Source organism: Halopseudomonas pelagia CL-AP6 (genome assembly GCF_000410875.1).
GTDB classification, from domain to species: domain Bacteria; phylum Pseudomonadota; class Gammaproteobacteria; order Pseudomonadales; family Pseudomonadaceae; genus Halopseudomonas; species Halopseudomonas pelagia.
Map to the genome: position 1 here is coordinate 1 of NZ_AROI01000011.1, position 56,836 is coordinate 56,836.

General features: G+C 58.4%; 55 protein-coding genes (1 of these 55 cut by a window edge). 31 read left to right on the forward strand and 24 right to left on the reverse strand.

The annotated features are described in order from the left end of the window. The first annotated feature begins 11 nt into the window (after positions 1-11). The 12 genes from K787_RS0110595 to K787_RS0110650 all read left to right on the forward strand — a co-directional run bounded on the left by K787_RS0110595 (position 12) and on the right by K787_RS0110650 (position 10,242). Positions 12-1,721, forward strand: coding sequence for a SpoIIE family protein phosphatase (locus K787_RS0110595; protein WP_022962782.1), 1,710 nt, complete (start codon positions 12-14; stop codon positions 1,719-1,721). Positions 1,722-1,760: 39 nt separating this feature from the next. Further along, on the forward strand, positions 1,761-2,099 hold the full coding sequence (locus K787_RS0110600) for an Hpt domain-containing protein (RefSeq protein ID WP_022962783.1): 339 nt from the start codon (positions 1,761-1,763) through the stop codon (positions 2,097-2,099). 96 nt (positions 2,100-2,195) lie between these two features. After that, a complete protein-coding gene (locus K787_RS24305) occupies positions 2,196-3,515 on the forward strand; it encodes a flagellar hook-length control protein FliK (RefSeq protein ID WP_022962784.1) in 1,320 nt (439 codons plus the stop codon). Positions 3,516-3,907: 392 nt separating this feature from the next. Further along, positions 3,908-4,423, forward strand: a complete 516-nt coding sequence (locus K787_RS0110610) for a flagellar basal body-associated FliL family protein (RefSeq protein WP_022962785.1) — start codon at positions 3,908-3,910, stop codon at positions 4,421-4,423. Positions 4,424-4,432: 9 nt separating this feature from the next. Further along, a complete protein-coding gene (gene fliM, locus K787_RS0110615) occupies positions 4,433-5,404 on the forward strand; it encodes a flagellar motor switch protein FliM (RefSeq protein WP_022962786.1) in 972 nt (323 codons plus the stop codon). A gap of 40 nt (positions 5,405-5,444) precedes the next feature. Continuing rightward, positions 5,445-5,912 (forward strand): flagellar motor switch protein FliN, encoded by a 468-nt coding sequence (gene fliN / locus K787_RS0110620; RefSeq protein ID WP_022962787.1) that lies wholly within the window; start codon positions 5,445-5,447, stop codon positions 5,910-5,912. Next, a complete protein-coding gene (fliO, locus tag K787_RS0110625) occupies positions 5,912-6,343 on the forward strand; it encodes a flagellar biosynthetic protein FliO (RefSeq protein ID WP_022962788.1) in 432 nt (143 codons plus the stop codon). The genes fliN and fliO overlap by 1 nt, the downstream gene beginning before the upstream one ends. Further along, complete coding sequence (gene fliP, locus K787_RS0110630; protein WP_022962789.1) at positions 6,340-7,092, forward strand: flagellar type III secretion system pore protein FliP; 753 nt, start codon at positions 6,340-6,342, stop codon at positions 7,090-7,092. Before fliO ends, fliP begins: the two co-directional genes overlap by 4 nt. A gap of 10 nt (positions 7,093-7,102) precedes the next feature. Continuing rightward, complete coding sequence (fliQ, locus tag K787_RS0110635; protein ID WP_022962790.1) at positions 7,103-7,372, forward strand: flagellar biosynthesis protein FliQ; 270 nt, start codon at positions 7,103-7,105, stop codon at positions 7,370-7,372. Next, positions 7,372-8,148: a flagellar biosynthetic protein FliR gene (gene fliR / locus K787_RS0110640; RefSeq protein ID WP_022962791.1), complete on the forward strand. Its 777-nt coding sequence runs from the start codon at positions 7,372-7,374 to the stop codon at positions 8,146-8,148. The genes fliQ and fliR overlap by 1 nt, the downstream gene beginning before the upstream one ends. Beyond that, a complete protein-coding gene (gene flhB / locus K787_RS0110645) occupies positions 8,148-9,287 on the forward strand; it encodes a flagellar biosynthesis protein FlhB (RefSeq protein WP_022962792.1) in 1,140 nt (379 codons plus the stop codon). Before fliR ends, flhB begins: the two co-directional genes overlap by 1 nt. Before the next feature lie 241 nt (positions 9,288-9,528). Next, positions 9,529-10,242 carry an SIMPL domain-containing protein gene (locus K787_RS0110650; protein ID WP_022962793.1) on the forward strand — a complete coding sequence of 238 codons (714 nt, stop codon included), beginning with the start codon at positions 9,529-9,531 and terminating at the stop codon, positions 10,240-10,242. Here K787_RS0110650 and K787_RS0110655 read toward each other — a convergent pair. After that, a complete protein-coding gene (locus K787_RS0110655) occupies positions 10,239-10,619 on the reverse strand; it encodes a hypothetical protein (protein ID WP_022962794.1) in 381 nt (126 codons plus the stop codon). The two genes, K787_RS0110650 and K787_RS0110655, sit on opposite strands and share 4 nt — an antisense overlap. A gap of 155 nt (positions 10,620-10,774) precedes the next feature. Here K787_RS0110655 and zigA point away from each other — a divergent pair, with 155 nt between their 5' ends. From zigA to K787_RS0110670, 3 genes are all read left to right on the forward strand, one after another. Continuing rightward, positions 10,775-11,989, forward strand: a complete 1,215-nt coding sequence (gene zigA, locus K787_RS0110660; protein ID WP_022962795.1) for a zinc metallochaperone GTPase ZigA — start codon at positions 10,775-10,777, stop codon at positions 11,987-11,989. Next, entirely contained in the window at positions 11,989-12,642 is a 654-nt protein-coding gene (locus K787_RS0110665) for a DUF1826 domain-containing protein (protein ID WP_022962796.1), read from the forward strand. The genes zigA and K787_RS0110665 overlap by 1 nt, the downstream gene beginning before the upstream one ends. Positions 12,643-12,727: 85 nt before the next feature. Further along, a complete protein-coding gene (locus K787_RS0110670; RefSeq protein ID WP_022962797.1) occupies positions 12,728-13,603 on the forward strand; it encodes an alpha/beta fold hydrolase in 876 nt (291 codons plus the stop codon). Positions 13,604-13,686: 83 nt separating this feature from the next. Here the strand turns inward: K787_RS0110670 and K787_RS0110675 are convergent, their stop codons facing one another. The 5 genes from K787_RS0110675 to K787_RS0110695 form a co-directional block, all read right to left on the reverse strand. Further along, the gene (locus K787_RS0110675) at positions 13,687-15,117 is read right to left on the reverse strand and encodes an aspartate kinase (protein WP_028614839.1); all 1,431 of its coding nucleotides are present in this window, start codon (positions 15,115-15,117) and stop codon (positions 13,687-13,689) included. 130 nt (positions 15,118-15,247) lie between these two features. Next, positions 15,248-15,637: an ectoine synthase gene (locus tag K787_RS0110680; RefSeq protein WP_022962799.1), complete on the reverse strand. Its 390-nt coding sequence runs from the start codon at positions 15,635-15,637 to the stop codon at positions 15,248-15,250. Between the two features lie 12 nt (positions 15,638-15,649). After that, positions 15,650-16,936, reverse strand: coding sequence for a diaminobutyrate--2-oxoglutarate transaminase (gene ectB / locus K787_RS0110685; RefSeq protein ID WP_022962800.1), 1,287 nt, complete (start codon positions 16,934-16,936; stop codon positions 15,650-15,652). A 20-nt stretch (positions 16,937-16,956) separates the two neighbouring features. Then, complete coding sequence (gene ectA, locus K787_RS0110690; protein WP_022962801.1) at positions 16,957-17,490, reverse strand: diaminobutyrate acetyltransferase; 534 nt, start codon at positions 17,488-17,490, stop codon at positions 16,957-16,959. Between the two features lie 503 nt (positions 17,491-17,993). Then, positions 17,994-18,764, reverse strand: a complete 771-nt coding sequence (locus K787_RS0110695; RefSeq protein WP_022962802.1) for a RhlG family 3-oxoacyl-ACP reductase — start codon at positions 18,762-18,764, stop codon at positions 17,994-17,996. A gap of 197 nt (positions 18,765-18,961) precedes the next feature. Between K787_RS0110695 and speA the strand changes: the two genes are divergently transcribed. Continuing rightward, a complete protein-coding gene (speA, locus tag K787_RS0110700; protein WP_022962803.1) occupies positions 18,962-20,881 on the forward strand; it encodes an arginine decarboxylase in 1,920 nt (639 codons plus the stop codon). A 178-nt stretch (positions 20,882-21,059) separates the two neighbouring features. Here speA and K787_RS0110705 read toward each other — a convergent pair whose 3' ends face one another. The 10 genes from K787_RS0110705 to K787_RS22780 form a co-directional block, all read right to left on the reverse strand. Then, on the reverse strand, positions 21,060-21,740 hold the full coding sequence (locus tag K787_RS0110705; protein WP_022962804.1) for an SDR family oxidoreductase: 681 nt from the start codon (positions 21,738-21,740) through the stop codon (positions 21,060-21,062). After that, positions 21,737-22,717, reverse strand: a complete 981-nt coding sequence (locus K787_RS0110710) for an alpha/beta fold hydrolase (protein ID WP_022962805.1) — start codon at positions 22,715-22,717, stop codon at positions 21,737-21,739. Before K787_RS0110710 ends, K787_RS0110705 begins: the two co-directional genes overlap by 4 nt. 143 nt (positions 22,718-22,860) lie before the next feature. After that, positions 22,861-23,481 carry a BLUF domain-containing protein gene (locus K787_RS0110715; protein ID WP_022962806.1) on the reverse strand — a complete coding sequence of 207 codons (621 nt, stop codon included), beginning with the start codon at positions 23,479-23,481 and terminating at the stop codon, positions 22,861-22,863. 152 nt (positions 23,482-23,633) lie between these two features. After that, positions 23,634-24,071 (reverse strand): hypothetical protein, encoded by a 438-nt coding sequence (locus K787_RS0110720; protein ID WP_022962807.1) that lies wholly within the window; start codon positions 24,069-24,071, stop codon positions 23,634-23,636. A 37-nt stretch (positions 24,072-24,108) separates the two neighbouring features. Continuing rightward, a complete protein-coding gene (locus K787_RS22770) occupies positions 24,109-25,521 on the reverse strand; it encodes an efflux transporter outer membrane subunit (RefSeq protein ID WP_022962808.1) in 1,413 nt (470 codons plus the stop codon). Further along, complete coding sequence (locus K787_RS0110730) at positions 25,511-27,478, reverse strand: MacB family efflux pump subunit (protein ID WP_022962809.1); 1,968 nt, start codon at positions 27,476-27,478, stop codon at positions 25,511-25,513. The genes K787_RS22770 and K787_RS0110730 overlap by 11 nt, the downstream gene beginning before the upstream one ends. Before the next feature lie 3 nt (positions 27,479-27,481). Continuing rightward, entirely contained in the window at positions 27,482-28,669 is a 1,188-nt protein-coding gene (locus K787_RS22775) for an efflux RND transporter periplasmic adaptor subunit (RefSeq protein ID WP_022962810.1), read from the reverse strand. A gap of 94 nt (positions 28,670-28,763) precedes the next feature. Continuing rightward, a complete protein-coding gene (locus K787_RS0110740) occupies positions 28,764-29,627 on the reverse strand; it encodes a substrate-binding periplasmic protein (protein ID WP_022962811.1) in 864 nt (287 codons plus the stop codon). Positions 29,628-29,773: 146 nt separating this feature from the next. Further along, on the reverse strand, positions 29,774-31,162 hold the full coding sequence (locus K787_RS0110745) for a sigma-54-dependent transcriptional regulator (RefSeq protein ID WP_022962812.1): 1,389 nt from the start codon (positions 31,160-31,162) through the stop codon (positions 29,774-29,776). Beyond that, positions 31,149-32,705: a sensor histidine kinase gene (locus tag K787_RS22780; protein ID WP_022962813.1), complete on the reverse strand. Its 1,557-nt coding sequence runs from the start codon at positions 32,703-32,705 to the stop codon at positions 31,149-31,151. The genes K787_RS0110745 and K787_RS22780 overlap by 14 nt, the downstream gene beginning before the upstream one ends. A gap of 166 nt (positions 32,706-32,871) precedes the next feature. On the opposite strand from K787_RS22780, the gene K787_RS0110755 reads away from it, so the two are divergent. Continuing rightward, the gene (locus K787_RS0110755; protein WP_022962814.1) at positions 32,872-33,246 is read left to right on the forward strand and encodes a DUF4168 domain-containing protein; all 375 of its coding nucleotides are present in this window, start codon (positions 32,872-32,874) and stop codon (positions 33,244-33,246) included. Positions 33,247-33,370: 124 nt separating this feature from the next. On the opposite strand, the gene K787_RS0110760 is transcribed toward K787_RS0110755, so the two are convergent. Beyond that, positions 33,371-34,264, reverse strand: coding sequence for a LysR substrate-binding domain-containing protein (locus K787_RS0110760; RefSeq protein ID WP_022962815.1), 894 nt, complete (start codon positions 34,262-34,264; stop codon positions 33,371-33,373). Positions 34,265-34,369: 105 nt separating this feature from the next. Between K787_RS0110760 and K787_RS0110765 the strand changes: the two genes are divergently transcribed. From K787_RS0110765 to rpoS, 9 genes are all read left to right on the forward strand, one after another. Further along, a complete protein-coding gene (locus K787_RS0110765) occupies positions 34,370-35,482 on the forward strand; it encodes an S-(hydroxymethyl)glutathione dehydrogenase/class III alcohol dehydrogenase (RefSeq protein ID WP_022962816.1) in 1,113 nt (370 codons plus the stop codon). Positions 35,483-35,567: 85 nt separating this feature from the next. Beyond that, positions 35,568-36,416 (forward strand): S-formylglutathione hydrolase, encoded by an 849-nt coding sequence (gene fghA / locus K787_RS0110770; protein ID WP_022962817.1) that lies wholly within the window; start codon positions 35,568-35,570, stop codon positions 36,414-36,416. A gap of 80 nt (positions 36,417-36,496) precedes the next feature. Further along, positions 36,497-36,970 (forward strand): 2-C-methyl-D-erythritol 2,4-cyclodiphosphate synthase, encoded by a 474-nt coding sequence (gene ispF / locus K787_RS0110775; protein WP_022962818.1) that lies wholly within the window; start codon positions 36,497-36,499, stop codon positions 36,968-36,970. Further along, a complete protein-coding gene (truD, locus tag K787_RS0110780; protein WP_022962819.1) occupies positions 36,967-38,031 on the forward strand; it encodes a tRNA pseudouridine(13) synthase TruD in 1,065 nt (354 codons plus the stop codon). The genes ispF and truD overlap by 4 nt, the downstream gene beginning before the upstream one ends. Continuing rightward, positions 38,031-38,780 carry a 5'/3'-nucleotidase SurE gene (gene surE, locus K787_RS0110785; RefSeq protein ID WP_022962820.1) on the forward strand — a complete coding sequence of 250 codons (750 nt, stop codon included), beginning with the start codon at positions 38,031-38,033 and terminating at the stop codon, positions 38,778-38,780. The genes truD and surE overlap by 1 nt, the downstream gene beginning before the upstream one ends. Before the next feature lie 39 nt (positions 38,781-38,819). Further along, on the forward strand, positions 38,820-39,455 hold the full coding sequence (locus K787_RS0110790) for a protein-L-isoaspartate(D-aspartate) O-methyltransferase (protein ID WP_022962821.1): 636 nt from the start codon (positions 38,820-38,822) through the stop codon (positions 39,453-39,455). Positions 39,456-39,515: 60 nt separating this feature from the next. Next, on the forward strand, positions 39,516-40,424 hold the full coding sequence (locus K787_RS0110795; protein ID WP_028614842.1) for a polyprenyl-phosphate transporter: 909 nt from the start codon (positions 39,516-39,518) through the stop codon (positions 40,422-40,424). 78 nt (positions 40,425-40,502) lie between these two features. Further along, entirely contained in the window at positions 40,503-41,312 is an 810-nt protein-coding gene (locus K787_RS0110800) for a peptidoglycan DD-metalloendopeptidase family protein (protein ID WP_022962823.1), read from the forward strand. Between the two features lie 187 nt (positions 41,313-41,499). Continuing rightward, positions 41,500-42,507, forward strand: a complete 1,008-nt coding sequence (gene rpoS / locus K787_RS0110805) for an RNA polymerase sigma factor RpoS (protein ID WP_022962824.1) — start codon at positions 41,500-41,502, stop codon at positions 42,505-42,507. A 42-nt stretch (positions 42,508-42,549) separates the two neighbouring features. Here the strand turns inward: rpoS and K787_RS0110810 are convergent, their stop codons facing one another. Both K787_RS0110810 and K787_RS0110815 read right to left on the reverse strand, forming a co-directional pair. Then, complete coding sequence (locus K787_RS0110810) at positions 42,550-45,582, reverse strand: multidrug efflux RND transporter permease subunit (RefSeq protein WP_022962825.1); 3,033 nt, start codon at positions 45,580-45,582, stop codon at positions 42,550-42,552. 12 nt (positions 45,583-45,594) lie between these two features. Then, positions 45,595-46,707 (reverse strand): efflux RND transporter periplasmic adaptor subunit, encoded by a 1,113-nt coding sequence (locus K787_RS0110815; RefSeq protein WP_022962826.1) that lies wholly within the window; start codon positions 46,705-46,707, stop codon positions 45,595-45,597. 198 nt (positions 46,708-46,905) lie between these two features. Between K787_RS0110815 and K787_RS0110820 the strand changes: the two genes are divergently transcribed. Both K787_RS0110820 and K787_RS0110825 read left to right on the forward strand, forming a co-directional pair. Beyond that, the gene (locus tag K787_RS0110820) at positions 46,906-47,487 is read left to right on the forward strand and encodes a LemA family protein (protein WP_022962827.1); all 582 of its coding nucleotides are present in this window, start codon (positions 46,906-46,908) and stop codon (positions 47,485-47,487) included. Then, the gene (locus K787_RS0110825) at positions 47,484-48,416 is read left to right on the forward strand and encodes a GIDE domain-containing protein (RefSeq protein ID WP_022962828.1); all 933 of its coding nucleotides are present in this window, start codon (positions 47,484-47,486) and stop codon (positions 48,414-48,416) included. The genes K787_RS0110820 and K787_RS0110825 overlap by 4 nt, the downstream gene beginning before the upstream one ends. Before the next feature lie 2 nt (positions 48,417-48,418). On the opposite strand, the gene K787_RS0110830 is transcribed toward K787_RS0110825, so the two are convergent. The 3 genes from K787_RS0110830 to K787_RS0110840 form a co-directional block, all read right to left on the reverse strand. Further along, entirely contained in the window at positions 48,419-50,488 is a 2,070-nt protein-coding gene (locus K787_RS0110830; RefSeq protein WP_022962829.1) for a GGDEF domain-containing phosphodiesterase, read from the reverse strand. 260 nt (positions 50,489-50,748) lie between these two features. Next, positions 50,749-51,330: a superoxide dismutase [Fe] gene (gene sodB, locus K787_RS0110835; protein WP_022962830.1), complete on the reverse strand. Its 582-nt coding sequence runs from the start codon at positions 51,328-51,330 to the stop codon at positions 50,749-50,751. Positions 51,331-51,555: 225 nt separating this feature from the next. Beyond that, positions 51,556-52,152 carry a LysE/ArgO family amino acid transporter gene (locus K787_RS0110840; protein WP_022962831.1) on the reverse strand — a complete coding sequence of 199 codons (597 nt, stop codon included), beginning with the start codon at positions 52,150-52,152 and terminating at the stop codon, positions 51,556-51,558. Positions 52,153-52,282: 130 nt separating this feature from the next. Here K787_RS0110840 and K787_RS0110845 point away from each other — a divergent pair, with 130 nt between their 5' ends. After that, positions 52,283-53,167 (forward strand): LysR family transcriptional regulator ArgP, encoded by an 885-nt coding sequence (locus K787_RS0110845; RefSeq protein ID WP_022962832.1) that lies wholly within the window; start codon positions 52,283-52,285, stop codon positions 53,165-53,167. Between the two features lie 6 nt (positions 53,168-53,173). On the opposite strand, the gene K787_RS0110850 is transcribed toward K787_RS0110845, so the two are convergent. Beyond that, entirely contained in the window at positions 53,174-54,226 is a 1,053-nt protein-coding gene (locus K787_RS0110850) for a saccharopine dehydrogenase family protein (RefSeq protein ID WP_028614847.1), read from the reverse strand. A gap of 179 nt (positions 54,227-54,405) precedes the next feature. Between K787_RS0110850 and K787_RS22785 the strand changes: the two genes are divergently transcribed. Next, positions 54,406-55,437 carry an NAD-dependent epimerase/dehydratase family protein gene (locus K787_RS22785; protein ID WP_022962834.1) on the forward strand — a complete coding sequence of 344 codons (1,032 nt, stop codon included), beginning with the start codon at positions 54,406-54,408 and terminating at the stop codon, positions 55,435-55,437. Here the strand turns inward: K787_RS22785 and K787_RS22790 are convergent. Beyond that, positions 55,396-55,755, reverse strand: a complete 360-nt coding sequence (locus K787_RS22790; RefSeq protein ID WP_022962835.1) for a hypothetical protein — start codon at positions 55,753-55,755, stop codon at positions 55,396-55,398. The genes K787_RS22785 and K787_RS22790 overlap by 42 nt on opposite strands. 231 nt (positions 55,756-55,986) lie before the next feature. On the opposite strand from K787_RS22790, the gene K787_RS22795 reads away from it, so the two are divergent. Further along, positions 55,987-56,836, forward strand: partial view of a coiled-coil domain-containing protein gene (locus K787_RS22795; RefSeq protein ID WP_022962836.1) — the 5' portion only. Its footprint extends 53 nt past the window's final position; only the first 850 of its 903 coding nucleotides appear in the window; the start codon lies at positions 55,987-55,989; the stop codon falls past the right edge of the window.

The following is a 56,836-nucleotide window of genomic DNA, read 5'->3' on the forward strand; positions in this document are numbered from 1 at the left end:
GTACTTACCGGATGCTTACTCTAGTAAGCCAGTTGGGGCATGAGGTCATCAGTGCGGAAAACGGCCTGGAGGCGGTCGAACGCTTTATTTCCCAGCGTCCTGACCTGGTGCTGCTGGATGCGCTGATGCCGGTGATGGACGGCTTTGAAGCGGCCCGACAGATCAAACAGGCGTCCGGCGAAGATCTGGTGCCGATTATCTTCTTGACCAGCCTGACCGAAACCGGAGCACTGGTGCAGTGCCTGGAAGCGGGTGGCGATGACTTTCTGACCAAGCCGTACAATCCCGTGATCTTGCAAGCCAAGATTCTCGCCTTCAATCGCATGCAGGACATGCATCAGACGTTGCAGCAGCAACGTGACCTGATTTCCCAGCAGCACCAACGGCTGTTGCAGGAGCAGCAACTGGCCAAGATCATTTTCGATCGCGTTGCCCATGCCGGCAGCCTGGCTGCCGAGAATCTGCGTTACTCGCAATCGGCCTATGCGATGTTCAATGGCGATATTCTGCTGGCGGCTTACAAACCCTCGGGGGGCATGCATATCCTCCTGGGGGACTTCACCGGGCATGGTCTGTCTGCGGCTATTGGCGCGATGCCGCTGGCCGAGGTGTTCTATTCGATGACGGCGCGCGGGTTCAATCTGCGCGACATTCTGGTTGAACTCAACAGCAAGCTTAGCCGCATTTTGCCGGTCGGCATCTTCTGCTGCGCGGTGCTGATTGAGGTCAACCCGGATAAGGGGCTGGTTGAAATCTGGAACGGCGGGCTGCCAGAGGTGCTGGTGTTGGGTAGCGCAGGTGAAATCCTGCACCGGGTGGCCTCAACGCATCTGCCGTTGGCGGTGGCGCGCTCGGAGCGCTTCGATCCGACCCCGGTAGTGCTGCCGTTGGCGACGGGCGAGCGCTTGCTGTGCTGGACCGACGGCGTTATCGAGAGCCGTAATCTACAGGGCGAACAATTTGGTGAGCCGCGTGTGCTGGCCTTGGTGGAAAGTTACGCGGGGCAGCCGGGGGCGGTTTTCGATGGGTTGCTGCAAGCGCTGGAAGCATTCCATGGCAGCCCTGAAGACGATATCAGCCTGCTGGAAGTGGTTATGCAGGCCCCCAGCGTGGCCCTCAGCGTACCCCAGGCGATGCTCTTTCAGCCGGACGTGAGGCAGTTGGAGGCGCAGGACTGGCACCTGGCTTATACCTTCCGCGCGGCCTCGATTCGCGAGCACAACCCCTTACCTTTTCTGCTCAAGGTGTTGATGGAGGTGCCCGGCTTGCGTGAGCATGGTGGCAGCCTCTTTACCATTCTCAGCGAGCTGTACAGCAATGCGCTGGAGCACGGCCTGCTGCAGTTGGATTCGGCACTCAAATGCAACTATCTAGGCTTCACGCGCTATTACCAGGCGCGCAACGAAGGCTTGGCGGCGTTGCAGGACGCCTGGATCAGGGTTGCTCTGGATCATCGACCGAACCCGTCCGGCGGGGTGCTGACAATAGAAGTGGAGGACAGTGGCCCCGGGTTTAGAGCGATGCAGGGTGGACCTTCGGCGCTTTTTGCCGCACCTGAGGCCGATGCTGAAAACCACAGCGGCAGCGCTGAAGGCTATTCCGGGAGAGGTTTGGCGTTGGTTAAAGCCTTGGCTGATGAGCTGGAATTCAATGCCGCAGGCAACCGGGTGCGAGTGGTCTTTGCCTGGCGCCTTGGGCATACTGCGGGCAGACCGGCTTAGCCGGCCAAGTTATGGCGACCAGGAGGAGACCCGTATTGCATGTCTGATTTACCCAAGGACCTTGACCCTGCCGTTCAGTCTAATCTGCGTGAATTGATGCAGGAAGATTACCCGTTACTCATCGATACTTTCATTCAGGATGCACAAAAGCGCCTGGCGGCTCTTGCGGATGCTCTGGAGCACCAGCAATGGAATGCCTTCAGGCAGGCCGCGCACAGCTTCAAAGGCAGTTGCGGCAATATGGGCGCGCAGACGCTGGAACAGGCCTGTGAGCGCGCGGAACAAGCCGGGCTGCTGGCCGACGCCGAGGCTGCCGGGCAGTGCTATCTGGAGATCAGGCGCTTGTACCAGCGTGTGCAATTGCATCTGCAGCACTGATAGTTTTCGCTTCTATACATGCTGAGTATAAATGGCCCGGTGTTTGCAAAGGACTAGGTATTGCAGTCCAACTCCGTAGCCATGGAGACATCCACGATGTCAGTCAGTCAGAACATGCTGGCGCTTTTTTCCAGCGTTCCCCGCCCGGGTGGCACGCAGCCCACGTTCATGGAGCCCGTGCAAGCGGGCGACGGCGAAGGCCTGGGCTCTTTTTCTGAAGTGCTGTCCGGGCAGCAGTCAGAGCAGCTTGATGCGTTGTTGACGCTGCTCGGTGAGGCCGAGGGTGACGGCGAACTGGCGGCATTGCAGCAGATACAGTTTGCCGCCGACGGCAAGGATTTGCCGGAGAGCATGCAGGGCTGGCTTGAACAGCTGGCCGAGCTGAGTGCAGAGGACGGCGAGCACGCGGTGGCTGCCGAGACTGATCCGGCGTTACTCAAGACCTTGGCCGAGGATTGGGCGCAATGGCTGACCCAGGCACGGCTGACGCTTAATCAGCAGCCGGCCGATGCGACAATTGAAGCCGAAGTCGACGTGGATAGCGATCTTATCGCGCTTCAGGCGCAGCAAGCTCAGCTATCCGGTTTCTCGGATACGCGCGGTGCAGCGGTGGCCGGCCTGCAGGGTGCTACGGCTACCGCAGCCCAGGGTAACCTGACGGCCGATCAACTGCAGCTGTCGCAGCTGGAGCGGGAGCTGCGCCAGGAGGCCGGCAGCGGATCCTCCAGGGCCGAGCGCACCAGTGCGCTCGAAGCGCAACTACAGCGGCCGCAGGATCCGTCGATGGCCGGTGCTGATACCCGGGCGGCCTTTACCGCCAAACTGACCGATGCACTCGAATCGCTCACAGGCAAGCGCGCCAGCGCCGAGCCAGAATCCCTAGAGGCGCTGCAACGGCCAGGTACACCGGGGCAGGCAGCCGCGCAGGGAGCCCTGGCAGCGCGCCCGGTATTGGCAACGAGCCAGACGCTGGGGGTGCCCTTTGGTCAGACTGGTTGGGGTGATGCGCTGATCGACAAGATGCAGTGGATGTCGAGCCAAAATCTACGCAGTGTGGAAATCCGCTTGGACCCGGCCGAGTTGGGGCCGCTGGAAATTCACATCCAGACCCGCGGGCAGGAACACCAGGTGCAGTTTGTCAGCCAGAACCCCTCCGTGCGTGAAGCGTTGGAAGCGCAGATGTTCCGTCTGCGTGAGTCATTTTCGCAGCAAGGTCTGGATCTGGTGAATGTCTCCGTTGGCGATTCGGCAGTGGGTCAGCAAGCCCGACAGGAAAGTGACGGTCGCTCTGCGGGCCGGGGCGAGGCAGTGGCTGCCGGGGCTGTTACGCAGGGAGCAGATGAGGCAGGTATGTCGATGGCTGCCGAGGCAGCCAGCCAGGCGATGTCCAACAGGTTGATTGATTACTACGCCTGATACTCCGTGGTTTCTTTACCTGCCGCACCTTGCAAGGCGCTAGCCTGTAAGCTGTGGTCTGCGCCGAGCCACCAGCCGCTATTGCGCGGGCCCGATCAAACCGGCCTGGTGGCTTGCCCTGCAAACCAAACGTGCGCCTCAATCACAACCCTAGGGCCGTAAGTCTTTTTCCGCCGCGCCAAGACTTTTGCGGCGCTTGGCTTTATCCTTGGCCTTTATCCGGTGACCCTTGTTCAGCGACGCTGTTCAGTAACCGCCGTCCAGTGAACCCTGTACAGTGATCTGGCACCCAGGCCCAAGCACGCATCGACGAGTTGGCATGGACGATGCAGAGCTTTTACCCCAAGACCCCAAAAAGCAGGATTTTCCTGTTTTGATGACGGAATTTTGTCATGGCAAAACAAGCACGAGAAGAACAGCCGGCAACAGACGCCGCAGAGACCCCGGTCAAGAGCAAGAAAAAGCTGCTGATACTCGTTGGAGTCGGTTTGTTGGCGGTATTGCTGTCAGCCGGTGGCGTGTCCTATATGTTGATGGGCGGCGACGATGAGGTGGCCGATAGCGCCGAGGCGGCGCAACCGCTCCGGGCTACTGCCCTATACCAGCCACTGGACCCGGCCTTCGTGGTGAATTACACCCATGAGGGGCGCAAACGCTATATGCAGGTCAATGTGGTATTGATGGGGCGTGATGCTGAGGGTATGGCCGGCGTGGCTAGCCATATGCCGCTGCTGCGCAACGAGTTGGTGCTGTTGTTTAGCAGCGAGGAATTCCAGACGCTGTTCTCGCCCGAGGGCAAGGAAGCACTGCGTGAACGGGCCACGTTAGCCGTCAAGGCTCTGCTGGAGCGGGAACTCGGCAATCCGGTTATCGAGTCGGTGCTGTTCACCAATATAGTTTTGCAATAGGAAGCCTCCATGGCCGTTCAGGATCTGCTCTCACAGGACGAAATCGATGCCTTGTTACACGGGGTCGATGACGGGGCAGTTGAGACCGAAATCGATTCCACGCCAGGCTCAGTCAAGCATTATGATCTGACCAGTCAGGACCGTATTGTCCGGGGTCGCATGCCGACCCTGGAGATGATCAATGAGCGTTTCGCCCGCTATACCCGTATTAGCATCTTCAACCTGCTGCGCCGTTCAGCCGATGTGGCGGTGGGCGGTGTGCAGGTAATGAAGTTCGGTGAGTATGTGCACTCACTGTACGTGCCCACCAGCCTTAATCTGGTGAAGATGAAGCCGCTGCGCGGCACGGCGTTGTTTATTTTGGATGCGCGCTTGGTGTTCAAGCTGGTTGATAACTTTTTTGGTGGCGATGGCCGGCATGCCAAGATCGAGGGGCGTGAATTCACTCCGACCGAGCTGCGTGTGGTGCGTATGGTCCTGGATCAAGCCTTTCTGGATTTGAAAGAAGCCTGGCAGGCGGTGCAGGAAGTGAACTTCGAGTATGTGAATTCCGAAGTCAATCCGGCTCTGGCGAACATCGTCAGCCCGAGTGAAGTGGTGGTGGTATCGACCTTTCATATCGAGCTTGATGGCGGCGGCGGGGATATGCATATCACCTTTCCGTATTCGATGATCGAACCGCTCAGAGAGGTGCTGGACTCGGGTGTGCAATCGGACGTGGACGAACATGACGAACGCTGGGTCAAGGCCCTGCGTGAAGAGATTACCGCTGCCAAGGTGCCGCTGAGTGCCACGGTGGTACGTCGTCAGCTCAAGCTCCGGGATCTGTTGAGCATGCAGCCGGGCGATGTGATTCCGGTGGAGCTGCCTGAGCATATGGTGCTCTGTGCCAACGGTGTGCCGACGTTCAAGGCCAAGCTGGGCTCGGTTAAGGGTAATCTGGCATTACAAATTCTGGGACCGATCGTGCGCCCTCGCTAGGGCCCGGTGGACCGCTTTATTCGTGTAGAGGAAGAGCAAGATGGCTGATGACAACAAGTCCGACGAAGTCACCCCCGAGGAGCAGGCGCTAGCAGATGAGTGGGCTGCGGCCTTGGATGAGGCGGGTGATGCGGATCAGGACGATATCGATGCAATGCTGGCCACCGCCAATAGCTCGCCACGCATGCCGATGGAAGAGTTCAACGCACCGTCCGCCAGTGGCGGCGACCAGTTCGACGGTACCGATAGCCCGAACCTGGATGTGATTCTGGACATCCCGGTAACCATTTCCATGGAAGTTGGCAATACCGACATTACCATCCGTAATCTGCTGCAATTGAACCAGGGCTCGGTAGTGGAGCTGGACCGGCTTGCCGGTGAGCCGCTGGATGTAAAGGTCAACGGTACCTTGATTGCGCATGGGGAAGTGGTGGTGGTCAACGAGAAGTTTGGTATTCGCCTGACCGATGTGATCAGCCCTTCCGAACGAATCAAGAAACTGCGTTGATGAAAGCGGCGGCGATCATTCCCTTTATCTTTACCGCGTTGCCTTCGACTGTGGTGTGGGCGCAGGCCAGCTCGGCGCCGGCCGCCAGTCAAGTGTCGCTGATGGGGCAACTGGTGCAGTTGGGCGGCGGCTTGTTGCTGGTGGTCGGGCTGATCTTTCTGATGGGCTACCTGATGCGCCGTGTGGGGCCACTGGCGCCCCAGGGCGGGCAGCATATCCGCCTGGTCAGCAGTCTCCCGCTGGGCCCGCGCGACCGGCTGTTATTGATTGACGTGGGTGGCAAACAGTTGTTGCTGGGCGCATCACCGGGGCGTATCAATACCTTGCATGTGTTTGAGGAGCCGGTGGCCGAGGTTGCCGCCAGCGGCGCAATGCCTGCTGATTTCGCCCGCACGCTGCGCGGCCTGCTGAAGCGGGAGCCGAAAGCATGATCCGCTGGTTGTTATTAGGCCTCATGTTGCTGGCGCCTTCAGTGCTGGCGCAAACGGCGGCTGACCCGTTAAGTATGCCGGCCATCACGCTGAGCACCGACCAGGAAGGCGAGCAGACCTACTCGGTCAGCTTGCAGATTCTGTTGTTGATGTCGGCGCTGACCTTTATACCGGCGTTCGTGATGATGATGACCAGCTTCACCCGGATCATTATCGTGTTCTCGATTCTGCGTCAGGCATTGGGCTTGCAGCAGACACCGTCCAGCCAGATTCTGGTGGGGCTGGCGTTATTTCTGACCTTGTTTGTTATGGCGCCGGTGTTCGAGCGGATCAATGAGACGGCGCTGCAGCCTTATTTGGCCGAGGAACTGACGCCCCAGCAAGCCGTAGATGCTGCGAGCATTCCGCTTAGAGGCTTTATGCTGGCGCAAACCCGGGAAACCGATCTGGAGCTGTTCGTGCGCCTGGCACGGCGCGACGATCTGGCCAGCCCGGATGACGTGCCCTTTCATATTCTGGTACCGGCGTTTGTTACCTCCGAGTTAAAAACCGCTTTTCAGATCGGTTTCATGATTTTCATCCCATTTCTGGTGATCGATCTGGTGGTGGCCAGTGTGCTGATGGCTATGGGTATGATGATGCTGTCGCCGTTGATCATTTCGCTGCCGTTCAAGATCATGCTGTTTGTGCTGGTGGACGGCTGGGCGCTGATCATAGGCACTTTGGCAGCCAGCTTTGCGCTGACATAGGAGCCTGTCGATGACACCTGAAGTAGCGGTAGACCTGTTTCGCCAGGCGCTGTGGCTGACCACGACGATGGTCGCGGTGATCGTATTGCCGAGCTTGATGGTGGGTTTGATCGTCGCCATGTTCCAGGCCGCCACGCAGATCAACGAGCAGACCCTGAGCTTCCTGCCGCGCCTGCTGTTTACCTTTATGACCCTGATCTGGCTGGGTCCCTGGCTGGTTAGCCAACTGATCGAGTTCACTGATCGGCTCTACCGGAATATCCCCGGACTGATAGGCTGATGATTGAGCTGTCCAGCGCGGCCATCACCCAATGGGTCATGAGCTACCTCTGGGTGCTGTTTCGTATTGGAAGTGTAATGATGACCATGCCGGTGATCGGCACGCAACTGGTGCCAGTGCGCATCCGCTTGTTTTTGGCCATGGCGATTACTGCCGTTATTGCCCCGCATATTCCGCCCGCTCCGATGATTGACGCCCTGTCACTGGGTACTTGGTTAATGATTGCCGAGCAGATTCTGATTGGCGTGGCGATGGGCTTTGCCTTGCAACTGTTGTTTCAGATTCACGTGTTGGCGGGGCAGATAGTGGCGATGCAGATGGGCCTGGGTTTTGCTTCGATGAACGATCCGAGCATGGGTATCTCGGTGGCCGTGGTCGCTCAGGTCTTTACCATGCTGGTCACCTTGCTATTCCTGGCCATGAATGGGCATCTGGTGGTGATCGAAGTGATGGTCGAAAGTTTCACCACGCTACCTATCGGGGAGACCTTGCAGGCCGGTGATTTTATGGCGCTGGTGCTGCGCTTCTCCTGGGTTATGTCGGCAGCGCTGCTGGTTGGTCTGCCAGCCATCACCGCGCTGCTGATCGTTAACCTGTCGTTCGGGGTGATGATGCGCGCGGCGCCGCAGCTGAATATTTTCTCCATCGGTTTTCCACTGACACTGGTGTTTGGTCTTTTTATCATCTGGGTATTGTTGGGCAGCGTGGCCGAGCAGTATCAAGTGGTGACCACCGAAACGCTGATCTGGCTTCGCGGCCTGGTGCGGGCTAACTGATGGCAGAACAATCGGATAGCGGTCAGGACAAAAGCGAAGACCCCACGGAGAAACGCCTCAAGGAATCCCGTGACAAGGGCCAGATTGCGCGCTCCAAGGAGCTCAATACGCTGGCGGTGGTGATGGTCTCCGCAGCCGGTTTGATCATGCTCGGGCCGGAAATGGGCCAGCGTCTGCTTGATCTGATGCGCTTCAACTTCAGTATTGAGCGTGAAGCACTGTATTCAACCGATACCATGGGCTTGCAGTTATTGGCCTCGGTGGGTATTGGCCTGGACGTGATCGGGCCACTGTTTTTCATGCTGTTGATCGCTGCCTTGGTCGGACCGATTTTGCTCGGAGGCTGGTTGCTCAGTGCCAAGTCGATGGCGCCCAAGTTCTCGCGGATGAATCCGTTTGCCGGGCTCAAGCGCATGTTTTCCGTCAAGGCGCTGGTGGAACTGCTCAAAGCGCTGGCGAAATTTCTAGTGGTGTTGGTCACGGCACTGACCGTGCTCAATCTGTTCCAGGATCAAATGCTCACCCTGGACCGGCAGCCGCTGCCGGATGCGATTGCGCACAGTGGCAAGATTATTGGCACAGCATTGCTGATCCTGGCCTGCTCACTGATCCTTATCGCTGCGGTGGATATCCCGTTTCAGCTCTGGGATAACAAGCAAAAAATGAAAATGACCAAGCAGGAGGTCAAGGACGAATACAAGGACTCCGAGGGCAAGCCCGAGGTCAAATCTCGCATTCGGCAATTGCAGCGCGAGATGGCCGAGCGGCGCATGATGGGTGAAGTGCCCAAGGCCGATGTAGTCATCACCAACCCGACGCATTTTGCGGTGGCGTTGAAGTACGATCCGATCAAATCGGGTGCGCCGATTGTTATCGCCAAAGGGGCTGATTTTACCGCACTGCGCATCCGGGAAGTGGCGGCCGAGCACGATATCATCGTGCTGGAGTCGCCTCCTCTGGCGCGGGCGGTGTTCTACAGCACCGAGTTGGATCAACAGATCCCCGCGGGGCTGTATCTGGCGGTGGCGCAGGTACTGGCCTACGTGTTCCAGCTGCGTCAGTACCGGGCAGGGCAGGGCAAGCGCCCTGGGCCCATGCCCAAACCTGATATTCCAGAGGATTTGCGCAAGGATGAGTAAGCGCTTGTCTTCGCGCCTGGCCTTGTTGGCCGCATAGGCGAGCCTTGACGGCCAGATAGTCACGCTTCAATTGGTAACCATCTTGGTGCTCGACGGGATGGCGCCGATGCTGCTCACGCCCTGGCCGGCACACAGCAGAATCAGCCCGTCGACACTGGCGTCAACGGCCTTTGCAGGTTCGCCACGGCGATGAAAAATAAGCTACATTAGGGTTCTTTCTTCCTGCTTCAGGAGCAGCGATATGCGCAGTTCACGGTTTTCCGGTTTGTCGATCATCGCCGCAGCGCTGATTGCATTATCTCTGGCTTTTATGGCGATCAGTATCAAGGCCGGGCTATTGCAGTTTCGTGATGCGGATCGGGTGGTCAGCGTAAAGGGCTTGGCAGAGCGTACAGTCGAGGCGGATCTGGCGCTGTGGCCGATCAATTTCTCGGTCGCAGGTAACTCGCTCGACCAACTACAAACCGATATTGAAGCGCAGCAGAGCCTGATTCGTTCCTTCCTGCTGCTCAAAGGGTTTGTTGAAGAGGATATCCAGCTATCGATGCCCAAGATCACCGACCAGCATGCGAATGTCTACGGTCAGACCTTACCTCCTGAGCGCTACCGGGCAGAAGTCACTGTGCTGGTTCGTACCGAAGACGTGGAGCGGGTTAAAACGGGTATGCAGATGGTCGGTGAATTGGTCAAGTCTGGCGTTGCGCTAACCCAGAGCTATGAGTTCCAACCGCGCTTTATCTTTACTCAGTTGGAATCGATCAAGCCGGAGATGATAGCCCACGCTACCCGCGATGCGCGTGCGGCCGCCGACCAGTTCGCCCGGGACGCGCAAGCTGAGGTCGGGAGTATTCGCCGGGCTTCGCAGGGCTACTTCTCGATTGAGGATGTCGACGCCTTTACGCCAGAGATCAAGCGCGTGCGCGTGGTCACCAGCGTGGACTATATCCTGCGTTAATCTATGGTTTGAATGACAAAGGGGGTGAATACCTCACCCTCGACTTCCTGCGCCTCACCCAGCACACAGATCACGCGATCGACCAGCACGGCCTCCGGCAGGCTGACGTGGAAGGGTGGCTGCTGGCCGTTCACTTGGGCGACGAATTGCTGCTGCGCGTCAGGCTCCAGGCGCGCAAGAATTTGCAACAGCATATCCTGATCAAAATCCAGGGACAGGGCATGCAACTGCTGATCCTCGCCCCACGGCACCTCAAACAGGGTGGTGCACAGCTCGTTGCTGACAAAATCGATATCGCTGAAGCGTATCTGCAGAAATTCGACCGCGCTGTCTGCTGCGGATGACTGCTGGTAAACGGTGCCGAGATCTGGATTCATAGTCGACCATGGTGGCGAAGTGGAGCAACTATTTTAGCAGTTGCAATGATGCAGCATCACATTCTCCTTATCTATTTTATTGTTATGTTATAACAATAAAGCTACGATAACGTTTCCCGTGATTATTGCCCACATCCTCTCCACCAGGAGCCCCTATGTCATCTGCTGCTGCACTGCTACCTGTCACTGTTCTGTCCGGATTCCTCGGCGCCGGCAAGAGTACCCTCCTCAACCAGATATTGCGTAACCGCGACAATCTCCGCGTAGCGGTGATCGTCAATGACATGAGCGAGATCAATATTGACGCCAGCGAGGTGCAGCGCGATGTCACGCTCAATCGCGCTGAGGAGCGGTTGGTGGAAATGAGTAACGGCTGTATTTGCTGCACCCTGCGGGAGGATCTGTTGGAGGAAGTAGCCCGATTGGCTGAGGAAGGCCGTTTTGACTACCTGTTGATCGAATCCACCGGAATCTCCGAGCCGATGCCCGTAGCGGAAACCTTCACCTTCCGCGATGAGCAAGGGCGCAGCCTGTCAGACTTGGCGCGCCTGGATACGATGGTCACCGTGGTGGATGGGGTGAATTTTCTGATCGATTTTCAGGCTGCCGAGAGCCTGGCCAGTCGGGGCGAAACGCTGGGTGATGAAGATGAGCGCTCGATCACCGATCTATTGATTGAGCAGGTCGAGTTTGCTGACGTACTGCTGGTCAGCAAGATGGACCTGATCTCGACTGATCAGCGTGAGGAATTGATGGCGATCTTGCGTGGCTTGAACGCTGAGGCGGAAGTGATCCCGATGGTCATGGGTCAGGTGCCACTGGAGAAGCTGCTCAACACCGGCCGTTTCAGCTTCGAAAAGGCCTCCATGGCCCCAGGCTGGTTGAAAGAAATGCGTGGTGAGCATGTGCCGGAAACCGAGGAGTACGGTATTGCCGCAGATACCTATCAGGCGCGCAGACCTTTTCATCCGCAGCGCTTTTTCAGTTTCCTTAACCGTACCTGGGAGAATGGCCGGCTGCTGCGCTCCAAAGGCTTCTTCTGGCTGGCCACGAGGCCGCTGGAGGCTGGTAGCTGGTCGCAAGCGGGCGGTTTGATGCGCTACAGCTATGCCGGTCGCTGGTGGCGCTCAGTGCCAAAAGCGCATTGGCCAGGCGAAGGTGAGGGGTTGGAGGCGATCATGGCTAACTGGGATCCGCAGACCGGTGACTGCCGGCAGGAGCTGGTATTTATCGGCCAGCATATTGATTTTGCCAGGCTGGCGCGGGAATTGGATGCCTGTCTTTTGACTGACGCGGAAATGCTAGGCGGCGCAGAGGCTTGGCAAGCACTGCCTGATCCTTTCGGCCCCTGGACGGAGGAGGCGGCCTGATGTTGGCTCGTGCTATGCCCGCAACGCCCTGCCAGGTAGCAGGGACAGAGGTCGAGACCTTGCTCGATATTCTGCGCGATGAGGTGAACCTGGCGGTCTGGCAACGCCAGCTGGATCCTGCAGTGCTGCATTTCGCTCAGGCTGTGCTGGCGTCCGGCAGCGTACTGGCTGAGATCTATACATGGACGCAGGAGGATCCGCAAGCAGCCGATAAGGTCAAGCTGCCGGGTTTTGCTCAGCTGGTAGCCGGGGTGCCCGGATACGCCCAATTTATCGCAGATATTGCTTACCTTGTTAGCCTGTTTGCATGTCTGCTGGATGCGCGCACGGTGGGTGTGCGATTGCGCACGCTGGATAAGGCCATGTGCCCCCGCTGGCATGTCGACAAGGTGCCGGTAAGGCTGGTTACCAGCTACGCCGGTCCAGGATCGGAGTGGTTGTCAGAGCAGGACTCGCCGCGTCAGCAACTGGGCGGCCCGGCTGTTGACCCCTATATGAAGGATGATGCAGCGCATGCGCTGGCTTGCGCGGAGGTGGCGCTGCTCAAGGGCGAACGTTGGCAAGGCAACGAAGGCCGCGGCCTGGTACACCGCTCGCCGGGCCTTCCGGCTGGGCAGCGGCGACTGTTGCTGACCCTGGACTGGCTCGACTGAGCGGATCATTGAGAGCGCAGTTTCCCGCTGACAGAGGAGCGGTAGCACTCTAGAATGTCGGCTTTATTCGATCGAGTAGCCTTACATGCAGTTGCTACCCTGGCACCATACCACGACCGCAGGATTCGTCATGCGCGGTTGGCACACGCCCGTCTCGGGCAAGCCGCTGCTGCACTTCCTGCATGGCAATGGGTTCTGCACGCGCACCTATGAGCCGCTGCTGGCGTTACTGGCGGAGCATTTCGATCTCTGGTTGTGTGATCTGCAAGGCCACGGCGAGAGTGATCACGGTGGCCCTTTTCTTGGTTGGAATCGCAACGCCGAACTGGCTGTGGAAGCCTTCGAGGCAGGCCGTCAGCGCTTTGCGGACGTGCCCCGATTTGCCTGCGGCCACAGTTTTGGCGGTGTGCTGACCAGCCTGATTCTGGCGGCCCATCCGGGCCTGTTCGAACGTGCGGTATTGCTTGATCCGGTGCTGTTTCCGCTGAGCCTGATTCAGTTGCGCACCAGCTTGAGTCTGCTCGGCGTGCGCCGTAATCCGATGGCCGAAGGTGCCAAGGCGCGGCGGCATCATTGGCCTGATCGGGAAACCGCCTTTGGCGCACTGCATAATCGCGGCATATTTCGTGGTTGGGAGGAGCCGGCGTTCCGCGCGCATATCGATCATGCGCTGAAGGATCACCATGAGCATGGGGTTGAACTCAAATGCCGGCCCAGTCGTGAGGCAGAGGTGTTCGAGACCATGCCCAGGCGCCTGTGGCCTGCGCTCAAGCGCATCAGGATGCCGACCTTGCTTGTTCACGGCGACAAGACCTATCCCTTTGTACGGCAGTCGACCCAGCGCCTGGCGGCGATTAATCCGCAGGTCAGCACGACCTCCACGCCCGGCGGACACTGTTTTATGCAGGAAGACTCGGCGCGCAGTGCCGCTTTGGTTCGTGGTTTTTTACTCGGCGGTTAGAGCCGGACAACAAAAAAGCAGGCGGTCGTTGAAGGCGCGCCTGCTTTTTTGACTACCTACCTAGTAATCCCAGGGTCATCCGCTCAGGCAGCGGCAATCACGTCGCCGTGATTTTCCGGCTCAATCAGCGCCTGGTGCAGGGCCGCCACTGCAGCGTCGTAATCTTCTTCCTTGATAATGCACTGCATCTCCACCTGACGAATCGACTGGTGGATGGCCTGGATGCTGATGTCGGCACTGGCCAGGGCCGCAACGGTCTTGGCCAGAATGCCCTTGACCTTGAGGTCCGAGCCGATCGCCGAGACGATGGCGATGTTGTGCACATGCACCTCAGCCATCGGGTACTTTTCCTCGATCAGCCGTGCCGCGCGGTTGATCATCTTGCGCGAGCCCGAGGCATAGTAGGTGATGCTGTTGGCGTCGGAATCCTTGTTCACCACATACAGCTTGAGCTGTTTGAGCAGCTTGGTGATCTCGATGTCGTAGCCCACATCGCCGAGCATTTCCTGGTCGAAGACTTCCAGACCAAATACGTCCTTGCGACCGGCGATGATCTCTACACAGGGCTTTTCGCTGCAGTAATCCTGGCTGATCAGGGTGCCGGCGTGGTCCGGCTCGAAGGCATTCTTGATGCGCAGCTGAATGCCAGCGCGGCGCAAAGTCCGTGCGGCCTTGGGGTGAATGGCTTCCATCCCCAGGTTGGACAGCTGGTCGGCCACGTCATAGTTGGTGCGGCCGATGGTTACCACGTTATCCAGACCGACCAGATTCGGATCAGCACTGGAGAGGTGGTATTCCTTGTGGATGATCGCTTCCCGGGCACTGGTGGTCGCGGCGATTTGGGCGAAGGTAATTTCGCTGTAGCCGCGATCGAAGGTATTCATCAAGCCTTCGCTGCAATGCGTGTATCCAGTGGCAACCACCAACTCCTTGCTCAGGTCGATGCCGTCGAAGCTGTCTTTGATCATGTCCTGGAAGGTTTTGGGTGCGGGCTGATTCCAGCCGGTCAAATCCACCAGGCGGGCATTGGCGCCATGCTTCTTCAGCGCTAATACGGTATTGAAGGCGCTATGCGCTTCACCCAGGGAGGCGAGCATTTCGCGCACCTTCATCAGGTGTTCGGTCAGCTGAAAATGGCCATAGGTGCACAGTTGCTGGAGGCTGAGCATGCAGTCGCGTACGTCACTGAAACGTCCTTCGATAAAGCGGTCTGCGGCCTGACGCTCATACTCGCCGCTGAACAGCTCGGCGTTTTTGCCGCGCATGGCGTCCAGTACCGCATCCAGCGCATCCAGCCAGGCGTCTTCGTTTTGCGCATCGGCAAAACGCTCGTACACACCGGGGTCACCGGACTTTTTGTGTTCGAGCAGCATATTGGTCATGCCGCCATAGGCGGAGACCACGAATACACGGTTATAGAGTTCGGTCTGCTTGCGCTGGCCGATAAACAGGGTGTCGAGTACTTCATCGAAGCGGCTCATCGAGGTGCCGCCAATCTTTTCTACGGTATGCATAATCTCAGGTGTCTGTCGTTGGTGAATGTTGCCGACCATCCTGATTCTGGGGCGGCATGACTTCTGGCCAACGGCTCTAGCCGCTGATGCTGGTCGAGTGCGGGTGCGCTCCCGACCAGCAGGCTGGTACTCAGGTAGCGTCTACGGGGTACACACCGTCCGCATCGTGTACTTCCTTGCCGCTCAGTGGCGGGTTGAAGACGCAAGCCATTTTCATGTCTTCGCTGCCGCCGCGCAGCATATGGTCATCATGCTGGTCGAGAATATACAGCGTGCCCGGCTCGATCTTGTAGACCTTGCCATCAGCCAGGGTCTCGATCTCGCCATTGCCGCTCATGCAGTACACCGACTCAAGATGGTTTTTGTACCAGATGTGCGTCTCGGTATTGGCGTAGATGGTGGTGATGTGAAAGGAAAAGCCCATCTTGTCGTCTTTCAACAACATGCGGGTGCTTTCCCAGTTCTGGGAGACGACGCGTCGTTCGGATGCTTCGCAATCCTTCAATGTACGTACGATCATAGTGCGTTCTCCTCAGGAAGCCTGTTCGGCAGATTCTGCTTTCATTATCTTGGCAAAGGCGGCGTCCAGAATGGTCATGGCCTGGTCGATCTGTTCTTCGCTGATGGTCAGCGGAGCCAGACACTTGACCACCTGGCTGTGGTTGCCGCTGGTTTCGATCACCAGGCCGTGCTGGAAGGCTTCCTGGCAGATAGCCGAGGCTATTTCACCGTTGGGGCAGTTGATACCAACCATCATGCCACGACCCTTTACGAATAGGGAATCGGGACCGTGCTTGCGGACGATCTTCTGCATGCGTTCCTTGACCATCTTGCCCTTGGCCTGAACGCTCTTGGCGAACTCGTCGGTGGTCCAGAAGTGCTCCATGGCGGCGGCGGCGGTAACAAAGGCGAGGTTGTTGCCTCTAAAAGTACCGTTGTGCTCACCCGGTTCCCACTGGTCCAGGTCGCGGCGGATGAGTACTAAAGCAAAGGGCAGACCATAGCCACTCAGCGACTTGGACAGGGTGATCATGTCCGGCTGAATACCCATGCCTTCAAAGCTGAAGAAGGTGCCAGTACGGCCACAGCCGGCCTGGATGTCATCGGCAATCAGCAGCATGCCGTGCTTGCGGCAGAGTTTCTGCAGCTTGCGCATCCACTCGGCTGATGCGGTATTCAAGCCGCCTTCGCCCTGTACGACTTCGACAATCACCGCGGCGGGCTTGTCGATACCGCTGCTCGGATCGCTGAGCATCTTGTCCATCATGGCGATGGTGTTGGCACTGTCGCCGAAATAGTTGGCATAGGGCATGCGGCTGACGTCGGTCAGCGCCACGCCGGCGGCACCACGGTGATGCTGGTTGCCGGTGACGGCCAGGGCGCCGATGCTGCAGCCATGAAAGCCATTGGTGAAGCTGATCACATTGCTGCGGCCAGTGACCTTGCGCGCCAGTTTCAGCGCGGCTTCTACCGAGTTGGTTCCGGTCGGGCCGCTGAACTGGGTGACGTAATCGCCAAAGCCGCGGGGCTCGAGAATCACCCGGTGGAAGACTTCAAGGAAGTTTTCCTTGGCGCTGGAATACATGTCCAGACCGTGGGTGATGCCATCGTCGGAAATATAGTCGATCAGCGCTTTCTTCAGCACCGGATGGTTATGGCCGTAGTTCAGGGTGCCGGCACCGGCGAGAAAATCGATGTAGTGCTTGCCTTCGCTGGTGATCAGTTCCGCACCGCGAGCTTGTTTAAAGATCACGGGGAACGAGCGGCAATAGCTACGGATACCGGATTCATGTTTTTCGAACTGTTCGAAGTTGGTCATGTTGTCTCCTGGTTTCTAAATTAGGCAGTCTGTGCCGCTGAGGCGGCCGCAGAAAAAGGGGTGGCAAACGGGCCAGCGCTGTAGAGCACTTCATCATCATGCTGGCCGTTGAAATGTTGCTCCCGGGAAAAGATCGTCCGGGTGCTGTAGTCGGTGCCGAGTTGGCGGAAGGCTTTTTTAAACAGCGCTTCCGAGGCTTCGTTACCGGGTGAAATCGTGGTTTCCAGGTGCGTGACGCCATCGGCGGCAACACGCTCTACCAGACCCATCAGCATTTTCAACGCCAGACCTTGGCCGCGCATGCGGCTATCTACCGCGACCTGCCAGACAAACAGCGTGCTGGGCTTGTGCGGTGGGCGGTAGCCGGAAATAAAGCCGACCATCTCGCCTTCAGCGGTGACGGCGGTGATGGCTGTGTCGGCAAAATCACCACACTGAAGCAGGTTGCAGTACACCGAGTTGGTGTCCAGCGGGTTGCAGCGGGCCACCAGCTCATTAAGCGCAAAACCGTCCGTGGGCTCTGGTTTTCGTAGTGTTACGGGGATATTTGTCATCGCGTCCTGATCTTTACTGATAAATACTATTTACATGATAAACATATCCAGGAAATTATCTCAACCCGCAGTAAATGGCATTTGTAGGGCAACTTGCTTGCTAGTGAAATGTTTACAGCTGTTAAATAGATTTGTCATATTCCTCCTATATGACCTTCGCGTGAGGAAACATATCCCGCCTATGCAGCCGTTATCGGGGCTTGGCCGTGGAGTCATAATGGAAGCCTGGGCCCGCCGCTGCGCTTCACGCAGCAGCACCTGGGTTCCTCAGTGTGTGACGGCGATTTGCTGGTATACCCGGACGGCGATGAATTTATTGTGCGGACGAATATCAAGTCTGAAGAGGTGCGGGTGACCACTCGTCAGGTGGCTGCGCGAACACTGAATGCGTGGGGTGCACCGATGTTGATTGCGGGGTGCAGAGGCAGGTTGGCTGTAGAATCGGCGGCGTTTGGTTCGGACGTCTAACCGGGCTGGCATCAACCGGCCCGGTTAACGCCAGGCTATAGCGTAAAGCCGCCATCGATCGGGATAATGTTGCCAGTCATATAGGCGCCAGCGGTACTGGCCAGCATGATCGCCAATGCCGACATTTCCTCCTCGCGACCCCAGCGCTTCATGGGGATGTGCCGGCAATCCTCAGCGAGTGCCTCGGGATCATTGTGTATATGGCTGGTCATCTTGCTCGGGAAGCGGCCTGGGGCGATCACATTCACGTTGATATGCTCAGTCACCAGTTCCTTCGCCAATATGCGTGACAATTGATGTACCGCCGCCTTGCTCGGGCCATAGGAGTAGGCTTGCTCGCCAAAGGCGCTGATGCCAGCGACCGAGCCGATATTGATCACCCGCGCTGGACTCTCGGCGGTGCCTGCCTTGCGCAGCATGGGCAACAATTGCTGGATGCAGCTGAACACCGAGGTGACGTTCAGTTGCATGACTTTTTCCCAACCTTTCACCGGGAAATCCTCCAGCGGCGCGCCCCAACTGGTGCCGGCGTTGTTGACCAGAATATCCAGGTGTTGAGTGTGGGCCTGCAAGTCCGCAAACAGCGCCTTGGCACCCGCTTCGGATGAGAGGTCGGCACTGACCGCAATGCATTCCCCGTACTGGCTCAACTCACTGGCCGTGGCCTCGCATTCGTCTTTTTTGCGGCTGCAGATAATTACCTTGGCACCGGCCTGGAGAAAGCCCTGTGCGATCATTCTGCCGATACCACGGCTGCCGCCAGTCACCAGTGCGGTACGTCCTTTGAGGCTAAAATATTCTTGCATCTGTTAACTCCACAAATAAGGTTGGCATAACCAGGACTGTCATTCAGTTGCATTACAGTAGAGGGCGGGCAGCGGCACGCCAAGTGTTTGCCGGGCTTATCCAGCAGGCAAATGCCAGATCATCGAAGCGGCAGCTGTGACGCTTTTGCTTTATCCTGTAGTCAGTTTTTTCCAGCTTATGACAAGAGGTGTATTTGATGGCGCAACAGCGACGTTCACGCAAGGAAGATGCTTCAGCCTGGACGGTTGCCGATAGCCGCAGCGTTTTCGGCATTCGTCATTGGGGGGCTGGCTATTTCAACGTCAACGAGCAGGGTCATGTGGAAGTAAAGCCGCGCGGCCCCGACGGCAAAGCCATTGATCTGCATGAGCTGGTTGCTCAGCTGCGCGAGAGCGGGCTGGATTTGCCGCTGCTGGTGCGTTTCCCGGATATCCTGCAGGACCGCGTGCGGCAATTGACCGGCGCGTTTGACAGCAATATTGCCGAGCTGGAATACACCAACGGCTACACTGCATTGTATCCGATCAAGGTCAACCAGCAGGAAGCAGTGGTCGAGAATATTATCGCCACCGAGGATGTTTCTATTGGGCTTGAAGCTGGCTCCAAGCCGGAATTGATGGCCGTGCTGGCGTTGGCGCCCAAGGGCGGCACCATTGTTTGCAACGGCTATAAAGACCGCGAGTTCATCAATCTGGCATTGATAGGCCAGAAGCTCGGGCATAACGTGTTTATCGTTATCGAGAAAGAGTCTGAAGTCCGCCTGGTAATCGAGGAGGCGGCGAAAATGGGTTTGACGCCACAGGTCGGCCTGCGCGTGCGTCTTTCCTCGCTTGCTTCGAGCAAATGGGCCGATACCGGTGGCGAAAAATCCAAGTTCGGCCTGTCTGCTGCTCAACTGCTGCGCGTGGTTGAGCAGTTCCGTAACGCCGGCCTACAGGATGGTGTGCGGCTGCTGCATTTTCATATGGGCTCGCAGATTGCCAACCTGGCGGACTATCAGCACGGCTTCCGCGAAGCGATTCGCTACTTCGGTGAATTGCGCGCGCTGGGTCTGCCGGTCGATCATATCGACGTTGGTGGCGGCCTCGGCGTTGATTACGACGGTACCCACTCGCGCAATGCCAGCTCGATGAATTACGACGTCAATGAATATGCCCATACCGTGGTCGCCATGCTCAGGGACTTCTGTAATGAACAGGGCCTGCCGCATCCACATATTTTTTCCGAAAGTGGCCGGGCGATGACCGCACATCATGCGGTGTTGGTCGTGCAGGTGACTGACGTCGAGCGCCACAACGACACGCTGCCGCCCATCGACGATCTGGACAGCCTGCCGCAGGTGGTGCGCAATCTGGTGGGGTTGCTGGATAATAATGACATCGAGATGGTCACTGAAACCTACTGGCGCGCTACGCACTATATGGCCGATGTGGCAACGCAGTATGCCGAGGGCAAACTGAGTCTGTCCGAGAAAGCGCTGGCAGAGCAGTGCTATTTCGCCCTGTGTTCGCGCTTGCATGATCAGCTTAAGGCGCGTCAGCGTTCGCACCGTCAGGTGCTGGATGAGTTGAATGACAAGATGGCCGACAAGTATATCTGTAACTTCTCGGTGTTTCAGAGCCTGCCTGACACCTGGGCGATTGATCAGGTGTTACCGATCATGCCCATCAATCGGCTCGAGGAAGAACCCTTGCGCCGAGCGGTGCTGCAAGATCTGACCTGTGATTCCGATGGCAAGATTCGCCATTATGTTGATGAGCAGAGCATTGAGAACAGTCTGCCAGTGCACGAGTTGCGTGAGGGCGAGGACTATCTGCTGGGGATTTTCCTGGTAGGGGCCTATCAGGAAATTCTTGGTGACATGCATAACCTGTTTGGCGACACCGATTCGGTGAACGTCTATTTGCGCAGCGATGGCCGGGTGGTGCATGGCGGTATTGAAACCCACGACACTATCGAGGACATGTTGCGTTACGTGCACTTCGAGCCAGACGAGCTGGTCACCCTGTACCGTGACAAGGTCGCGGGTGCGCGGCTCAGCCCTGCCGAGCGTGCGCGTTTCGTCGACGCCCTGCGCCTGGGATTGACGCGGTCATCCTACCTGACTGCCGAGTAGGCGGTTATCCCGAGAGCGCCTATAGGCATTTGAATTCGCTGCCGGAGGCAGATCGCCAACCGGCAGTTGCAGGCTGTCTTCAACAGATATTAGCCGCAGTAGGATATCAAACGGCGTGGCGCGTGTAGCGTCACCACCGCTAGAGCGGCGTCCTTTTTGCCAGCCTGATGGTGTGCTGTCAGTCTGCCCAGCCGCCGCACACGGGAAAAATCTGCCCAACAAAACAGTTGGCCGCGTCACTGCACAAATAGGCGGCGAACTGGGCATCTTCCTCGGCGGACACCAGGCGGCCGAGGGGCACTTCCCGTCGCAAGCGTTCCTGAAAGGCCGTATTGGCCTGTACTTCGGCAGGGAAATAGGTCGGGTTATCGACGAAGTTTTGCGCGATCGCATTGACCTGGATGTTATGCCGGGCGACTTCCACACCCACCGCCCGAATATAAGCCAGTTGCGCGCCGCGCGCGGCACTGTAGCTGGAGGCGCGCTTTATGCCTCGCAGCGCTGAGGCGCTGCCCATCAGCAGGATCTTGCCGCACTGGCGTTCGATCATTGCCGGCAGGATGGCGCGGGTAAGCTGCTGCAAAGGGTCAACCATGTGGGTAAACATCAAACGCCACTCGTCGTCACTGACCTGTACCGCCGCGGTTGAAGGTGCCGGTACGCCTAGATTGGCCACCAGTACGTCGATGTGCCCTGACTGGCTGACCAACTGGTCAACGGCTTCCCGTGTGTCCAGAGTACCCGTGTCAGCAATCACCTGCGCACCACAGCGGCTGAGCATGTTATGCAGCGCCGGGCCCATGAACGCATCGGCCTGGGTCAGTAGAATGCGCTTGCCGGTCAGATCGGCGGGCGTCATGGTGCGACCTTCGGGGTAAATTCACGGGCGAGAAATTCCAGCAGTAGCTGGTTTACCGGTTCCGGTTTTTCGCACTGGATCCAGTGGCCACAATCGCGGATCACGTGCTGTTCGACGCGCGGCACTACGTTGGGCATTTTTTTGATGGTGTAGCTTTCCAGCTCGCCGACCGGATCGGCATCGCCAATGATGAAAAGGGCTGGCTGGTCGATCTGTTTGCCGGCCAATGGCTCGGTGTTTTCCCAATTGCGCTCGAAGTTGCGGTACCAGTTGACTGGGCCGTGGAAGCCGCTGCGCTCGAAGGTGTCGACATACACCTGAAAGGCCTGCGCTGAGCACCAGTCTGGTGGTACACCGGGGTCGACACGGTCATCCAGCCAGCGTGCATCGGCGGGCTTATCCTGCACCAGCGTGCTAGCGCCAGCGGTGCCAGACATACCGTGCATCATGACGCGCAGGGTACGTGGGATGTTCTCGGCCATCTCGGCTTCGGCCAGCCCAGGTTTTTGAAAGTACAGCATGTAATGGAAGCGATCCTGGTACAGCTCTCGCATCATGCCAATGGCGGGCTTTTTCGGGCGCCCACCGAAGGGTACCGAGAGCGCGCCGACGACTTGAACTCGCTGTGGCTCCAGTAATGCCAGATGCCAGGCAACCGGCGCGCCCCAGTCATGACCGATCATGGCGACCCGGGTATGGCCGAGCAGATCCATCGCCGCTTGAATGTCGCTGCACAGGGAGATCAAATCATACTTGGCCGGGTCTTTCGGCGCGCTGCTGGCGCCGTAGCCGCGCATTTCAGGGGCAAAAACGCGGTAACCGGCCTCGCTCAGTGCTTTTATCTGATGGCGCCAGGAGTACCAGCACTCGGGGAAGCCATGCAGCAGCCAAACTACCGGGCCCAGCTCGGGGCCAGCGCTGTAGAGGCTGAGCTGGATACCATTGAGATCAAGGATCTGATGTTGGGTCAGGGGCATGCGAATCTCCCAGGCTATTGAGCTGATCAGGCTGAATACTATGCCAAATTGCAGTCCAATAGCTTATGCCCGCGCTACCATTCACTGCCGGAACGCCTGGGTATGCATGCGGGCTATGTGGGCGGCTAGAGCGGTGCTCCTGGTTAAAGGCGGCTCAGCACCAGTACTAGGGCAATAACGCTGATAACCAGTGCGGCGATGCTAATGGCCAGACTCAGCTTCGCGGAGCCGCTTGCGGCCGCAGGGGCGAGGGTGTCAGTTTGGGTTGGCAGCCCCGCAGCTAACACCGTGCGAGCTGGAGCCGAAGCGCGGCCTTCGACCGGTGGGATGGTCGGGTCGGGCACGCCTTGCAGTAATTGCATGACCCTCTCGACCAAGTGGTGATCGAAGCGATAGGGGTCGAAATGCTCGAAGCCATGCTCTTCAAGCAATTTGCACATGTGCTCATCCACTGGCACGTATTTCATCGACCAATCAGGAAACGACAATCGTTTGATTGGCTCGCTGGCGAGAATCTTCAGATCCTTGTGGCGTGGGTCCTTGAGCAGCGTTTTGTACAAGGCCTGCACCTTGGAGGTTTCACCTTCCAGGCACTGAAAGAAACAGCCGTCACCGTAATACAGCATGCCAACCAGGCCATTCTTGCGATTATTGGTTCGTGAAGTGGAAAGAATACGCGAAACCGTTGGCTCGACCCCGTCGTCGGGATTGGCAGTGGCGAAGGTGGCTCGGCTGATATACACGATACGAATGAGATCGGTCATGGGTGTTCAGGTAATCCTTGATTCGATGCGCCCAGCATAGGCTGTTATGACGGCAGCGGGGCGGGCTTTATATTTCAAGAGACGTCTGTTCCCTGCGAGGCCGCAGTGCACAGGTCTGGGAGGATACATGCTGATACCTGAAGGACGGATGCTTAGGTCGCCGCTAAATGAAATTGTCCACCCTCCGCCTCCAGCGGCGCCAGCTGTTCGCGACAAAATGCCAGTTCCTGCAGCAGCGAATCAAGGTCTTGGGTCTGAAACTGGAGGTTCTCGCCGCGCTGCAAGTGCAGGCTAATCGCCTCCAGGCTGGTCATGCCGAGGGCAACTGGGTGCCAGCTCAGATCTTCAATGGCCAGGGCACCGCCGGTTTCGGGATCGGGATCCAGCGTGCTCGGCTCGGCACCGGCCAGGCTCGCAGCTTCTTGCCACTCGATAGCGCTGATATCGACAAAGCTGCTCAACGGGCTGACGCCGAGGCTCTTGCATAGCGCATCCAGTGCCGGCAGCTCGCGTTTAAGTTGTTCCAGAGGTAGCGGGCGCTGGGCATAAACGCGCTCCAGCAGGGTGGTCAGCCGTAAGGTATGGGGCACTCGACACTCCAGGGTAAGCCAGTCTCAAGTGCGCAGCTTACCCTAGGTCATCATCAGTATACATCTGCGCCTGTGCTTGCCAGCCGCCGCCGAGCGCCCGGTACAGGTCGATGCTGGCGAGCAGCCAGGTGGCGCGTTGCTGGGTCAGGCTGTCGAGGCTACCGTACCAGGTGCGCTGGGTATCCAGCAGCGTTTGTAGACTGATCGAGCCCTCACGGTAGCGCGCCTCGGCCAGTTGGAACGCTCGTTCGGCCTGATCGCTGGCGGTTAACAGAAAGCCGTAACGCTGCTCAGCCTGTTGCACAGCGCCCAGCGCGGTATCCACCTCGCCGAGGGCTGTGAGCAGCGTACGCCGGTAATCGACCAGCAACTCTTCCTGCCGCGCAGTGGAAACATCCACTTGCGCTCGTAGCTGTCCGCCCTGGAATATCGGCTGAACCAGGCCGGCGGCCAAGCTCCAGCTGGTGGCTGGATTGCTTACCAGGCTACCCAATGCCAGACTTTGCGCGCCCAGTTGGGCAGTTAGTTGAATGCTTGGGAACAAAGCCGCTCTGGCTGCGCTGAGGTCGGCATTAGCGCCTTGCAGGCGGGCTTCGCTGGCACGGATATCAGGGCGACGCTCGAGCAGTTCAGAGGGCAGGCCTGCGGCTACAGGCGGAATAGCAATGTCGGTCAACGGGCTGCTGGGTGGCAGAACGCTGTCAGGCGGGTCGCCGAGCAGTAATGCCAGGCTGTTGCGCAGTTGCAGTTGACGCTGCTGCAGGGTCGGCAAGCCTGCGCGCAACTGGGCCACCAGGGTTCTCTGCTGACTCAGCTCCAGGCTGTCGGCGGCGCCAAAGCGGTAGCGCGCCTCAACCAGCTCGAGTACGCGCACGGCGCTGTCCAGGCTGTCCTCGGCCAGTTGCAGGCGCTGATCATTTTCGAGAATTTGCAGCCAGGTCGTCACCACAGCAGCCTCAATACTGATGGCCAGCGTTTCCTGATCGAAACGGGTAGCTTGCAGACTGGCCAGTGAGGCATTGCGCAATGCCTGGTTGCGACCCCAGAAATCGACTTCGTAGCGGGTGCTCAGGCCAGCGCTGTAACTGCTGCCGGAGTTGCTGGTATCGGTACCGCTGCGATTGGTTGAAAGGCTGCCATCAACCTGTGGCAGCAAGGCGGCGCCGGCCTGGCGTAACTGAGCATCGGCTTGCAGCAGCCGGCTGGCTGCGGTGGCCAGGTCCAGGTTGCCACTGCGTGCCCGCAGGATCAGCGCCTCCAGCGGCTCGTTGTCATAGGCTCGCCACCAATCGACACTGGGCCATGCAAGCTGGTTGGCGGGCTGAGTCCAGTTCGCCGGTGCGCTAACCTGTGCTTGCGGCACCGGGCTGTTGATAGTGCATGCGCTTAACAACAGGCTGGCGGTAAGCAGGCCGAGAGCGGTTTTGACGGGCCGTTGTTTAATCTGCACTGAGAGCCACCACTGGATCAAGATGCGCGGCCTTGTGGGCGGGCATGTAACCAAAAATCAGGCCGGTAGCGAAGGCACAACTGAACGCCAACACCACCGGGCCGGGGGTAAATTGAATCGGTGTGCCCAGCGCTTGGAGCCCGGCGGCAAAGCCCAATCCGCCGATGACGCCGAGGGCGCCGCCGATGGCCGAGACCACCAGAGCCTCGACGATAAACTGCTGAAGGATATGCCGGGTGCGCGCGCCGGTCGCCACGCGTATGCCAATCTCGCGGGTGCGTTCGGTCACATTCACCAGCATGATGTTCATCACGCCGATGCCGCCCACCAGCAGGGAAATGGCCGCAATCGATCCAAGCAGCACGGTAAAGGTGTTCTGGGTGTCGGCCACGTCTTCCAGTAACGACGCCATGTTGCGAATCTGAAAATCCTCAACCCCGCCGTGGGCCTGAAGGATGGTCTGGCGGACCGCCTCCTGGGTCAACTGCGACTGGTTCAGGTCGTCGACCACGATGGTGATCGAGTTCAGGCTGCGCTGGCCGATCAAGCGCAAGCTACCGGTATTCAGCGGCACGAATATCACATCGTCCTGATCAGCACCCCAGGGCGTCGCGCCTTTTTCCTCCATCACGCCAATGACCTGAAAGGGCACATTATTGACCAGTACGTACTCGCCGAGCGGATTGGCGCCGGGGCCATACAGATTATTTGCCACAGTCATGCCGAGTACCGCAACGGCGGCGTAGCGCTGGTTGTCTTCGGCGTTGAGAAACACACCCTGGGCCACATCCCAGTCTCGGGCCATGGGCAGGTCCGGGCTAGTGGCGGTGACCTGGGTCTGGTAATCGGTATTGCCGCTGCGCAGGGTGACCCGGCCGTTCATCTCCGGCATCGAGGCGAGCACATTGTCCAGCTGCCCGGCCAGTTCGGCATCCAGTGGCATCAGCGTATTGGTCGTGCCGTCTGCTGAGCGGCGGGTGTTAGGGGCGCCGGGACGCACTAGCAGCAGATTGGTGCCCAGTGAGCTGATGCGGTCGATGACCTCCTGCCGGGCGCCGTTGCCCACGGCCAGCATGACCACCACCGAGGCAACGCCGATGACGATGCCCAGCAGGGTCAGGACCGTGCGAAACAGGTTGGCCCGCAGGGCGCGCAGGGCCATACGCACGGCCTCGGCGCTGTCAGCCAGGAGAATTGAAGGTTGGCGCGGCTGTAACGGCTGGTGGGGTGGGGCAGTCTTGCTGCTGGGCTGGTTGATGGCTGGGATTGCAGGTTTGCCGCTATCGCTGATGATGCGGCCATCACGCATCTCGATCAGCCGTTCGGCATGGCTGGCAACCTCGGCATCGTGGGTAATGATGATGACGGTCTTGCCGCGCTGGTGCAGTTGCTTGAGCAACGCCAGCACATCCTTGCCGCTCTGGCTGTCGAGTGCGCCCGTTGGCTCGTCGGCGAGAATTACCTGGGCATCATTCATCAGCGCCCGGGCAATAGATACGCGCTGTTGTTGGCCGCCTGATAGCTGATTGGGTTTGTTGCCGAGACGCTCGCCCAGACCCAGGCCTGTAAGCAGTTCTTCAGCGCGCTGGTGGCGCTCCGCCCGCGGCAGGCCTGCGTAAATGGCCGGCACTTCAACGTTTTCGGTAGCGCTGGCCGAGGAGATCAGATGGTAGCTTTGAAAAATAAAGCCGAAGGTTTCACGGCGCAGACTGGCACGTTGGTCATTGCTCAGGTTGTCGATATTCTCGCCGCGAAAGCGGTATTCGCCGCTAGTGGGTCGATCAAGGCAGCCGAGCAGGTGCATCAAGGTCGATTTGCCCGACCCAGAGGCGCCCATGATAGCGACAAACTCGCCTTGACGAATGTCGAGCGAGACGTCGTGCAGCACCGTAGTGGCCAATTCGCCGTTACGGTAAGTGCGGGTAATATTGTCCAGCTGGATAAGGGCATCGGTCATGGCTTACATGAACCGTCGCGGCACGCGGCCGTCGGCGCTCTGGCCGTTAACCAGGCTGCTGGTTACGACCTTTTCGCCTGCAGTGAGACCCTCGATGACTTCGGCTAATACGCGGTTGCGTGTACCTACTGTGATGGTTCGCGGTTGCGGCCGGCCTTGGCTGTCGAGCACCTGGATTTCATAACGGCTGCCCCGTTCTGGCGCGGGAGCGGCTTGATCACGCACAGGTCTGCCAAGCGCCGCTACCGGGACGGTGAGCACATCCTCGGCGGACTCATTGACGAAAAATACCTGGGCGCTCATCTGCGGGAGTAATTGACCGTCCTGATTAGGCACATCAAACAAGGCATTGAACAGCACGACGTTGTTGATCACTTCAGGCGTAGGCAGAATTTGCCGCAAGGTGCCTTCCCAGCGGCGGTTGGGCTGGCCCAAGGTGGAAAAATAGGCTGGCATGCCTGGCTCTAGCCGGCTTATATCCGCTTCTGAGACCTGGGTACGCACGGTCATGGTCGACAGGTCTGCGATCTGCACTACGATCGGGGCAGTTTGGTTGGCGTTCAGTGTTTGCCCCTGATTAGCCAATTGCTGGACAACGGTGCCGGACATGGGTGCGTAGATACGCGTGTAGTCCAGGTCCGCCTGGTCGCCCTTGAGCGAAGATTCGGTCTGTCGAATTTGCGCCTTGACTGCGGCAATTTGCGCGCTGGCAGAACGTAGCGTTGCGTCGGCGCTCTCCAGCGCCTCCTGACTGGTGGCGTCCAGTTTGCGCAGATTGCGCTGGCGCTCGGCCTGGAGTCTGGCCAAGGTTTGTTGGGCTTCTCGATCAGCCAACTGCGCCTGCAGGTTGGCCAGCTGTGCGGTGCTCGCCTCGACTCGGGCAAGATAAACCGTGGGGTCGATTTCCGCCAGTAACTGATCCTTCTCTACGCTTTCGCCTAGCTCGACGTGCAGCCGCAGCAATTGTCCCGACACCTGGGTGCCGACATCGACATAATCCAGCGGGCCCAGCGTACCCAGCGCGGTGATATTGTCTTCAATGCTGCCGCGCTGGACCTCGACGCTGGCATACTCTGGCGCTCGGTTTTGCGGGCTCAGCCACAGGAACCAGGTCAGAGCGGCAACACCTAGAACCACGGCGGTCAGCCAGCAGAACATACGAAATGAAAAACGTGAAGGTCCAGCCTGCATTAGTCAGTATCCAGAACGGGTAGGTGAGCGCAAGTTTACAGGCGAGGATGTCAGGGCGGGGCGGTTCTGGGTAAAGAGACTGTAAAGAGCCGTGTCATCGCTTGGCGTCTGAAGGCGGGCTGGCCAGTACCAACTGATATTCAGGGTGGTTGTTAAAGAGCCTGGCCGAGTCGCCGCTGCTGTGCATCTGCCGCAGACCCCGGTTGAAGTCATTCATCAATGTTTCGGCCTGGGGGTGGTGGGCCGGGATCATCAGGTGCAATGTGACATCCGCCAGTGGGTGCTGCAGTTCACGCAGGATCAGCGGCTGACGTTTGTGTTGAGCCAGCGTGGCAAGGTAGGCAACATTAGCCGGGTTGCTGATTAACACATCGACCCGGTTGCGGCTCATCATCTCGTAGCATTGCTCGATGGTTCTGGGTCGGACAAAATTCAGCTTCTCGCGCTGGTCGGCGGCCCAACCAGCAAACTCGTAACCTGCGGGTAGGCAGAAAACCGCTTGTGCCAGTTCTTGCGCTGATCCCTGCTGAAAAGGGCTGTTGGGCGTGACGTAGAAACGGATCTTCAGCAGGTATAGCGGGTCGGAGAATAGGAAGTTGGCTTTGCGCTCGTCCGTGGCGATGTAGGGAAAGGTGGCGGCATACTCCAGCTTCAGGCTGTCTTCATAACCTCTTACCCAGGGTCTGAATTCAACTTGTGTGGTGACGCTGCTGTGGGCGAATGCGTTAGTAACCAGCGCCGTGAGTACGCCCCCGCTGTGCAGATCACTGCCGGTAAAAGGAGGGTATTCCTCACCGGTCACCAATTTGATGGGTTCAGCGGCAAAAGCGCTATGGCATGTCAGGGTCAGGGCGATCAGCAGGGTTATTTTTTGCAGCCAGTTCAAGTGCTCGCTGAGTAATGTGCCGCCAGCCTTATCAACTAAGGCGTCGTGCGAAGAGTTGAGTGTTGAGTCCATTCAATATCCTGTCATTACCGCACGGGGCACCATTGCGCTTCTGAGATGAGTGTAGCTGCTCTACAGACTTTTGCCCGTTATCGAAGCGCGCTCTGACAATGCTATCCAGGCCCCATCCGGAACCTGCTGCTTGAGGGTGCAGCAGGTCAGGTCAGCCAGCGATACAAGGTGCGCCGGGTAATGCCCAGTATATCCGCTGCCTTACGTTTGTTGCCCTGGGTCGCTTTGAGCACTTGATGAATATAACGGCGCTGCACACTTTCCAGGCTTGGCATGCCTTCAGGGTTTGCTTCAGCGCTGAGTTGAGTGTGCACCGGCGCTGTGCTGTCATCGACAGTCAGGTCAGCTGGCGCGGCGGGTTGCTCAAGAATGCGCTGTGGTAAGTGTCGGGCTTCGATCAGGGGGCTGTCACAGAACGTCGCCGAGCGCTCTACCGCATTTTGTAGCTCGCGCACATTGCCGGGGAAGCTGTAGCTGAGCAGTGCTTTCAGTGCCTCATCACTGAAGCCTTTGATCGCGCGTTGTTGACGCGTATTGAAGCGGGTAAGAAAAAATTCGGCAAGCAATTGCACGTCTTCGCCCCGGGCGCGCAAGGGTGGAACTTGTAAGCCAAAGGTTTCCAGACGGTAGAACAGGTCTTCACGGAAGCTGCCCTCGGATACCGCCTGGGTCAGATTGCGATTGGTCGCTGCCAGGACCCGCACATCAACCTGAATCTCGTGGTCGCTGCCCACCGGACGGATGCGACCGTCCTGTAACGCGCGTAGCAATTTGGCCTGCAGGGCCAGCGGCATTTCGCCCAGCTCGTCCAGCAGCAGGGTGCCGCCGTCGGCCTGCTGGAACAGTCCGGCTCTTTGGCTTCGTGCGCCGGTAAAAGCCCCGGCCGCGTGGCCAAAAAATTCACTTTCCATCAGTTCGCTGGGGATGCCACCGCAGTTGACCATCATGTAGGGCTTGTCTTTGCGCGGGCTTTGCTCATGCAAGGCTCGGGCGACCAACTCCTTGCCGGTACCGCTTTCGCCTTGAACCAGCACCGGGCCGTCAGCCAGGGCAATCTGCCTGATCTGATCGAACAACTGCAACATGGCCGGACTCTGGCCGAGGATGCCGTTGAACTGGCGCACGGCGAGCAACGACCGATAGTGCCTGACCTCATTGCGCAGCCGACGATTTTCCAGCAGACGCGTGACGGTGAGCAGAAAGTGATCCATTTCCAGTGGCTTGGTAAGAAAGTCATCGGCACCGGCTTTGAGCGATTCGACGGCCTGTTGAACCGAACCGAATGCGGTAATGATCAGCACCGCAGGTGGCGGATCAGCCTTGCGCGCCGCTGGGAGCAGGCTGAGACCGTTTTTACCCGGCAGGCGCAGGTCGCTGACCAGCAGGTCAATCTGTTGGTTCTCAAGCGCCAAAAGGCCAGCTTCCGCGTCGCCGCAGGCGCTGACGCGGTAACCTTCGGCTTCCAGCTCCTCTTGCAGCAGCTCCCTTAGCCCGCTGTCGTCCTCGACCAGCAATACATGGTCAGTCTGTGCCATGGGCAAGATCCTCGGTTGGGCTGGATGGGTGTTCTGTCAGCGTGTTATGTCGCGATGCAGGTAAGCTGAGGCAGGCCCGGCAGCCCCCTAGCGAGCTCTTGTCCAGCCTCAGCGCGCCAAGATGCTCTTCAGCTACGGCCTTGACGATAGCCAAGCCCAGGCCGGTGCCGTCACCGGGCGACTTGGTGGTATAAAAGGGTTCGAGCAACTGCTCAATCGGGCCTTCGGGGAGCCCGTCGCCGTCGTCATCAATGCAAATGCTCAAGCGGCTAGCCTGCGCCGTCAGGCTCAGGCTGACTTGACTATGTGCGGCTTGCAGCGCGTTGCGCATGAGGTTCAGCAATGCCAGCTCCAGACGGCCGGCATCGCCATGCAGTCCCGGAACGGGCTGTGTCAGATCAATGCGTAGCTGTTTACCAGCTGACTCGAATTCCGGCCGTATAGCGTCGCAGACGGTCTCTAGCAGCAGGGCAGGCTGGATATTACGATGTTGCGTGGCTGCCGGCCGGCAGTAGTCGAGTAACTGGTTTACCGTGCGGGTTAAACGCCAGACCTGGGAGCGAATCCCTTCGAGCTGTTTCTGCTGGCGCAGATCCAGGCCTTCGGTTTTTTGCAGACGCCGGGCGCGGCCATCAATCACGCTTAACGGTGCGCCCAACTCGTGGGCGATCCCCCTGGCCATGCCGCCGATAGCGACCATTTTTTCATTGTCTTTTAGCCGGGCCAGTAGCGTCGTTTCCGCCTGACGATGCGCTTCGACTTCACGTTGCGCCTGTTCGATGCTGTCAAGCATGCTGTTCAAGCCATGGGCCAGGCTGGCGACTTCACTGGGGCCTTCCGGCACTGCGCGGTGCGAGTGGTCACCGGCAGCAACCCGCTTCATATGCGCTTGCAGTTTGTCTACGTGACGGCCGACACCGCCGTAGTGGCCAAGCATTACCGCGCTGATAATGGTCAGACCCAGTAGCGACCACACCAGCCAGGCGATAATCGTCAGTTGATCCAGTGCGCGGCCAAAATCGCTGGCACGCCGGGTAATCTGGATCAGGCCTTTAATCTGCCCGGTATGGTCGAACAGCGGAAGAAAGTGCGAGAACAGATCACGCCCGGCGACCCGGCTGTAGGCTTCCTGCCCCTCACCGGTGGTCATAATACGTTCGGGGATGCTGGTGCGGCTGAGGTCACTTTCGGTAATGCCGGCGGCGGCGATACGCGTGCCATCAACGTCGAATACGGAAGCGCCATACACCTCGCCAAGAACAAACACCGAGCCTAGGGCCAGCTCGATGGCCGCCCGATCATTCTGGCCTAGCGCAGCTCCCACCGGGATGCTGACGGCACGACCGATCAGTTCCAGGTCATTCTTCAAACGCTGTTCTTGAAATTGGCTGGCTTGGCCGAGGCCAAAGCGGATGCCCAGCGCAGTGAGCAATAACAGCGGCAGCACGACGAACAGCAGTAGTGTGCGTTGCAGCCCGCTGATGCTGCTCCAGGGTCGTTTCCACCATTGTGTGTCAGTTTTAAACGGATATTTTTTGCTCATGTTTAAAAAAGATACAGATAAAGCGCGCTATTGGCCAGCGGACGATCAGATAGGAAATCATAATAAATATTAAAAGTATATATAAAACAATATGTTAAGTATATTTTACCGGTCTTGGCACGGTAAGTGGATGGATATTGGTGATTCCAACCGAAGGAGAAACGATATGACTAACCTGAAAACACTGACAGCTGCCATTTGCCTTGCCACTTTCGGCTTTGCTACTTCCGCTGCCGTTGCGCAGGAAGGTGCTCCAGCTCAGGCGCCGATGGAACAGCAGGCCGCTGCGCCGATTTCGGATGCTGATCTGGAAAAGTTCGTTGAAGCTGAAGAGAAAGTTGCTGAGATCCGCGACGAGTTTACTCAGAAGCTGAATGAAGCAGAAGACCAGGAGCAGGCTCAGTCGCTGCAACTGGAAGCTCAGGAAAAAATGATGGAAGCCGTTGGCGAAGTCGGTATTGACGTGCCGGTGTATAACGAGATTGCCACGCGTATCCAGTCTGACCCCGAGCTGCAACAGCGCGCTCAAAAGGCTAACTGAGCAGAGCTGCGCAGTCGCCTGATTAACTGATTAGGCTGTGCTGGCCGCGCCGGAAGGTGTTCCCTGAGAACCCTTCCGGCGTTTTTGTGTGCCGAGTGCGGGATCGGTTGTTTTGCTGATGATATTAGGTCCGACGGTACTCGGCTCGGCGGGCCAGCCCTTCGCGTAATAGATCGACTGCCTGGCGGACCTTGGGCGATAAATGCCGCTGTTGCGGGTAGAGCGCCCAAACCGCCGTGTGCGGCGGTTGGTGCTGCGGCAGCAGCGCGCGGAGCCGCCCACTGCGCAAATGCTCATGTACATAGTAGTCGGGCAATTGGCACAGCCCGAAACCCCGCAATGCGGCGTCCAGCACTGCCTTGCCGCTGTTGCATTGCCAGTTGCCCTGCACCCGCAGTGGCGTCTCCTTGCCGCCCTGTTGAAATTGCCAGGTGTCGCTGCTGCCGATCAGGCAGTTGTGCCTGGGTAGCTCGGACAGGCTGTGGGGTGCGCCGTGGCGTTCCAGGTAATCCGGCGCCGCACACAGGTACATGTGTCGCGGTGCCAGGCGCGTTGCGATCATGCTGGAATCCTGCAACCGACCCAGGCGTATGGCCAGATCATAGCTGCCGTGGAGCAAATCCAGGGTCTGATTGGTCAGCGTCATCTCGATTCTCAACTGCGGGTGCAACTGCATAAAGTCGTTGAGCAGCGGCATGATGAACTCTTCACCATAGGCCACGGCGCAGGTCACGCGCAGCAGGCCTTTGGGCGAGCTGCCCAGGTCGCTCACCGCTTGCATGGCTTCGTCGCGGGCGTCAATCAGCCGCTGGCAATGGGCGAGAAAGGTCACTCCCGCTTCGGTCAGGCTGACTTTGCGCGTGCTGCGATACAGCAGCCGGGTCTGCAGGCGGTCCTCTAACCTCGCCACCTGGCGGCTGACATGCGAGGACGAGACGCCCAGGCGCTTGGCTGCGCCACTGAAGTGACCCAGCTCGGCGACGCTGACGAATTCATCAATCCCTTCCCACGGCGTCATGATTATCCCTGTGTGGCAATAATGTTTTGTTTGTTGGCTTATTATCCACGAATCAACTGTCTACTACACTAGGTGCATCCTGTTATTCAACCTGTGGAGTAGACCATGATCAAATCCCGCGCCGCCGTTGCCTTCGAAGCCGGCAAGCCGTTGCAAATTGTTGAAGTCGACGTAGCCCCGCCGCAGAAAGGCGAGGTCCTGGTGCGCATTGTCGCCAGTGGCGTCTGCCATACCGACGCTTTTACCCTGTCCGGCGAAGACCCCGAAGGTATCTTTCCCGCGATTCTGGGCCATGAAGGGGGTGGCATCGTCGAGGCCCTAGGTGAAGGCGTGACTTCGCTGGAAGTGGGTGACCACGTGATTCCGCTGTATACCGCCGAATGCCGCGAGTGCAAGTTCTGCAAGTCGGGCAAGACCAACCTGTGCCAATCGGTGCGCACCACCCAGGGCAAGGGTGTAATGCCTGACGGTACCTCGCGTTTCTCCTATCAGGGCAAGCCGATCTATCACTATATGGGTTGCTCGACGTTTTCCGAGTACACCGTGCTGCCGGAAGTGTCCCTGGCCAAGATCCCCAAGGACGCGCCGCTAGAAAAAGTCTGCCTGCTCGGCTGTGGTGTCACCACGGGGATCGGCGCGGTGCTGAATACCGCGAAAGTGGAAGAGGGCGCTACCGTAGCTATTTTTGGCCTCGGTGGCATTGGCTTGGCGGCGATCATCGGCGCAACCATGGCCAAGGCCAGCCGGATTATCGCCATTGATGTTAACCCGTCCAAGTTCGATATTGCCAAGGAGCTGGGTGCTACCGATTTCGTTAACCCCAAGGATTACGACAAGCCGATTCAGGAGGTCATCGTCGAGATGACTGACGGTGGAGTGGACTATTCCTTCGAGTGCGTCGGCAATGTGCAGCTGATGCGCGCGGCGCTGGAGTGCTGTCACAAGGGCTGGGGTGAATCGACCATCATCGGGGTAGCCGGAGCCGGTCAGGAAATCAGCACCCGTCCATTCCAGCTGGTGACCGGTCGAGTCTGGCGCGGCAGTGCTTTTGGTGGTGTTAAAGGCCGTACTGAGCTGCCCGGCTATGTGGCCAAGGCGCAGAGCGGTGAGATCCCGCTGGACACCTTTATCACCCACACCATGGGCTTGGAAGATATCAACCAGGCCTTTGACCTGATGCATGAAGGCAAGAGCATCCGTACCGTTATTCATTTTTAAGTCCAAGCAGCTGCAGCGCTCAGCCGCTGCCGCTTCAAGATAACGCATTCAGGCTTTTGCTTGCTGCCTGGCCTAAGGAGATTGTATGCAGGATTCGCTAGAACTGGTCGCCGCCAACAAGAGTTTTGGTGGTTGGCACAAACGTTATCGTCACCGCTCTACCGCGCTCAATTGCGAGATGGTATTTGCCGTGTATCTGCCGCCGCAGGCAGATCAGGGAGAGCCGTTGCCGGTGGTTTATTGGCTGTCGGGGTTGACCTGTACCGATGAGAACTTCATGCAGAAGGCTGGCGCCCTGCGCATCGCTGCCGAACTTGGCCTGGTGATCGTTGCACCGGATACCAGTCCGCGGGGCGAAGGGGTGCCGGATGATCCGGACGGTGCCTATGATTTTGGCTCCGGTGCGGGCTTTTACATCAATGCTACCGAGCAGCCCTGGGCGCGGCATTATCAGATGTATGACTATGTTGTCACCGAGCTGCCGGAACTGATCGAGGCGCATTTTCCGGTGTCGGCGCGGCGCAGTATCTGTGGCCATTCCATGGGCGGTCATGGGGCGTTGATCTGCGCCCTGAAGAACCCCGGCCGCTACTTGGCCGTGTCGGCGCTGGCGCCGATTACCAATCCTAGCCAGGTACCCTGGGGGCAGAAAGCGCTGGGGCGCTATCTGGGTGAAACCCCGGCTAACTGGAAAGCCTGGGATACCTGTGAGCTTCTGGCTCAGGCTGGCGAACGATTGCCGCTATTGGTGGATCAGGGCGAGGGCGATGAGTTTCTGTCGCAATTACGCCCCGAAGCGCTGGAGGCGGCGGCCCAGGCGGCGGGCCACCCACTGACCCTGCGCCGGCAGCCGGGTTACGACCACAGCTATTACTTCATCGCCAGCTTTATCGAGGACCATCTACGTTATCACGCCGAGGCTTTGAGCAACTGAGCTTCTAGCGAACTGCCTGAGCCTGTAAGATCTGGTCTCGCTGTCGGCTTGACCGACGATCGATATCAGCAGGGGGCAGTATGCGTATTGGGCACGGTTATGACGTACATCGTTTTGGCCAGGGCGACTTTATTGTGCTGGGCGGGTTACAGATCCCCCATCGGCAGGGTTTGGTTGCCCACTCCGACGGTGATGTACTGCTGCATGCCCTGACTGATGCGCTGCTGGGCGCAGCGGCTCTGGGCGATATTGGCCAGCACTTTCCCGATACCGACCCGCAGTTCAGGGGCGTCGATAGCCGCGTGTTGCTGCGCCAGGCGCTGGCGTTGGTGCGTGCCAAGGGCTGGAAAGTGGCCAATGTGGACGCCACCATAGTCGCCCAGGTGCCAAAAATGGCGCCGCATATTTCGGTCATGCGTGACAATATTGCCGCTGACCTGCAGGTCAGTATCGATCAGGTCAACGTCAAGGCGACGACGACCGAAAAGCTCGGGTTTACCGGCCGCGAAGAAGGCATCGCAGTGCATGCGGTTGCCCTGTTGCTGCCACTATGATCACCAGCCAGCTTGACTGCCTGGGCCCCACGGCATGGGGTCCGCCCTGTGGTAGCGCGGTACTGAAGGCGCAGCCGGAGCACTTCCGGGTGACCGAGGTGCTGGATATAGCGCTGAGCGGCGAGGGTGAGCATCTGTGGTTGTTGATCGAGAAGCGTAATCTCAATACCGAAGAGGTCGCCAAGTGTCTTGCACGGGCGGCTGGCCTCAAGGTGCGGGATGTCAGCTATGCCGGTCTCAAAGACCGCAAGGCGGTGACGCAGCAATGGTTCAGCTTGCAACTGCCCGGGCGCGCTGACCCGGATTTCAGCTCAATCTGGAATGCCAATCTGCAATGCATCGACAGCCGTCGTCACAGCCGCAAGCTGCAGCGCGGTGCGCACAGCGCCAATCATTTTGTTATTCATCTGAGTCAGCTGCAGGCAGACGTGCCCCTGCTGGATGCCCGGCTGCGGCAGTTGGCTACGCACGGCGTGCCGAACTATTTCGGCCCCCAGCGCTTTGGCCACGGTGCAGGTAATGTCCAGGATGCGCTTAGTTGGGCACAGCGTGGCGCACTGCCGCCCGCCAGGGGCACGCGCTCCAGGCTGCTATCCACGGCGCGCAGTTTGATATTTAACCGGGTGCTGGCCCAGCGGGTGGCTGCGGGTACCTGGAATCAGGCGCTGAGCGGAGACTGCCTGGCGTTCACTAATAGCCGCAGTCATTTTTCCGCAGATCGCCTGGCCGATAATGACCCCAGGCTGGCGGCGCTGGATGTGCATCCCACCGGCCCACTGTGGGGTCTTGGGGAATCCCCGGTCAGTGCTGAGACGGCGGCGCAGGAACAGGCGGTAGCGGCAGCCGAACCGCAATTGGTGGCCTGGCTATTGGCCGCCGAAGTCGAACAGGCGCGGCGCATTTTGCGCCTCCCCATTGGCGCGCTGACGTGGCATTATCCTTCCCCAGAGAGTCTTGTAGTTGAATTCACCTTGCCGACTGGCTGTTTTGCCACCGCAGTGCTGCGTGAGCTTGTTGCGCTGACGGATGAGCCGGGCGGCGGACTGGAAAGCGAAATCTGATGCGTATTCTGATTGCCAATGATGATGGTGTTCTGGCGCCCGGCCTTGCGGCTTTGCATGCGGCGTTGAGCGGTTATGCCGAGTGTGTGGTGGTTGCCCCCCATGAGGATCGCAGCGGCGCGAGCAGCTCGCTGAGCCTGGATAAGCCGTTACGCCCGTTTGAACTGGCGAACGGTTTTATTGGTCTCAACGGCACACCCACCGATTGCGTACACCTTGGCTTGAATGCGCTGTACGAAGACAGTGTGGACATGGTGGTGGCGGGGATTAATCACGGCGCCAACCTGGGTGATGATGTACTTTACTCGGGCACCGTGGCTGCGGCACTGGAGGGGCGTTTTTTACAGCGTCCGGCGATGGCTTTTTCGTTGGTCGGGCGCCAGGGGGATCACCTGCAGACGGCCGCACTGATTGCTCGACGTATGGTCATGGCGCACGAAGCCCTGGATCTGCCACCGCGGACCATATTGAACGTGAATATTCCCAATCTGCCGCTAGATCACATCAAGGGTATCCGTCTGACGCGGCTGGGGCATCGCTCACGTGCTGCCAAACCGGTGAAGTGGGTAGATCCGCGGGGCAAGGAAGGTTATTGGATATCCGTCGCCGGTGATGCAGAAGACGGCGGTGAGGGTACTGATTTTCATGCGGTGATGCAGGGCTACGTCTCTGTGACGCCGTTACGTGTAGACAAAACCCATTACGAGGTATTCGATCATCTCGGACAATGGCTAGAGGGGCTAGGCTGAATGGGCGTGCGAGAAGGTATAGACCGACAGGGGATAGGCATGACCTCGCAGCGCACTCGCGAGCGCTTGCTTGAGCGTCTGTTTGAAGAGGGGGTGCGTAACCTGCACGTACTGGAAGCGATTCGCCGCACCCCACGCCATCTGTTTGTCGATGAAGCGCTGGCCCATCGCGCGTATGAAGATACCGCGCTGCCGATTGGCCACAACCAGACGATCTCGCAGCCCTACATAGTCGCGCGGATGACCGAGCTGCTGTTGGCTGGCGGCCCGCTGGACAAGGTGATGGAAGTGGGCACCGGCTCCGGTTACCAGACAGCCATTCTGGCTCAGGTCGTCGAGCGGGTGTTCAGTGTTGAACGCATACATCCCTTGCAGGAACGTGCCAAGGCTGTGCTCAAGGACATCAATATACGCAATGTGGTGTTCCGGCATGCCGACGGTAACTGGGGTTGGCCACAATACGGCCCCTACGATGCCATTCTGGTCGCGGCAGCGCCTGCGCAGGTTCCTGTAGAGCTGCTTAACCAGCTTGCAGATGGTGGACGCCTGGTCATTCCGGTTGGCGAGCAGGAGCAATTCCTCACGCTGGTCGTGCGCGAGGGCGATAACTTTATTCATCAGCAGGTCGAACCGGTCCGCTTCGTTCCCCTATTGGCTGGAGCCATTCGATCTTGAGCAACCGAACTTGAGCACTTTATCTTGAACAATAGCGACAATCGTCCTTTGGCTTTTTTCATGGTGTTTCTCAAGGGCATGGCCATGGGCGCAGCAGATGTTGTACCCGGCGTATCCGGCGGGACCATTGCTTTTATCAGCGGGATTTACGACCGCCTGCTGGGCGCCATCGCAGCCTGTACGCCAAATAAACTGATCTGGTTGGCCCGCGGTCGCTTTCGCGAGACCTGGCAGGCTATTGACGGCGCCTTTCTGTTCACCCTGTTCGCTGGCATCCTCACCAGCATCGCCAGCCTGGCCCGGCTGATCAGTTACTTGCTGGATAATCATAGCGAGCTGCTATGGTCGTTCTTCTTCGGTCTCATTCTGGTGTCAGTCTGGCTGGTGGGGCGGCAGATCTATCGCTGGACTGCCTGGACGATAGGTGCTTTTGTGCTGGGGGCGATGTTCGCCTATCTGATTACGGTGGCCGTGCCCTTACAGTGGCCGGCGACGCCGGTGATGATCTTTTTGGCTGGCGCGATAGCCATTTGCGCAATGATCCTGCCGGGTATTTCCGGCAGCTTCATCCTGCTCCTGCTGGGCTTGTATGCGGTGGTGCTTGAGGCGGTGAAGGACTTCAATCTGAGTCTGATCAGCGTTTTTGCCCTAGGTTGCGTTGCTGGTCTGCTGAGCTTCTCGCGTCTGCTGTCCTGGTTGCTGGCGCATGCACGCAATATTACTCTGGCTTTTCTCACCGGCCTGCTGGTTGGATCGTTAAACAAGGTCTGGCCCTGGAAAGAGGTGGTCAGCTGGCGCGAGAACAGCCAGGGCGAGCAGGTACCCTTACTCGAATCGAATCTCTGGCCGCAGCATTATCAGGCGGTGACAGGCGAGCCTGCCTATTGGCAAGGTGGGTTGGCGTTGATGCTGCTGGCCGTGGTATTAGTGTTGTTATTGGAGTGGTGGGGCAACCGTGCAACGAATTAACCCCAGGCTACTCCCTACTAGTGAAAGCCATTATTTATCCTTGCTTTGGGGCCGTGTGTGTCTGATCTGCGAACTGCCATGTTCGGAATAAAACAACTGGGCCTTTTAGGTCTGGTTACCCTGCTGGCTGCCTGTGCCGGCCCCAGCGGAATGGCTCCCATAGATGATCGGGCTCGGGGCGGTCAGCGCGGGGTCCCCGCAACGACCTCGGGCCAGCATGTTGTACAGCGCGGTGAGACGCTCTATCAGATTGCCTTTCGATATGGTTGGGACTGGAAAGCCCTGGCTGCCGCCAATGGCCTGCGCGAACCCTTTACCATCTACCCTGGGCAACAGATCCGCTTGGGAGCGGGCCGCGCGCCGACGGTAGCCGCAGCGCAGCCCGCAAGGCCCACGGCCCCGCGCAGCGCCAGTACGCCACCGCGTACCAGCCAGCCCGCGCGCACTTCTACCCAGGTGGCAGCGCCTGCCGCGCGCCCCGCAGCGCCAGCCAAGACCGTCAGCCTGCCGGTCAATGTGGCAGGCTGGGCCTGGCCAGTTCAAGGGCCGCTGCTGTCGCGTTTTCAGTCAAACGGGAGTTTGAATAAAGGCATTGATATTGCCGGGCAATTGGGACAGCCTGTGAAAGCAGCCGCAAGCGGCGCTGTGGTGTACGCCGGACGCGGGTTGCTGGGTTATGGCGACATGATTATTGTCAAGCATAATGAAACCTATCTCAGCGCTTACGCTCATAACAGTAAGCTGCTAGTCAGTGAGGGTGATCAGGTCAAGGTTGGCCAGGTCATAGCAGAGATGGGTAGTAGCGGCACAGACCGTGTCAAGTTGCATTTTGAAATACGCCGCAAGGGCCAGCCAGTTGACCCTTTGAGCTATTTGCCCAAGTCTTGATTGCAGGTATGCGGATCGGCGGTAGTACCGACATATGCCTGTCATAGTGACAATTTAGTTTGGTATGCAGTCTGGTAGGTAAGTGAGGTATGCAGCGCGCAGATGCTGCTTGATAGTAGAGCGTGAAGCGCAGTGCCTGCGCAAGGCTATTGCGAAAACCTGATCGAATTGTAACGGGGCAAGCGTTATGGGATTGAATAATAATAAAGAGCCCAACCAGTACAACGAAGACGATATCGTTGCGGATGGACGTCAACACAGGGATGAGGACGCGGACATGGATGCACCTCACAGCGATGTACCTCGGGCCAAGGTGGTCACACCGCGCACCCACAAGCGTGAAAACGCCTTCGAATTTACCAAGCAGTTGGACGCTACTCAGCTGTATCTGAATGAAATCGGTTTTTCTCCGCTGCTAACCCCAGAAGAAGAAGTGTATTTTGCGCGCTTGGCGCAGAAGGGCGACGCTGCCGGGCGCAAGCGCATGATTGAGAGTAATCTGCGGCTAGTGGTGAAAATTGCCCGTCGCTATGTCAATCGGGGTCTGACCTTGTTGGATCTGATTGAAGAAGGCAATCTGGGCCTGATCCGGGCGGTGGAGAAATTTGATCCGGAGCGTGGGTTCAGATTCTCCACCTATGCTACCTGGTGGATCCGCCAGACCATCGAACGGGCGATCATGAACCAGACGCGGACCATCCGCCTGCCGATTCATGTGGTGAAGGAACTCAATATTTACCTGCGCGCAGCGCGGGAGCTGACCCAGAAACTCGATCACGAACCCTCACCTGAAGAGATATCCAAATTGCTTGATCGTCCGGTAGCGGACGTCAAACGCATGCTCGGCCTTAATGAGCGAGTCGCTTCGGTGGACATGGCCTTCGGCCCGGACTCGGACAAGACCCTGCTCGACACCCTGACCGACGATCACGTTACCGATCCCTGCGAGCTGTTACAGGACGATGATCTGAACACCAGTATCGACAACTGGTTGTCCGAGTTGACTGAAAAGCAACGTGAAGTGGTTACCCGCCGGTTTGGCTTGCGCGGCCATGAAAGCAGCACGCTCGAAGAAGTTGGCCGGGAGATCGGCCTGACCCGCGAGCGCGTCAGGCAGATTCAGGTGGAGGCGTTGAAGCGGCTGCGGGAAATTCTTGAGCAGCATGGTCTCTCAGGTGAGTCGATCTTCCAGTAGGCGACTGCCCGGCTGGAACCAGAACCAGGATCAGAACCCAGGTCAGGCGACCTGGGTTTTTTCTTTGCTGATCCAGATGTAAACCGCCGGTAATACGAACAGGGTGAACAGGGTGCCGATGGTCAAGCCGCTGGCGATGACCATGCCGATATCAAAACGGCTGACCGCACCGGCGCCCTGGGCCAGCAGCAGCGGAACCATGGCAAAGACCATCGCCGCCGTAGTCATCAATACCGGACGCAAACGAATGGCGGCGGACGCCTCCACCGCTTCGCGTACTGACATCTGCCGGTCCCGCTGCAATTGATTGGCAAACTCGACAATCAGAATCCCGTGCTTACTGATTAGCCCGATCAGGGTCACCAGGCCGACCTGGGTATAGATGTTCATCGTCGAGAATCCGAGAAACAGCGGGATCAATGCACCACAGATGGACAGGGGCACCGTGACCAGAATCACCAAGGGATCACGGAAGCTCTCGAACTGAGCTGCCAGCACCAGATAAATCAGTGCCATGGCCAGCCCGAAGGTCAGGTATAACGCCGCTCCTTCTTGCTTGTACTGGCGTGCAGCGCCGGCGTAATCGATGGTGAAGCCCTGCGGTAGCACCTCGGCGGCAATCTCCTCCAGCGTAGCCAGGGCCTCGCCCATGCTAACGATGGGCACGCCCTGAATCCGCGCAGCATTGAGTTGCTGGAACTGATTGAGCTGGGTTGGCCGTGCGCGCTGATCGAGATTGATCAGCGTACCCAGGGGCACCATGACGCCCGCGCTGTTGCGCACGTAATAATGATTCAACCAGCCACTATTGTCGCGGAAAGCACGTTCCACCTGGGCGATGACCTTGTAGCTGCGGCCATCGATGGTGAAGCGGTTGATTTCACCCTCACCGAGCAAGGTTGCCAGGGTGACGCCGATATCTTCCATGGCGACGCCCATTTGTGCGGCTTTCTCGCGGGCGATTTCTATCGTTACCTCGGGCTTGTCAAAGGCCAGGTCGATATCCAGGAACGCGAACTTGCCGCTTTCCTGGGCGCGGTTCTTGATTGTCTCAGTGACCTGCAGCAGACTCTCGTAGTCACTCGGCGTGTTGATCACGAACTGCAATGGCAGGCCGTCGCCGGTGCCTGGCAGGGACGGCAGGTTGAAAGCAAATACCTGTAACCCAGCCACTTTATTCAGCGCCGCCTGAACTTCCGGTAACAGCTCCATCTGGGTGCGTTCACGCTGATCCCAAGGTTTCAGTAGAAAGCCGCCGATACCGCTTTGCACGCCATCTATACCGTTGATCTGGAAGTGCGATTCATATTCGTCGAACTGCTTGAGCACCTTGTTCATTTCATCGGTGTAATGCGTCAGATATTCCAGGTTGACCGTCTGCGGCGCATTGGCCAGCATGAAGATGATGCTCTGATCCTCCTCTGGCGCGAGTTCGCTGCGGGTGAACATCAGCAGTAGCGGAATCAGTAGCAGTATCAGTGCACCAAAGGTCAGGGTGACGCCCAGTGTATTCAGGCTGCTGCTCAGAGTGCGTCGATAGCGACCCTGCAATTTATCGAAGATCTTGTCCAGCCGGCTGGCCAAGCCGCTGGGGTTTGCTTCGTGGCGCAGCAGTTTGGAGCACATCATCGGCGACAGCGTCAGGGCGACGATGCCGGAGATAATCACCGCACCGGCCAGGGTAAAGGCGAACTCCTTGAACAGCGCCCCGGTCAGGCCCTCAAGGAAGCCGATGGGGGCGTACACTGCAGCCAGCGTGATGGTCATCGCGACTACCGGCATAGCTATTTCGCGGGCGCCGGTCAGCGCCGCATCAAAGGGTGTTTTGCCTTCCTCGATATGCCGGTGAATATTTTCCACCACGACGATCGCATCATCCACTACCAGCCCAATTGCCAGTACCAGTGCCAGCAGCGTCAGCAGGTTGATCGAGTAGCCCATCAACTGCATGAAGAACAGCACGCCGATCATTGACAATGGAATGGTCACTACCGGAATGATGACTGAGCGCAGCGATCCGAGGAACAGGAAGACGACGATGATCACGATCACGACCGCTTCGGCAAGGGTCTTGATCACTTCATCAATCGACGACTGGATAAACAGCGTAGCGTCATAGGCGATGGACGCCTGCAACTCGCCAGGCAACTGCGCCTCGATGGCTGGCATGGCGGCGCGCACATCCTTGATCACGTCCAGTGGGTTGGCGCCCGGCGTGCCCTGAATGCCGATATACACCGAAGGAATACCGTCGAAAAAGCTGATCGAATCATAGCTCTCCGAGCCCAGTTCGATGCGTGCCACGTCGCGCAGCAATACGCGGGTGTCGCCGCTGGTCTTGACCGGAATGGCACCGAAGGCTTCCGGGTCCTTCAGATCGGTGAAGGCGCTGACGCTGGTCACCACGTACTCGCCCTTGATCTCACCAGCAGCGGCCAGGTAGTTGTATTTGCTGACCGCCTGATTGACGTCTTCTGCGCTCACCTCATAGGCACCCATGCGCGTCGGATCCAGCCACAGGCGCATGGCGAAGGTTTGGCGCCCGAGGATTTCGGCTTCGGCGATACCCGGCAGGGTCGCCAGGCGTGGTTGCACAATACGCGACAGGTAGTCGGTAATCTGCGGATTGCTCAAGGTCTCGCTGTAAAAGCTGATGTACATCAGCGCGGTGGAGTCAGCTGCCTGACGACTGATGACGGGCTCCTGGGCCTGGGGGGGTAATTGGTTACGTACCTCGGCGGCCTTGGAGAGGATGTCGGTGTACAGTCGGTCGGTATCCGCGCCCAGCCGTGCGTAAATCTGGATCACGGAGAAATTTTGCCGGCTGACCGAGTTGATATAGTCCACGCCGTCGGCGCTGGCCAGGCTCTGCTGCAACGGCTGGGTTATGTAGCCCTGGATGACCTCGGCATTGGCCCCGGGGTAGGCGGTGGTGACGGTAATCAGTGCATTCTCGAGTTGCGGATACTGGCGTATCGTTAACTGACTGAACGCTTGCAAGCCCAATAAGACGATCAGCAGGCTGACCACGGTGGCCAGCACTGGGCGGCGGATGAAAATATCGGTAAATGCCATGCCAGGGCCGCCTTAAAGTGGATTGCTGTTGTTAACGACCACACGTGTCTGGCTGTCGAGCTTTAGCTGGCCGGCTGTGACCACTTGCTCTCCGGCCTGCAGGCCAGTCAGTACCACTATCTGGCCGTCGCGGCGGTCGCCGGTGGTCACCGAGCGTCGCTCGACCTCCAGCACCGGTTCTTCCTCGTGCATCTGCGGTTGGCCGTCGTCATCCAGGCGCGGCTTGATGACATAGACGGAATTACCATACAGCGTGAAGGTGATGGCGGTTTCCGGAACCACGATCTGCGGGGTTTCCAGCGGTTGCAAGACTTCAAGCTCGGCAAACATGCCCGGCAACAGCTGCTCCTCCGGGTTCTCGACCAGGGCTCTGACCTGCAGGTTACGCGTACTGGCCTCGACCTTCGGGTTGATTGCAACGATCTGACCCTCAAAGGCCTGTTCCGGGAAGGCCGCTACCTTGATCCTGACCAGTTGGTCGATGGCCAGCTGCGGATAGAACTGCTCGGGCATGAAAAAGTCGACGAACAGGCTGGACAGATTCTGCAGGGTGGCGATGCTGGTCCCGGGCGACAGGTAGTCGCCCGGATCCACTTGGCTGATGCCTATACGGCCAGCAAAGGGCGCATTAATGCGCTTCTTGGCCAGGATGGCGCGCAGCTCTTCCGCCTGCGAGGTAGATTGCTGCAATGATGAACGCGCCTGGTCAAATTGGCTCTGGGAAATGCTCTGACGTGCCAGCAGGTTCTCCTGACGCTTGAACTCCAACCGGGCAAGGTTGGCCTGGGCTTCGGCCGATTGCAGACTGGCTTGCTCCACAGCGCTACTCATGACCAGCAGCGGTTGCCCGGTTTCTACTTGCTGGCCGGAGGTAAAGAGCACTTCGGTGACGGTGCCATTGACCTCAGCCGTGAGCTCCACACCTAGTGCGGCGGTCATGGTGCCGATAGCCGGCAGGCGCGTCTGCCATTGAGTTTCAACTGCCTCGGTCGCGGCAACCTCGATGGGCGGTTGCGGCGCGCTGAACATGGCAATCTGCTGGGTAATGGAAAAGTACTTGTAGGCTGCCAGCGCCAAGATAAAGAGCGCAACCAGGACCAGCATCACTATCAGACGACGCAGCATGAAGAAAATCCTTTTGATGTTCATACAGAGAAGAGGGACGGCCAACTATTATCCCCCGGAGCAGGGTAAATTCCAATGCCATTGGCCTCGACTTTACCCTGGAGTGTTTCCGCCATTGCTTGCTTGCGCTATAAATGCAGCAGGCTTTTGCGCGCTGGGTGCAGAAGCTTTTTTTTGGCGTATGGAGATAAAAAGCTCATGGATCTGACAAACCCCTTTGTTCTGGCGGCTGTAGCGGTACTGATAGTGGTTCTGGTGTACGCGGTGATGCTCTACAACCAATTGGTCAACATCAAGCATGCGGTGAGCCAGGCCTGGGCGAATATTGATGTGTTGCTGCGTCAGCGTCACGATGAGTTGCCCAAGCTGGTCGAAGCCTGTCGCCGTTATATGCAGCATGAGCAGCAAACGCTGGAAAAGGTGGTGCAGGCCCGCAGCGCGGTGGCGCAGGCCCGCGAGCGTTCTGATGTAAAGGGCGTGGGCCAGGCTGAATCAGCCTTGCGTATGGGCTTGGGCCAGCTATTTGCGGTGGCAGAAAACTATCCCGACTTGAAAGCCAGTCAATCCTTTCAGCATTTGCATGAGCGCATCAGCGGACTGGAAACCGGTATTGCCGATCGTCGCGAGCTGTATAACGCTGCGGTGAATATCAATAACGTACGTATCGAGCAGTTCCCCGATGTGATCATCGCCAGAGTCTTTGATTTCGAGACCGCTGAGCTGTTGCAGTTTGCCGAAGCCGACAAGGCCGATGTGGATATGCGGGCGCTGTTTTCATGATCGATGTGCACGGCGTAATGTGGTTGCCAGTCATGCATTTTTATCTGCTTCTGGCTCTCAGTACCCTGGGTAGCTTGTACGCGATATACCGGATGCTGACACGTCTGCGACGAGCCCGCTGGGTCGAGGACACGCCCACCTCGCGGGTCCGCTCTGCGGCTCAGGGTTTGGTCGAATTGAAAGGCCAGCTTGAGGCTGGTGGTCACGCCCCGCTGATTTCGCCCCTGGCAGAAATAAATTGCCTTTGGTACCGCTTTCGAGTCGAGGAATATCGCCGCAGCGGTAAGTCCAGTCAGTGGCGAACGATTGAACAGGGGGCGTCTGAGAGGCCCTTTGTGCTGTGCGACGAGACCGGCAGTTGTTGGGTCAACCCTAAGGGTGCAGAAGTACATCCGCGTCAGCGCAGACGCTGGGAGGGGCGTCGCCGCTGGCCTGCGGGGCATGCGCTGCAGACCGGCCTGCTGGGCAGTCTGATTGGCAGCCGCTATCGCTATACAGAGGAGTGGTTTGCCGAGGGCGAAACGCTGTACGCCTTGGGCTGGTTTCAAAGTCGTGGGGGCGGGCGTGAAGCCAGCGACAGCCAGTCGGTGGCGCGTCAGCTAATCAGTCACTGGAAGGCTGACTATACGGATTTGTTGTCGCGCTTTGACCAAAATAATGACGGTCGGTTGGATTTGCAGGAGTGGGAGAAGGTGCGCCGCGCCGCAGAGCAGGAAGCGGCGCGGCAAATACGAGCAGCAGGTCAAGCCCCAGTGGTGCACATGCTGGCTAAACCCCAGGTAAAAGGTCTGCCGTTCTTGTTATCCGATCACCACGAGGAGCATCTCAGTCAACAATTGCGCCGGCAATCGGGCTGGAGTCTTTTCGCTCTGGTGCTAGCTGGTTTGGTCAGTGGCAGCCTGTGGCTGGCGCTCTTTTCTGCTGGCTAGACTCACAATTGCTGCTTGATGCCCTTGCCAGTGGTAGTGCGGGTATTGTAGTTGCGTAGCCAGTCAGCCAGCGCGGGGGCTGATAACGGTCGGCTGTAATAGTAGCCCTGACCTTCACTGCAGCCCTGATCAATGATGTAGGCTTCCTGCGCCGCAGACTCGACACCTTCGGCAATCACCTGCATGTTCAGGCTGCGGCCTAGTTGAATGATGGCCCGCACAATGGTGGCATCGTCCTCGTCCACGAGCACGTCCAGGACAAAACTCTTGTCGATTTTGATCTTGTCCAGCGGCAGCCCGCGTAGGTAACTCAACGATGAATAGCCGGTACCGAAGTCATCAATGGCGATCAGTACGCCAGCCTTTTTCAGGTTGCTGAGGTGGTTTGCCGCAGCGGAAATATCTTCCATCAGGCCAGTTTCAGTGACTTCCAGTTCAAGACTGTAAGCCGGTAGCTGGTAACGCTGTATCAGCTTGGTTACCAGCTTCGACAGCTCGCTATGGTGCAGCTGCACGGTGGACAGGTTGACGGCCATGCGCAAATCGCTGAAGCCCTCTTTATGCCATAGGCTCAACTGATGGCAGGCCTGTTCCAGTACCCATTCGCCAATGCTGATAATACAGCCATTCTGCTCAGCCAGCGGAATGAACAGGTCTGGCGGCACCAGACCGCGTTCGGGATGCTGCCAGCGGATCAGTGCCTCCACCCCGACTACCCGGTGATTGCTGTAACTGACCTGCGGCTGATAGACCAGATGAAATTCGTTTCTACTCAGGGCGCCGCGCAGGTCTTTGTCCAGCTCCCGACGAATGCGCATTTCGCTGTCCAGGCTAGCGATATAAAACTGGTAGCGATTGCGCGAGCGTGCCTTGGCCAGCATCATCGTCTGCTCGGCTTTCTGCAGTAATTTCTCGGCGTCGTCACCGTCATCGGGAAACAGGGTGATTCCGATGGTCGCGCGAAGGCTGATGCTGTGCCCTCCCAGCTCGAAAGGCCGGTTCAGGTCGTCGAGAATGGTCTGCGCCAGTTCGGCGGCCTCATAGGGCTCGTTAATGCCGGTTTGAATCAGTGCGAATTGGTCACCGCCGAGACGTGCCAGGCTGCCGAGTCGCCCGCTGTTGCCGCGTAACCGATCAGCAACCGCCACCAGAAGGCTGTCGCCAGAGTAATAGCTGAACTGCTCATTCACTTCCTTGAAGTCGTCCAGGCCGCAGCAGAGCACGGCTACGCCGCGCTGGCGGCGTCCGGCATCGATCAGGATCCGTCCCAGCTGTTCCTGCAACATACTGCGATTGGGCAGGCCGGTCAGGGTGTCGTGCTGAGCCATATGCAGCAAATTGGCCTCGGCTTCACGCCGGCGATGGCTGTTACGCTTGATTGAATCGAGTAGCTCATTGGCCTTGTTGATCCAAATGCCCAGCTCGTTCTTTTCTTGGCCGGGCAGCATCGGGATGTGCATCTTGCCCGGTTGATCGGGGTTTATATCGGCGATATGGGCAATGATTTTTGCCAGGGGTTTGGTCAGTAACACGTGATAAATCAGAAACAGCACGAAGGCCATCGCCATCGCTCGCAGGATACCTGACAGCATGATGATCATGGAGCGTTGCAGGAATTCGTTACCAAAGGGATGGGTATCCAGCGTCAGCCGCAAATCGCCGTAGTACTCGTTGTACGGAGCGCGCCCGTGAAGTTCAATGCTGTAGCTTTGCTCGGCGCCAAATAGCCAATCAGTGACCGCCCGGTATCGGGACTCAGTAATAGGCTCTTCGCGATAGGCGAGAGGCGCTTCATCAGGATGGCTGATAGAAGCAAAACGCACCGCTTGGTGCTGGAAAAGGCCTTCTACCACCTGCATGGCCATTTCCGTGTCCAGGCTATATACCGCCTGCGTCGCCGGGTCGCGGGACATGGCCAGGATTTGCGCGGCGGTGGTGTCGATCAGCGACCGCTCCTTCTGCAGATCGTAGAGTATCTGCGCGCAACTGAGCAAGATGCCGACCAGTAATGCCCACAGCAGAACTAGGCGCAGAAGTTTGATCGATAGACTGTGGCGGCGCTCTGGTTTCAAGGTCTTGTTATTCCACCATTAATTGAAGGACATCAAGCGCATCAGCGGATCTCGTGAGCGGCAACGCACATTTTGCGTTCTGACTATAGGAATACTCTACCAGTATTCTTTCAGCACCCTGTCAGCAGTCAATAAGGGTCTTGATATGTGCTTAGTATCGGCAATGAATTGACTGGCGTCAAAGTGCCAGCGCCATTTATCAGACACAAACAAAACACCCCGCCGGGGCGGGGTGTGTTGGAGCAGCAATTACGAGGGTCTTACGCGGCGAAATTCTTGGCTACGAAGTCCCAATTGACCAGGTTCCAGAACGCCTCAACATATTTCGGCCGGGCATTGCGGTAGTCAATGTAATAGGCGTGTTCCCATACGTCGCAGGTCAGCAGCGGGGTGTCACCGGAGGTCAGCGGGTTGCCGGCACCGACGGTGCTGGCTAGCGCCAGGGAGCCATCGCTGCGCTTGACCAGCCAGCCCCAGCCAGAGCCGAAGGTGCCGATGGAGGTCTTGCTGAACTCTTCCTTGAACTTGTCAAAGGAGCCGAAGGCCTTGTTAATGGCTTCAGCCAGTTCGCCAGTGGGCTCGCCACCGCCGTTCGGGCTCAGACAGTTCCAGTAGAAGGTGTGGTTCCAGATCTGCGCTGCGTTGTTGAATACGCCACCTTTGGAGGTCTTGATGATCTCTTCCAGGCTTTTGCCTTCAAACTCGGTGCCGGGCACCAGGTTATTCAGGTTGTCGACGTAAGTCTTGTGGTGCTTGCCGTGGTGATATTCCAGCGTTTCAGCTGAAATGTGCGGTTGCAGTGCAGTTTGCTCATAGGGCAGTGCTGGTAATTCAAAAGCCATGTTATATCTCCATCTTCAGGTATCAGGATCCGGAAAAGGTGCGAAAGTGGCACTCATCCTCGTTGTGACTGGCAGGTTGGCGGCGCTTGGGCCGGCAGCCTGATGACGCCTCTTGTGAGTTGGGCGTTGCCCGTCCAAGCGATCGGGAAGCTCTGATGATAGCATCCCAAGGGCACTCTATCCACGCACCAAGCATGTGGTTATAAGCTTGGCGTAGCACTGTGATCAGGCGCTTGCGAGGTCCCAGGCAACACTCAGCATCATGCCGGCGACGACGATATCGATCACGCGCCAGGTATGTGGACGATTCAGCCACGGAGCCAGCCAGGCGCCGCCCAGCGCCAAGGCGCTGAACCACAGGATTGAACCGCTGGCAGCGCCCAGGGCAAATAGCGCAGGTTGTTCCTGCTGCGCTCCAACGGCACCGATCAGCACTACGGTATCCAGATAAACGTGCGGGTTGAGTAACGTCACCGCGAGGGTAGTCATGATCACAGCGGTCCGCGACCGGGCCGCTGTCGGCTGGGTGCTCAGGGTGGTTGGGCGGCTGGCACGGCGCAGCGCCAAGCAGGCATAGCCGAGCAGGAATAGGACGCCGCCCCAACGGGTGATGTCCAGTGCCAGCGAATGCTCTTGCAGTAGACGGCCTAGTCCGAAGGTGCCTGCGGCGATCAGTACTGCGTCGCAAATCATGCATAGCAGGGCCGCGCTGAGGTGATACTCGCGCTTAAGGCTCTGCCCCAGCACGAACGCATTCTGTGCGCCAATCGCCATGATCAGGCTGGTGGCGATAAACAGGCCGGTAAAATAGGTATTGAACATGTTGATCCTGGTGTCCTGTTTGTGGAGAGAGCGCGTACTGATACTGGACAGCTTCGGCCAGCCGACAAGATAAGGAAAACGAATAATAGTTATGTAGTATTAGTAAAATTAATGTAAACGGGGTAAGGGTATGGATTACAAGTTGCTGCTGGCGCTGACCGCAGTCATTGAGCAGGGTGGTTTTGAACGCGCCGCCGTGGCGCTGGGGTTGTCGCAGTCTGCGGTGTCGCAGAGGATCAAGCTGCTGGAATCCAGAGTGGGCGCGCCAGTCCTGCTGCGCACAGCGCCGCCCGCGCCCACGCCGGTGGGTCAGCGGCTGCTCAATCATATGCAACAGGTTCGGCTGCTGGAGCGCGATCTTCAGGAGGACGTGCCCATGGATGAGGACGGCGCTGGGCAGACGCGCTTGCGGATCGCTTTAAACGCCGACAGCCTGGCTACCTGGTGGGCTGAAGCGGTCGCACCCTTGTGTGAGCAACAGGGTTTGCTGCTTGACCTGTTGACGGATGATCAGGATGTGGGGCTGCGGCGTATGCGCTCCGGCGAAGTGGCTGGCTGTGTTTGCGCGTCACCGATCCCCGTAGCGGGAGCCCGGTCGCTGAAGCTGGGCGATATGCGTTATTTGGCTGTGGCGCGGGCGGATCTGCTACGTCGCTACTTCCCTACCGGGTGGCACGCCCAGGCCTGGAGCCATGCCCCGGCGATTGTGTTTGGTCCAGATGACCAGCTGCAGCATCGGTTTCTTGCTGCCGGTGGCTACCCAGGCGACTTTCCGTACCACCTTTGCCCTTCTTCGGAGGGTTTTGTGCGCATGCTTCGCGCAGGTATGGGCTGGGGCATGGTGCCCGCGCTGCAGATTACGGCTGAATTGGAAAGCGGGTTGTTGCGCGAGATCGTGCCCGGACAGGGCGTTGAAGTACCGCTGTACTGGCACTATTGGCGCAACGGCGGGCGCCTGCTGGAGCAGTTGACCCGCCAGTTGGAGAGGACTGTTCCGGGGCTTTTGGCTAGTTGAAGCAGGTTAACTGATGTGTATCTTGCCGGAGCCCGGCAATGCTTCGATGCAGTGATCGCCCATCAGTCGCGAGGGGGTGAAATAGCCCGGCGCCCGCACGCCCTTGAGCACATGTTCAACAGCCATCAGCACGCCATGCACGGTCACATCATAGCCATTGGCTACTTCGATGCGGGCAGTGACTTTCTTGCCGGCCCGATTCTGCGCTTCGCCCCAAACAAAGGTGCGCGCGCTGAGCCGCTGCTGGCTGTCGGGGCCGGTGATTTTGCGCCCGACCAACAGCTTGAGCAGCGCTTGCACGGGTGCGAAACCGAGCAAGGGCCGTAGCCGGTCCAGACGCCGGAGTCGGGTAGCCGCGCTGGGTGCCATAGGGATAAATACTTCGATATTGTCGATTCCAGTGGAAAACCAGGCAGTAGCGATGTCGCCCCAGGGGATGGTCACAGCATGCTTGGTGCCGTTGCCAAAGTCGATTTCGCGACTTTGCCAGGCAAGTGGCACAGTGCGGATCTGATCTTTTTCTCGAACTTTGCCACCATATTTGAGCCCCTCTACCGAGGTCTTGGCCGTGCCCGGGGAGAAGCCGCTGCGCGAATCGAAGCCCAGCGCCAGGCGGTCTGCATCGGGTAGCAGGGTTTTCAGTGTTGCGGCGAGGCAGTCAGTGGGTATCACATCAAAACCCACGCCCGAGCAGATGACAATATTCGCCGCTTCCGCCTCGGCATGGCGCTTTTGCGCCGCCAGAAAGACTTCTATCTCACCGGTAATGTCCAGGTAGTGGCAGTGATTGGCCAGGCAGGCATCAATCATCGGCTGGCTGGTGGCAGAGAAGGGGCCGGCGCAGTGGGCCACTGCCTGCATGCCTTTTACGCCATCATTTGCGGCTTGCTGGTTGCGCAGATCGAATACCCGGCAGGGGAGCTGCAGTTCTTCGGCCAGCGCCTCCAGCGCGCGGCGATTACGCCCGGCCAGCACTGGCTTGAGTCCCTGTTGGCAGGCCTCCCTCGCCAACAAGGTACCGGTGTAGCCATTGGCACCGTATATCATCCATTCCTGCATAGCTCTTCCCCGTTGATGATGCGGCCCTGGCGCCGCAGATACTGAACCAAGTCCTGCACTGAAGCCTTGAACAGGCCTTGAGGTTAACGGCAGACACCGCGCAGCGCCAGTGGCACAGTGCAGCAGCGGGTGTATGCTTTGCCCTCAGGCACATCGATAACAAAAAGAACGAGGTAGGTATGCGTATTCTGGTCACGGGTGCGAGTGGCTTTATTGGTGGGCGCTTTGCTGCCCATGCACTGACGCAGGGGTTGCAGGTAGTCTGTTCCGGGCGCCAGGTCACGGCAATGCAATGGTTGGCCGATCAGGGCGCGCATTGTATCGCGGGGGATCTACTCGATGCTGACTTTGCCGTACAGGCCAGTGCCGATTGTGATGCCATAGTGCACTGTGCCGGCGCGGTGGGGACCTGGGGCAGCTATCAGCATTTTCATGATGCCAACGTGCGCGTGACTGAGCATATAATTGCCGCAGCGCAGCAGCGGCGGATTCCTCGCCTGGTACACCTGTCATCACCTTCAATCTATTTTGACGGCCAGCACCACCGGAATATTCATGAGGATTTTCGGCCGCCGCGCTTCTTTGATCATTACGGTGCGACCAAGTATTTGGCCGACCAGAAGGTGTTTGCCGCCGGGCGTCAGGGCCTGGAAGTCATTGCGTTGCGTCCGCGCCTGGTGATCGGCGCGGGTGACACCTCGGTGTTTCCGCGTTTGCTGCGTGCCCATCAGAGCGGTAGGCTGCGGATTATAGGGCGAGGTGACAATCGCGTGGATCTGACCCCAGTGGAAAATGTCAGTCAGGCGATGATGCTGGCGTTGCAGGCGCCGGATAGTGCGCTGGGCCGGGCCTATAACATCAGCAACGGTCAACCGGTGGCGTTCTGGCCCACCTTCAATCAATTGCTTGGGACCTTGGGCATGCCGCCGCTGACGCGGCATATGCCCTACGCACTGGCCTACGGGTTGGCCAGTGTTGCGGAGTTGAAAGCCCGACTGACTCCCGGCCAGCCTGAGCCAGCGTTATTCCGCCTGGGCATGGCGGTCATGGCGCGGGACTTTAATCTGGATATCAGTGCGGCACGCGAGCACCTGAGCTATGAGCCCAGGGTGACCACCGAGCAGGGTATTGCCCGCTTTGCCGATTGGTGGCAGGCCGGGATGCCAGCGCTAGCGGACTATCTGTCCACGATAGATGCGCACGGGGGCTGACTCGTCTTGCCTGGACGGCGGTGGCGGGTCAAAATCGGTGCTGGGTGCCTGATGCAGCAGACGTTGACGTGAGGCGATAGCACCCTGGCCGAGCGGGGTGGCCAATTCGGGTTCTGCCGTCGGCGTAGTCATGTCTGCCAGGCGCAGACCCAACTCACGGATATCGCCCAGGCGGCTATCCCGGCTGAGGCGAATCATGTGTTCGACTGCATCCACATCACTGAGTCGCACTATCACCCCGAGCTCCTGCTTGAGTCGGCGCCGCAGTGCGGTCATGCATTCAAGCGTGCTGCGATTGAATTGCGCTTCAGTAAACATATTGCCCCCCTGGTGGCCTGGCGAACGGTAAGGTGTCTGGCCAAGCGTCGGGTTAGCAAGCAGAATATGTACCAATTTGGCGATATAACGAATTTATGCGACCTGTAGCGGGTCAGAGGCCTTAGCTATACGCGTTACCGGCTTACCGCTGCAAGTTGCTGGTGCACTATTGCACCGCTCTGGCGCGGTATTTTGCAGCGTTTTTTTATCACGAGCACAAGAGGGTAGTACATGAAAGGGCGTGATCTGGATGACGACCTGCCGAGTTTTCGGGCAACGGATGACCATGAACCCGTGGCGGAAAATGACCAAGAGCCTTATCGCAGCGACACGGGCGCTGAAACTATACGTGGGCCGCTACGACCGGAGCCTGCGGCCCAGGGTAACGGAGCGCTTTGGGCATTGTGCGCTGCACTGACGCTGGCGTTGATCGGTTTTGGTTATTGGAGCCATCAACAGCAAACCCAGTTGCGTCAGCAGTTGGTCGCGACGCAAAACAGCTTTGCCCGAATTAGTGAAGACGCTGCCGGGCGTATTCAGGATATCACCGGTAAAGTCAGCGCCACTGAATCGTCGCGCAGCGAGGCTGAGCAGGCCCGTACAGCGCAGTTACAGCGGCTGGAAAAGCAGCTGGGCGAGTTGACCAAGCAAGTGCAAAGCCAGGCTGCCAGCCTGGAAACTGCGCGTGCCAGCGAGCGCGCTTTGCTCGCGCGACTGGATCAGCAGGAAGCCAGCGCAGACACAGCGGCGCAGCAATTGGCTTCGCAAGGGGAGCAGTTGAGCGCGCTTGATCAGCGGGCCAGTGACGCGCGGTCAGCGGCTACCGAGCTGGAAAAAACGCTGAATGCGCTTAACGGCGAAGTGGGCCAGCTAACCCAACTAGAGCAGCAACTGAAACGTCAGGAAGCAAGAACCGCCAGCCTGGAGTCAAAATTTGAAATCCTCGCGGCCAACCGTCAGGCGGTGAACCTGGATCAGGAGTTGTTGGTGCTGCGCTCGGAAATTGATCAGCGTTTGAGTACTACCCAGGATGCGCTTGAATCCATCGACAGCTTCCGGGTTCAGGTCAACCGTAATATCA

Coding starts and splice junctions, on each gene's coding strand:
- K787_RS0110595 (WP_022962782.1), top strand. CDS start 12: ATGCTTACTCTAGTAAGCCAGTTGGGGCATGAGGTCATCAGTGCGGAA.
- K787_RS0110600 (WP_022962783.1), top strand. CDS start 1,761: ATGTCTGATTTACCCAAGGACCTTGACCCTGCCGTTCAGTCTAATCTG.
- K787_RS24305 (WP_022962784.1), top strand. CDS start 2,196: ATGTCAGTCAGTCAGAACATGCTGGCGCTTTTTTCCAGCGTTCCCCGC.
- K787_RS0110610 (WP_022962785.1), top strand. CDS start 3,908: ATGGCAAAACAAGCACGAGAAGAACAGCCGGCAACAGACGCCGCAGAG.
- fliM (WP_022962786.1), top strand. CDS start 4,433: ATGGCCGTTCAGGATCTGCTCTCACAGGACGAAATCGATGCCTTGTTA.
- fliN (WP_022962787.1), top strand. CDS start 5,445: ATGGCTGATGACAACAAGTCCGACGAAGTCACCCCCGAGGAGCAGGCG.
- fliO (WP_022962788.1), top strand. CDS start 5,912: ATGAAAGCGGCGGCGATCATTCCCTTTATCTTTACCGCGTTGCCTTCG.
- fliP (WP_022962789.1), top strand. CDS start 6,340: ATGATCCGCTGGTTGTTATTAGGCCTCATGTTGCTGGCGCCTTCAGTG.
- fliQ (WP_022962790.1), top strand. CDS start 7,103: ATGACACCTGAAGTAGCGGTAGACCTGTTTCGCCAGGCGCTGTGGCTG.
- fliR (WP_022962791.1), top strand. CDS start 7,372: ATGATTGAGCTGTCCAGCGCGGCCATCACCCAATGGGTCATGAGCTAC.
- flhB (WP_022962792.1), top strand. CDS start 8,148: ATGGCAGAACAATCGGATAGCGGTCAGGACAAAAGCGAAGACCCCACG.
- K787_RS0110650 (WP_022962793.1), top strand. CDS start 9,529: ATGCGCAGTTCACGGTTTTCCGGTTTGTCGATCATCGCCGCAGCGCTG.
- K787_RS0110655 (WP_022962794.1), bottom strand. CDS start 10,619: ATGAATCCAGATCTCGGCACCGTTTACCAGCAGTCATCCGCAGCAGAC.
- zigA (WP_022962795.1), top strand. CDS start 10,775: ATGTCATCTGCTGCTGCACTGCTACCTGTCACTGTTCTGTCCGGATTC.
- K787_RS0110665 (WP_022962796.1), top strand. CDS start 11,989: ATGTTGGCTCGTGCTATGCCCGCAACGCCCTGCCAGGTAGCAGGGACA.
- K787_RS0110670 (WP_022962797.1), top strand. CDS start 12,728: ATGCAGTTGCTACCCTGGCACCATACCACGACCGCAGGATTCGTCATG.
- K787_RS0110675 (WP_028614839.1), bottom strand. CDS start 15,117: ATGCATACCGTAGAAAAGATTGGCGGCACCTCGATGAGCCGCTTCGAT.
- K787_RS0110680 (WP_022962799.1), bottom strand. CDS start 15,637: ATGATCGTACGTACATTGAAGGATTGCGAAGCATCCGAACGACGCGTC.
- ectB (WP_022962800.1), bottom strand. CDS start 16,936: ATGACCAACTTCGAACAGTTCGAAAAACATGAATCCGGTATCCGTAGC.
- ectA (WP_022962801.1), bottom strand. CDS start 17,490: ATGACAAATATCCCCGTAACACTACGAAAACCAGAGCCCACGGACGGT.
- K787_RS0110695 (WP_022962802.1), bottom strand. CDS start 18,764: ATGCAAGAATATTTTAGCCTCAAAGGACGTACCGCACTGGTGACTGGC.
- speA (WP_022962803.1), top strand. CDS start 18,962: ATGGCGCAACAGCGACGTTCACGCAAGGAAGATGCTTCAGCCTGGACG.
- K787_RS0110705 (WP_022962804.1), bottom strand. CDS start 21,740: ATGACGCCCGCCGATCTGACCGGCAAGCGCATTCTACTGACCCAGGCC.
- K787_RS0110710 (WP_022962805.1), bottom strand. CDS start 22,717: ATGCCCCTGACCCAACATCAGATCCTTGATCTCAATGGTATCCAGCTC.
- K787_RS0110715 (WP_022962806.1), bottom strand. CDS start 23,481: ATGACCGATCTCATTCGTATCGTGTATATCAGCCGAGCCACCTTCGCC.
- K787_RS0110730 (WP_022962809.1), bottom strand. CDS start 27,478: ATGACCGATGCCCTTATCCAGCTGGACAATATTACCCGCACTTACCGT.
- K787_RS22775 (WP_022962810.1), bottom strand. CDS start 28,669: ATGCAGGCTGGACCTTCACGTTTTTCATTTCGTATGTTCTGCTGGCTG.
- K787_RS0110740 (WP_022962811.1), bottom strand. CDS start 29,627: ATGGACTCAACACTCAACTCTTCGCACGACGCCTTAGTTGATAAGGCT.
- K787_RS0110745 (WP_022962812.1), bottom strand. CDS start 31,162: ATGGCACAGACTGACCATGTATTGCTGGTCGAGGACGACAGCGGGCTA.
- K787_RS22780 (WP_022962813.1), bottom strand. CDS start 32,705: ATGAGCAAAAAATATCCGTTTAAAACTGACACACAATGGTGGAAACGA.
- K787_RS0110755 (WP_022962814.1), top strand. CDS start 32,872: ATGACTAACCTGAAAACACTGACAGCTGCCATTTGCCTTGCCACTTTC.
- K787_RS0110760 (WP_022962815.1), bottom strand. CDS start 34,264: ATGACGCCGTGGGAAGGGATTGATGAATTCGTCAGCGTCGCCGAGCTG.
- K787_RS0110765 (WP_022962816.1), top strand. CDS start 34,370: ATGATCAAATCCCGCGCCGCCGTTGCCTTCGAAGCCGGCAAGCCGTTG.
- fghA (WP_022962817.1), top strand. CDS start 35,568: ATGCAGGATTCGCTAGAACTGGTCGCCGCCAACAAGAGTTTTGGTGGT.
- ispF (WP_022962818.1), top strand. CDS start 36,497: ATGCGTATTGGGCACGGTTATGACGTACATCGTTTTGGCCAGGGCGAC.
- truD (WP_022962819.1), top strand. CDS start 36,967: ATGATCACCAGCCAGCTTGACTGCCTGGGCCCCACGGCATGGGGTCCG.
- surE (WP_022962820.1), top strand. CDS start 38,031: ATGCGTATTCTGATTGCCAATGATGATGGTGTTCTGGCGCCCGGCCTT.
- K787_RS0110790 (WP_022962821.1), top strand. CDS start 38,820: ATGACCTCGCAGCGCACTCGCGAGCGCTTGCTTGAGCGTCTGTTTGAA.
- K787_RS0110795 (WP_028614842.1), top strand. CDS start 39,516: ATGGTGTTTCTCAAGGGCATGGCCATGGGCGCAGCAGATGTTGTACCC.
- K787_RS0110800 (WP_022962823.1), top strand. CDS start 40,503: ATGTTCGGAATAAAACAACTGGGCCTTTTAGGTCTGGTTACCCTGCTG.
- rpoS (WP_022962824.1), top strand. CDS start 41,500: ATGGGATTGAATAATAATAAAGAGCCCAACCAGTACAACGAAGACGAT.
- K787_RS0110810 (WP_022962825.1), bottom strand. CDS start 45,582: ATGGCATTTACCGATATTTTCATCCGCCGCCCAGTGCTGGCCACCGTG.
- K787_RS0110815 (WP_022962826.1), bottom strand. CDS start 46,707: ATGCTGCGTCGTCTGATAGTGATGCTGGTCCTGGTTGCGCTCTTTATC.
- K787_RS0110820 (WP_022962827.1), top strand. CDS start 46,906: ATGGATCTGACAAACCCCTTTGTTCTGGCGGCTGTAGCGGTACTGATA.
- K787_RS0110825 (WP_022962828.1), top strand. CDS start 47,484: ATGATCGATGTGCACGGCGTAATGTGGTTGCCAGTCATGCATTTTTAT.
- sodB (WP_022962830.1), bottom strand. CDS start 51,330: ATGGCTTTTGAATTACCAGCACTGCCCTATGAGCAAACTGCACTGCAA.
- K787_RS0110840 (WP_022962831.1), bottom strand. CDS start 52,152: ATGTTCAATACCTATTTTACCGGCCTGTTTATCGCCACCAGCCTGATC.
- K787_RS0110845 (WP_022962832.1), top strand. CDS start 52,283: ATGGATTACAAGTTGCTGCTGGCGCTGACCGCAGTCATTGAGCAGGGT.
- K787_RS0110850 (WP_028614847.1), bottom strand. CDS start 54,226: ATGCAGGAATGGATGATATACGGTGCCAATGGCTACACCGGTACCTTG.
- K787_RS22785 (WP_022962834.1), top strand. CDS start 54,406: ATGCGTATTCTGGTCACGGGTGCGAGTGGCTTTATTGGTGGGCGCTTT.
- K787_RS22790 (WP_022962835.1), bottom strand. CDS start 55,755: ATGTTTACTGAAGCGCAATTCAATCGCAGCACGCTTGAATGCATGACC.